The 57,539-nt window shown below is 61.8% G+C and carries 52 protein-coding genes and 1 pseudogene (2 of these 53 cut by a window edge); 17 read left to right on the top strand and 36 right to left on the bottom strand.

All coding sequences use genetic code 11. The features are described 5' to 3' along the window. From FME68_RS00480 to FME68_RS00465, 4 genes are all read left to right on the top strand, one after another. Positions 1–408: the end of a serine hydrolase domain-containing protein gene (locus FME68_RS00480; protein WP_158395354.1), read on the top strand. 591 nt of this gene lie to the left of the window's left edge; only the last 408 of its 999 coding nucleotides appear in the window; the start codon falls outside the window, past its left edge; its stop codon occupies positions 406–408. 9 nt (positions 409–417) lie between these two features. Further along, the gene (locus FME68_RS00475; RefSeq protein ID WP_070681093.1) at positions 418–681 is read left to right on the top strand and encodes a hypothetical protein; all 264 of its coding nucleotides are present in this window, start codon (positions 418–420) and stop codon (positions 679–681) included. A gap of 21 nt (positions 682–702) precedes the next feature. Continuing rightward, complete coding sequence (locus tag FME68_RS00470) at positions 703–966, top strand: hypothetical protein (RefSeq protein WP_049157232.1); 264 nt, start codon at positions 703–705, stop codon at positions 964–966. Positions 967–1,048: 82 nt separating this feature from the next. Then, on the top strand, positions 1,049–2,179 hold the full coding sequence (locus FME68_RS00465; RefSeq protein WP_158395352.1) for an ATP-binding protein: 1,131 nt from the start codon (positions 1,049–1,051) through the stop codon (positions 2,177–2,179). Positions 2,180–2,201: 22 nt separating this feature from the next. On the opposite strand, the gene FME68_RS00460 is transcribed toward FME68_RS00465, so the two are convergent. From FME68_RS00460 to mnmA, 3 genes are all read right to left on the bottom strand, one after another. Beyond that, on the bottom strand, positions 2,202–3,158 hold the full coding sequence (locus tag FME68_RS00460; protein WP_158395350.1) for a DUF1963 domain-containing protein: 957 nt from the start codon (positions 3,156–3,158) through the stop codon (positions 2,202–2,204). Between the two features lie 129 nt (positions 3,159–3,287). Further along, on the bottom strand, positions 3,288–4,196 hold the full coding sequence (locus FME68_RS00455) for a uroporphyrinogen decarboxylase/cobalamine-independent methonine synthase family protein (protein ID WP_158395348.1): 909 nt from the start codon (positions 4,194–4,196) through the stop codon (positions 3,288–3,290). Continuing rightward, positions 4,197–5,282, bottom strand: a complete 1,086-nt coding sequence (mnmA, locus tag FME68_RS00450; protein ID WP_158395346.1) for a tRNA 2-thiouridine(34) synthase MnmA — start codon at positions 5,280–5,282, stop codon at positions 4,197–4,199. 104 nt (positions 5,283–5,386) lie between these two features. On the opposite strand from mnmA, the gene FME68_RS00445 reads away from it, so the two are divergent. Next, the gene (locus FME68_RS00445; protein ID WP_158395344.1) at positions 5,387–6,229 is read left to right on the top strand and encodes a spermidine synthase; all 843 of its coding nucleotides are present in this window, start codon (positions 5,387–5,389) and stop codon (positions 6,227–6,229) included. Here the strand turns inward: FME68_RS00445 and FME68_RS00440 are convergent. Beyond that, positions 6,226–7,380: a glycoside hydrolase family 25 protein gene (locus FME68_RS00440; RefSeq protein WP_158395342.1), complete on the bottom strand. Its 1,155-nt coding sequence runs from the start codon at positions 7,378–7,380 to the stop codon at positions 6,226–6,228. The genes FME68_RS00445 and FME68_RS00440 overlap by 4 nt on opposite strands. Positions 7,381–7,565: 185 nt before the next feature. On the opposite strand from FME68_RS00440, the gene FME68_RS00435 reads away from it, so the two are divergent. Next, a complete protein-coding gene (locus FME68_RS00435) occupies positions 7,566–8,027 on the top strand; it encodes a hypothetical protein (protein WP_158395340.1) in 462 nt (153 codons plus the stop codon). An 83-nt stretch (positions 8,028–8,110) separates the two neighbouring features. Beyond that, positions 8,111–8,512: a hypothetical protein gene (locus FME68_RS00430; protein WP_195914072.1), complete on the top strand. Its 402-nt coding sequence runs from the start codon at positions 8,111–8,113 to the stop codon at positions 8,510–8,512. 180 nt (positions 8,513–8,692) lie between these two features. Here FME68_RS00430 and FME68_RS00425 read toward each other — a convergent pair whose 3' ends face one another. From FME68_RS00425 to FME68_RS00385, 9 genes and pseudogenes are all read right to left on the bottom strand, one after another. Beyond that, entirely contained in the window at positions 8,693–13,618 is a 4,926-nt protein-coding gene (locus tag FME68_RS00425; protein ID WP_158395338.1) for a DEAD/DEAH box helicase, read from the bottom strand. Positions 13,619–13,668: 50 nt separating this feature from the next. Next, positions 13,669–16,113 carry a DUF2156 domain-containing protein gene (locus tag FME68_RS00420; protein ID WP_158395336.1) on the bottom strand — a complete coding sequence of 815 codons (2,445 nt, stop codon included), beginning with the start codon at positions 16,111–16,113 and terminating at the stop codon, positions 13,669–13,671. After that, entirely contained in the window at positions 16,094–17,347 is a 1,254-nt protein-coding gene (locus FME68_RS00415; protein WP_328287657.1) for an alpha/beta hydrolase, read from the bottom strand. Before FME68_RS00415 ends, FME68_RS00420 begins: the two co-directional genes overlap by 20 nt. Before the next feature lie 90 nt (positions 17,348–17,437). Then, positions 17,438–18,562: a cysteine desulfurase family protein gene (locus FME68_RS00410; protein ID WP_158395334.1), complete on the bottom strand. Its 1,125-nt coding sequence runs from the start codon at positions 18,560–18,562 to the stop codon at positions 17,438–17,440. Then, a complete protein-coding gene (locus FME68_RS00405; protein WP_158395332.1) occupies positions 18,562–19,521 on the bottom strand; it encodes an electron transfer flavoprotein subunit alpha/FixB family protein in 960 nt (319 codons plus the stop codon). The genes FME68_RS00410 and FME68_RS00405 overlap by 1 nt, the downstream gene beginning before the upstream one ends. A gap of 12 nt (positions 19,522–19,533) precedes the next feature. Then, the gene (locus FME68_RS00400) at positions 19,534–20,334 is read right to left on the bottom strand and encodes an electron transfer flavoprotein subunit beta/FixA family protein (RefSeq protein WP_158395330.1); all 801 of its coding nucleotides are present in this window, start codon (positions 20,332–20,334) and stop codon (positions 19,534–19,536) included. Between the two features lie 34 nt (positions 20,335–20,368). Then, positions 20,369–21,519, bottom strand: a pseudogene (locus FME68_RS00395) (THUMP-like domain-containing protein). A 42-nt stretch (positions 21,520–21,561) separates the two neighbouring features. Continuing rightward, entirely contained in the window at positions 21,562–22,389 is an 828-nt protein-coding gene (locus FME68_RS00390) for an NUDIX hydrolase (RefSeq protein ID WP_070515589.1), read from the bottom strand. Between the two features lie 95 nt (positions 22,390–22,484). Further along, complete coding sequence (locus FME68_RS00385) at positions 22,485–23,333, bottom strand: ABC transporter ATP-binding protein (RefSeq protein WP_158395328.1); 849 nt, start codon at positions 23,331–23,333, stop codon at positions 22,485–22,487. A 57-nt stretch (positions 23,334–23,390) separates the two neighbouring features. Here FME68_RS00385 and FME68_RS00380 point away from each other — a divergent pair, with 57 nt between their 5' ends. After that, on the top strand, positions 23,391–25,397 hold the full coding sequence (locus FME68_RS00380; protein WP_158395326.1) for a maltotransferase domain-containing protein: 2,007 nt from the start codon (positions 23,391–23,393) through the stop codon (positions 25,395–25,397). A gap of 106 nt (positions 25,398–25,503) precedes the next feature. After that, a complete protein-coding gene (gene glgB / locus FME68_RS00375; protein ID WP_158395324.1) occupies positions 25,504–27,624 on the top strand; it encodes a 1,4-alpha-glucan branching protein GlgB in 2,121 nt (706 codons plus the stop codon). 91 nt (positions 27,625–27,715) lie between these two features. Here the strand turns inward: glgB and FME68_RS00370 are convergent, their stop codons facing one another. The 21 genes from FME68_RS00370 to rho all read right to left on the bottom strand — a co-directional run bounded on the left by FME68_RS00370 (position 27,716) and on the right by rho (position 46,801). Further along, entirely contained in the window at positions 27,716–28,114 is a 399-nt protein-coding gene (locus FME68_RS00370; RefSeq protein ID WP_158395322.1) for an arsenate reductase/protein-tyrosine-phosphatase family protein, read from the bottom strand. A gap of 47 nt (positions 28,115–28,161) precedes the next feature. After that, positions 28,162–29,739 carry a peptide ABC transporter substrate-binding protein gene (locus tag FME68_RS00365; protein ID WP_158395320.1) on the bottom strand — a complete coding sequence of 526 codons (1,578 nt, stop codon included), beginning with the start codon at positions 29,737–29,739 and terminating at the stop codon, positions 28,162–28,164. Between the two features lie 203 nt (positions 29,740–29,942). Next, positions 29,943–30,878: a tetratricopeptide repeat protein gene (locus tag FME68_RS00360; protein WP_328287656.1), complete on the bottom strand. Its 936-nt coding sequence runs from the start codon at positions 30,876–30,878 to the stop codon at positions 29,943–29,945. Beyond that, complete coding sequence (locus tag FME68_RS00355) at positions 30,875–31,183, bottom strand: thiamine-binding protein (protein ID WP_049155059.1); 309 nt, start codon at positions 31,181–31,183, stop codon at positions 30,875–30,877. Before FME68_RS00355 ends, FME68_RS00360 begins: the two co-directional genes overlap by 4 nt. 10 nt (positions 31,184–31,193) lie before the next feature. Further along, positions 31,194–31,478, bottom strand: a complete 285-nt coding sequence (locus tag FME68_RS00350) for an Rv1322 family protein (protein ID WP_328287655.1) — start codon at positions 31,476–31,478, stop codon at positions 31,194–31,196. Further along, positions 31,478–32,170 carry an endonuclease NucS gene (gene nucS, locus FME68_RS00345; protein ID WP_070547239.1) on the bottom strand — a complete coding sequence of 231 codons (693 nt, stop codon included), beginning with the start codon at positions 32,168–32,170 and terminating at the stop codon, positions 31,478–31,480. The genes FME68_RS00350 and nucS overlap by 1 nt, the downstream gene beginning before the upstream one ends. A gap of 23 nt (positions 32,171–32,193) precedes the next feature. Further along, the gene (locus FME68_RS00340) at positions 32,194–32,679 is read right to left on the bottom strand and encodes a DUF2550 domain-containing protein (RefSeq protein ID WP_158395318.1); all 486 of its coding nucleotides are present in this window, start codon (positions 32,677–32,679) and stop codon (positions 32,194–32,196) included. 174 nt (positions 32,680–32,853) lie between these two features. Next, positions 32,854–33,222, bottom strand: coding sequence for a F0F1 ATP synthase subunit epsilon (locus FME68_RS00335; RefSeq protein WP_049155064.1), 369 nt, complete (start codon positions 33,220–33,222; stop codon positions 32,854–32,856). Positions 33,223–33,232: 10 nt separating this feature from the next. Beyond that, positions 33,233–34,681, bottom strand: a complete 1,449-nt coding sequence (gene atpD / locus FME68_RS00330) for a F0F1 ATP synthase subunit beta (protein WP_010187062.1) — start codon at positions 34,679–34,681, stop codon at positions 33,233–33,235. A gap of 3 nt (positions 34,682–34,684) precedes the next feature. After that, a complete protein-coding gene (locus tag FME68_RS00325; protein WP_070511577.1) occupies positions 34,685–35,668 on the bottom strand; it encodes a F0F1 ATP synthase subunit gamma in 984 nt (327 codons plus the stop codon). Between the two features lie 56 nt (positions 35,669–35,724). Next, positions 35,725–37,365: a F0F1 ATP synthase subunit alpha gene (gene atpA / locus FME68_RS00320; RefSeq protein WP_010187069.1), complete on the bottom strand. Its 1,641-nt coding sequence runs from the start codon at positions 37,363–37,365 to the stop codon at positions 35,725–35,727. 60 nt (positions 37,366–37,425) lie between these two features. Next, positions 37,426–38,241 carry a F0F1 ATP synthase subunit delta gene (locus tag FME68_RS00315; protein WP_010187070.1) on the bottom strand — a complete coding sequence of 272 codons (816 nt, stop codon included), beginning with the start codon at positions 38,239–38,241 and terminating at the stop codon, positions 37,426–37,428. A 6-nt stretch (positions 38,242–38,247) separates the two neighbouring features. Continuing rightward, positions 38,248–38,820, bottom strand: a complete 573-nt coding sequence (locus tag FME68_RS00310; RefSeq protein WP_010187072.1) for a F0F1 ATP synthase subunit B — start codon at positions 38,818–38,820, stop codon at positions 38,248–38,250. A 45-nt stretch (positions 38,821–38,865) separates the two neighbouring features. Continuing rightward, positions 38,866–39,108 (bottom strand): ATP synthase F0 subunit C, encoded by a 243-nt coding sequence (locus FME68_RS00305; RefSeq protein ID WP_010187073.1) that lies wholly within the window; start codon positions 39,106–39,108, stop codon positions 38,866–38,868. Between the two features lie 98 nt (positions 39,109–39,206). Next, positions 39,207–40,019 (bottom strand): F0F1 ATP synthase subunit A, encoded by an 813-nt coding sequence (gene atpB / locus FME68_RS00300; protein WP_049155068.1) that lies wholly within the window; start codon positions 40,017–40,019, stop codon positions 39,207–39,209. Positions 40,020–40,466: 447 nt separating this feature from the next. Beyond that, positions 40,467–40,901 (bottom strand): Cg1360 family ATP-synthase-associated protein, encoded by a 435-nt coding sequence (locus FME68_RS00295; RefSeq protein WP_049155069.1) that lies wholly within the window; start codon positions 40,899–40,901, stop codon positions 40,467–40,469. A gap of 16 nt (positions 40,902–40,917) precedes the next feature. After that, on the bottom strand, positions 40,918–42,093 hold the full coding sequence (locus FME68_RS00290; protein ID WP_144013513.1) for an MraY family glycosyltransferase: 1,176 nt from the start codon (positions 42,091–42,093) through the stop codon (positions 40,918–40,920). A 10-nt stretch (positions 42,094–42,103) separates the two neighbouring features. Further along, positions 42,104–42,781 carry an L-threonylcarbamoyladenylate synthase gene (locus FME68_RS00285; RefSeq protein WP_070515577.1) on the bottom strand — a complete coding sequence of 226 codons (678 nt, stop codon included), beginning with the start codon at positions 42,779–42,781 and terminating at the stop codon, positions 42,104–42,106. Between the two features lie 54 nt (positions 42,782–42,835). Continuing rightward, the gene (prmC, locus tag FME68_RS00280) at positions 42,836–43,732 is read right to left on the bottom strand and encodes a peptide chain release factor N(5)-glutamine methyltransferase (protein ID WP_144013512.1); all 897 of its coding nucleotides are present in this window, start codon (positions 43,730–43,732) and stop codon (positions 42,836–42,838) included. A gap of 25 nt (positions 43,733–43,757) precedes the next feature. Beyond that, on the bottom strand, positions 43,758–44,834 hold the full coding sequence (gene prfA, locus FME68_RS00275) for a peptide chain release factor 1 (protein WP_049155076.1): 1,077 nt from the start codon (positions 44,832–44,834) through the stop codon (positions 43,758–43,760). Next, positions 44,834–46,801 carry a transcription termination factor Rho gene (gene rho / locus FME68_RS00270; protein ID WP_328287654.1) on the bottom strand — a complete coding sequence of 656 codons (1,968 nt, stop codon included), beginning with the start codon at positions 46,799–46,801 and terminating at the stop codon, positions 44,834–44,836. The genes prfA and rho overlap by 1 nt, the downstream gene beginning before the upstream one ends. Positions 46,802–47,267: 466 nt before the next feature. Between rho and FME68_RS00265 the strand changes: the two genes are divergently transcribed. The 5 genes from FME68_RS00265 to mobA all read left to right on the top strand — a co-directional run bounded on the left by FME68_RS00265 (position 47,268) and on the right by mobA (position 52,635). Beyond that, the gene (locus FME68_RS00265; RefSeq protein ID WP_158395316.1) at positions 47,268–49,022 is read left to right on the top strand and encodes a long-chain fatty-acid--CoA ligase; all 1,755 of its coding nucleotides are present in this window, start codon (positions 47,268–47,270) and stop codon (positions 49,020–49,022) included. Between the two features lie 49 nt (positions 49,023–49,071). Then, positions 49,072–50,211 carry a GTP 3',8-cyclase MoaA gene (moaA, locus tag FME68_RS00260; RefSeq protein WP_158395314.1) on the top strand — a complete coding sequence of 380 codons (1,140 nt, stop codon included), beginning with the start codon at positions 49,072–49,074 and terminating at the stop codon, positions 50,209–50,211. Positions 50,212–50,221: 10 nt separating this feature from the next. Beyond that, positions 50,222–51,439, top strand: a complete 1,218-nt coding sequence (locus FME68_RS00255) for a molybdopterin molybdotransferase MoeA (protein WP_158395312.1) — start codon at positions 50,222–50,224, stop codon at positions 51,437–51,439. A gap of 128 nt (positions 51,440–51,567) precedes the next feature. After that, positions 51,568–52,053, top strand: coding sequence for a cyclic pyranopterin monophosphate synthase MoaC (gene moaC / locus FME68_RS00250; protein ID WP_158395310.1), 486 nt, complete (start codon positions 51,568–51,570; stop codon positions 52,051–52,053). Positions 52,054–52,068: 15 nt separating this feature from the next. Then, complete coding sequence (gene mobA / locus FME68_RS00245) at positions 52,069–52,635, top strand: molybdenum cofactor guanylyltransferase (protein ID WP_158395308.1); 567 nt, start codon at positions 52,069–52,071, stop codon at positions 52,633–52,635. Here mobA and FME68_RS00240 read toward each other — a convergent pair. After that, a complete protein-coding gene (locus tag FME68_RS00240; protein ID WP_158395306.1) occupies positions 52,622–54,001 on the bottom strand; it encodes a multicopper oxidase domain-containing protein in 1,380 nt (459 codons plus the stop codon). The two genes, mobA and FME68_RS00240, sit on opposite strands and share 14 nt — an antisense overlap. Then, positions 53,982–55,181, bottom strand: a complete 1,200-nt coding sequence (locus tag FME68_RS00235; RefSeq protein ID WP_158395304.1) for a beta-carotene 15,15'-monooxygenase — start codon at positions 55,179–55,181, stop codon at positions 53,982–53,984. Before FME68_RS00235 ends, FME68_RS00240 begins: the two co-directional genes overlap by 20 nt. Before the next feature lie 94 nt (positions 55,182–55,275). On the opposite strand from FME68_RS00235, the gene FME68_RS00230 reads away from it, so the two are divergent. The 3 genes in view from FME68_RS00230 to FME68_RS00220 are tightly spaced (at most 22 nt apart) and all read left to right on the top strand, a layout consistent with a single transcriptional unit that may run on beyond the window. Continuing rightward, positions 55,276–55,536, top strand: coding sequence for a DUF2249 domain-containing protein (locus FME68_RS00230; protein WP_144013505.1), 261 nt, complete (start codon positions 55,276–55,278; stop codon positions 55,534–55,536). Between the two features lie 22 nt (positions 55,537–55,558). Beyond that, entirely contained in the window at positions 55,559–56,281 is a 723-nt protein-coding gene (modA, locus tag FME68_RS00225; RefSeq protein WP_158395302.1) for a molybdate ABC transporter substrate-binding protein, read from the top strand. After that, a protein-coding gene (locus FME68_RS00220) for an ATP-binding cassette domain-containing protein (RefSeq protein WP_328287653.1) crosses the window boundary here: on the top strand, positions 56,282–57,539 show its 5' portion. It continues 497 nt past the right edge of the window; the window shows 1,258 of its 1,755 coding nt (coding positions 1–1,258); the start codon lies at positions 56,282–56,284; the stop codon falls past the right edge of the window.

Genomic DNA, 57,539 nt, shown 5'->3' with positions numbered 1-57,539 from the left:
TATGAGCAGATGCTCAAAGAACGCATCTTCGAGCCAGCTGGCATGACAGAGACCTATCTCATGACTCCGGGCTCTGTGCCTGACGACGCTCCACGGGGACTTACCGCCACCGGCCGCCACGCTGAGCCGTGGGAGATGGAAGGCTCCGCGCCCGCGGGAGCGATCCGCTCCACGGCGAGTGACATGGCCAAGTTCGCCGAGTGGTTTATGGACAACGGCGATACCGACTACGGCTGGCAGCCTCCCAGCGAAAACAATGCTGGGTACTGGCACAACGGCGGTACCTATGGGTATTCCACGATGCTCATCATCGATCCAGAGACCAAGCGCGCCGCCTTCGCCAACAACGATTCCCTCGCCGGTACCGAAGACCTCGCCCAAGCTCTATTCGACGAGCTCGGATCCTAAGGAGACACCGTGTTACTCACCATCAGCATGATCGTTATCATCGCCTCCCTTCTATGGTCCGCATGGAAGGCATTCACCACCCCAGGGAAGACAGTCTCGCGCGTTGTTTCCGTAGCAATCACTGCCTTCGTAATCGTGCTCATCGGATATACCTTGCCCTGGAATGCGGACCTCCACTTCTTCTGGTGGTATGGCCTCGTCGCCGCATGTGCTGTGTACGCCGGTGCGGTGGCCTGGCGGGCTATGGATTCGAAGCCCGCAAGCACAATCTAAGTCCTCCCGTAGACTGACGTTATGACTGCTCCCGCTTACCGCACGGTCCATATCCACGACGTCAATCCCTCCGTAATTGCCACCCTTCAGAAGCGCGCTGACGCCGCTGAAGTTTCCTTGGAAAACTACCTGCGCGACCTCCTGACGACCACAGCTTCACGCCCTGAATTTTCGCCGCGTCCCAGCGTCCAGGAAAAGCTTGCGGAGCTCACCCAGCGTGACCCTATAGCTATAAACGGCGATTTTGACATCGTCGGCGCCATTCGGGCGGGGCGGGACGCCTAATTCCACCTGGGGGACGAAAGTCTCCCAAATCTCCGCTTTTAGAAAAGTCTCCCAAATCTCCCAATGCCCTAGGATTGAGACTATGTCCCCACATGAGAACCCATTCCGCCCCACCTTCGGCGTTCCACCACTCTTTTGGGTTGGGCGCACGGCAGTGCTCGACACCTTCCGGGCTGCACTCGACTCCCAGCCGGGCACCCCGGGCCGCTCGCTCATCATCAGCGGTGCCCGCGGTATCGGTAAGACGGTGCTCCTCAACGAGCTCGAAGATATCGCCTCTAGCCGCGGGTGGATTACCCTGCGGGCCTCAGGCCGCAGCTCCATGGTTGACGAGCTCGTTGACACCACCATCCCGCGCATCATGGACAAGCTGGCCCCGGCGGACAAGCACAAGGTCAACCGTGTCGGCATTGGTGGTTTGGCAACCATCGGCATCCAGCACAACACCGAGGAAGCCTATAAACCCACGCTCAACACCCGCCTGCGCGAGCTTTTAGGCATGCTCAAAGGCACTGGCGTGCTGCTCACCATCGACGAAGTGCAGGACGCAGACGCCGAGGACCTAACTTCCCTGGCCGTGACCTACCAAGACTTGGTGCGCGATGAGCTCGACGTCGCTATTGTCGCCGCGGGCCTTCCACAAGGCGTCAACCGCCTGCTGGACCTGCCGGGTGTAACCTTCCTACGCCGCGCGCAGAAGTTCGTTCTAGGTCCGCTCTCCCCCGCGAACGCCGAGGTGGCCTTCACCGAGACCGCCGCACAGTCCGGGCTTGAATTCACCGATGATGCGGTTGCGGCTGCGGTGCGGCTGTCCCGAGGCTACCCCTACATGGTGCAGCTGGTGGGCTCATTGGCCTGGGGAAAGGCGCAGCGCGAGGGTGGGAGCAGCATCGAGGAGGGTGATGTCGCGGCAGTGTCGGCCGAGGCCATTTCGGTGTTGGGTGCCCAAGTCCACCAGCCCGCTACTCTGGCGCTCCCGCCGGCGCAGCGTCTCTTCCTCGAAGCGATGAGCGCGGTCATGGAGGACGGCACGGCGGAAATCAAGAACATCGCCGCGCACCAGGACCGGACGGTGCGTTCCCTGTCGGCCACGCGCCAAAGGCTTATCGACGCCGACCTGATCGAGCCCACCGCCCATGGCCAACTCCAGTTCGTCATCCCTTATATGGAGGCCTACTTCACCGCGACGGACAGCCTGGGGAGGATTGATTAAAAGGGAAATTGGGGAAGCAAAACTAGCCGCAATCCCAGTAAAAGACAGCACCATCGGCCCTGCCAGTGTTTTCGGAGCGGTACACGACAGCCTCGCCAGCCTGCATTTTCTTCAATGCGTCCGGGTGCAGAAATACGTGGGCCACACCTAGGTCACCCCACATGGCCTCGAAAGGAAGCTCTTCTTCTTCCAGATATGTGGAATCGATTTCTAGGAAGTGAACGTACCCTTCAGGCTGCGTAGGGTCTTGTGCGAAGGCTGGGAAACCGCCAAGCATAATGTCGCTTTGGTTTCTGGCTGCGGCTCGCAACTCAACCAGCTCGTCAAAGTAATCAAACTCTTCAAGAAAGTCATCGCCTTTTCTAGACTTCAAAGCCTCGTACACTGCATAGTCGGTGGGAGGGACCATTGCCACTGCACTAGACAAGGAGATCGGAGAGTTCATAACCTCCCCAAGATCCTTGCTAAACGGGGAACAAAAATCCTCGTGCTTTTCATCGAAGGCAGCAGGCTCCGCGGTATGAGGTCCAGGAAAGCTGTGGTTGCCAAAGCCTTCCGCAGGCTCAGGGATATAGCGAATTTCCATGCCATCGCCAGGCGAATCCGAATCGAAACCGCCGAAGAACGGATCAGCACCGACGAAGAGTTGAAAAATTCCTGACTCCGGAATCAATCCGTCGAGAGTTGCTTCGCTTTCCGACGCCCCCTCCGCACGCACATGACAGACAATATCGGCAAAATTTAGCTGAATGATATGGAGTAATGGCTGACCGTTTTTTGAAATGGGCCATGTCGAACCTTCCGGAAGATACGGTCTACCTCCGAAGTACGAGCCATGTTCGGTGGGAGTGCCGTTGGAGTAGGGAAGGACGACGCCTGGCTTGGCAAGTTGGATTAGGTCATCGGCATCTTCGGAGACGAACTCTCCGGACTCGATCATCGAACGTAACGCTTTAACCTGTGCTGTGAACTCTGGCATGGCAGGTGGTTCTTTCTCTAGGACAACGAGGGACTTAATCAGGGATTATCCTTCAAAAGAAAGCATGCTGCAATAGATATCTAGCCTGTTCTGGTTCATATTCGAGGCCTAGGTCAGGTGAAAGCTCAATTAGAGATCCCCAGCATCGCGGGTGAGAATGCCGGCGGTCTCGTTAACCGAGCGCAGGGATCTGGCAGAGGCCTTGACAGGATAGACGTCGAAATAATCGACGAGGAGCTCGCGCGGCATGCCGATGCGGTCGAGATGCCGGGCCAGCGCAATGGCCTCCGCGCGGGCATCGGAGCCTTCAATGCCCAGACCAATGCGGTGGCCCGCGTTGAGGTGCTCACCCAGTCCGTCCAGGTGGCGCGGGGTCTCCAGACCACGGAAATCCGTGAGGAAGGTCGTGGCTGCAGGCGCCACTGACCACAGCGGCGGGGCGTGCAGGTAGTCCGCTTCGAAGGACTGCAGGAGGTCGAGCGCGACCTCACCGGGGACGGCGGGAATGGTGTCGAAGTCAGTAGTACCAGGGATGCGTCCGGCGATGACGTCGGCGAGGAGTGGTTCGTCGAGTTGGACGACGACCTCCCCGTGGAAACGGCGCGCAACATCCGCGGCGTGAGCGCGGAGGCCATAGAGAAGTGACTCCGCGAGTTCGCTAAAGGCGCCGCGGTCGGTGAGGACACGGTGGCCGTCGGAAAGCTCAATGCTCGCCGCAAGCGACCAGGGACCGAGCGCTTGCACCTTAATACGGGGCACGGTTTCGCCCCAGACTTCCTGGACCTCGTCGATATCGCGCTCCAAGCGGTCCCACGTACGCCGGGTCAGCAGCTGCGGGCGCGCTGTCATGCGCCACGAGCGCGGGCCGCGGTCGATGGAGATAGCCTCCAGCATGCTGGCCGTGCGGCCCACCGCATCCGACCCCAACCCGCGCTCGGGAAGTTGCGGGATGGCAGGGAGCTCGGTCTCCCCCATGATGATGTCCGCAGCCTCCGCCATGGAGGTGCCGGGCATGGGGCCAAGGGCGAATCCCGTCATCTACGCCGTCCCGCAGATGGTGCCGGAGCCCAGGACAATATCTCCCAGCTCGTCCGGGCTCGGCAGATAGAGCACGGCGGCCTGGCCACGGGCCACACCGGAGAGCGGCTCGTTCAGCTCCAGCGTCATGCGGTCGGCCTCGCGGTCCACGTGCGCGCGGCAGGGAACGACAGAACCGTGGGCGCGCACCTGCACCTCGCAGTCGAAGTCACCTTCCATCGCGGGGTGCAGGTACTTCAGGCGATTGGCCTCAATTCGGGTCACGGCCAAGTCGGCGCGCGATCCGACGGTGACGGTACCGGTGGCGGCGTCGATGTCGGTGACGTAGCGCGGGGAGCCGTCGGCAGTCGGCGTTTTGATATCCAAGCCCTTGCGCTGGCCGATGGTGTAGTTCCACGCGCCATCGTGCTCCTTGAGCTCATTGCCCTCGGTGTCCACGATCATGCCTGGACGCAGACCAATCGAGCGCCCCAGGAAGGCCTGGGTATTGCCGTCCGGAATGAAACAGATGTCATAGGAATCCGGCTTCGCCGCCGTGGAGAAGCCATGGCGCTTGGCCTCCTCGCGGATTTGCGGCTTCGGGGTATCACCAATCGGGAAGAAGCAATGGTCCAGCTCCTCCTTAGTGATAACACCCAGCACATAGGACTGGTCCTTGTTTTCATCCAGGGAGCGGCGCATGTAGCCGTCATCGTCGATAGTGGCGTAATGGCCCGTGGCCACCGCATCGAAGCCAAGCGCCATGCCCTTGCGGAGCAAAGCTGCAAACTTGATCTTCTCATTGCAGCGCAAGCACGGATTCGGGGTCTCACCGCGGGCATAGGAATCCACGAAATCACCGATGACGGCTTCCTTGAATTCCTCGGAAAAGTCCCACACGTAGAAAGGAATGCCGAGCTTGTCGCACACACGGCGGGCATCGGCGGAATCCTCCAAGGAACAGCAGCCGCGTGCCTTCTCACGAGTCTGCTGCGCATCCTTGTGCAGGGCCAGGTGCACGCCAATGACGTCGTGGCCCGCCTCCACCGCACGCGCAGCGGCGACCGAGGAATCGACGCCGCCGGACATGGCTACCAATACTCGCATGCTCTCCCCTTCTCGTTTCGTTATCGCCCACCAAGGCTAGTCGCGGTGCACCTCATACCCCAACACGCAAGCCATGCAGCCTATTCCCTAAGCTAAGAGGCACTATGGGCAGAAAGCGCAACACCACCAGCTCCATCGCGGGAACCTACGAGATTTCGACCGGCGAGCTCGTCGTCGAGCCGGATCCTTTCCGCGACGGTGCCTTCATCCTCAACGTCAATGGCGTGCCATCCTCGCACCTCATCCCCGATGAGCCGCGCACCCTCGAGTTTGAGTACATGCGCTGGATTGCCGCTGCGGTAGAGAACCTCGCTCCTGGCAAGCGCCTACTCCACCTGGGCGGCGGTGGCTGCTCGCTGCCCCGCTACTTCGCGGATCTCTGGCCGGATTCCCACAACACCGTGGTCGAACTCGACGCCAAGCTGGCCGAGCTCATCCGGGAACTGGCCGATATTCCTTCCGCTCCTCGCGTGAAAATCCGCGCCGGCGAGGCACGCGCGGTCACCGAAGGTTTCCCGCCGAACCGCTTCGACGTCATCATCCGAGACGTCTTCGCCGGCGCCGTCACGCCCGAGCCTCTCACCACCCAAGAATTCTTCCAGCACGCCCACGCCACCCTATCCCCCGGCGGTCTTTACGTTGCCAACTGCGGCGACCACTCCGATCTCCAGGGCGCGAAGGCAGAACTAGCTGGCATGGCGGAGGTCTTTGCGCACGTCGCCGTTATCGCCGACCCTCCTATGCTTAAGGGTCGGCGCTACGGCAATATCATCCTCATAGGATCCGATACCGAGTTGCCTGTCGACGGCTCCCCCGAAGCCGCCGCCCTGGCCAAGCCGCTTCTCTCTGGTGCGGTGCCCGCACACTTCCGTGACGAGTCCTGGACCCGCCGCTTCTTTACCGGCACGAGCCCACGCCACGACGCCCCGGCAACCGCCGTCGATTAGCGCAGGCTCTTGAGCAGGTCCACCACCTGCTTGGAATCAAATGCCGGGATCTCCACACCCGCGGCGTGACCAGCACTGCGTGCGGCACGGCTGGCATTCTCCACGTCCTGCTCGCTGACGTTGTTGGCATCAAAGTCCTGCAGGTGCTGCGCGTTATCCAGGAAGATGGCCAGGTCGCTGACAGTAGCGTCGTTGTGCGCCATGTCCTTAAGGTCGTCGGTGCTAATAGCGCCAGTGTTGAGCAGTTTTTCTGCCTGCTTCACAAGCCCGGTCGGATCCACGTCTAGACCCGCATCCTTCGCAGCATCAGCCACGGCAGGAACGGCCACCGCACCTGCTGCCAGCGCCAGGATTCCGGCAATCAGTACGCCGGCGTCATCACCAAGGTCCACGCCTGGGATGACCAAGTCATCCAAGATGCCACCGAAGTCAATGTAGTTGCCACCGGAGAAGGAGTGCAGCTGGGCTTCAGTACCGTTGAAGAGGTTCAGGTCAACGTCGGTCTCGATGCCGGCCACGCGGCCGCTACCGGAGCGCTGCCAGAAGGCAAGCTTGTCCCAGCCACCGACCGGGTCCGGTGCGGTGTCCTGGTAGGCCGCCAGCCACAACGGATACTCGGAGAAGCGCGTGGTGTTACCCATCTGGCCCATCCAGAAGTACTTGTAGGTGTACAGCATCGGCGTGCGTCCGGTCAGGGACTTGACCTCCGTCATGAAGGTATCAATCCAGTCAGCAAGCTGGTCGGCATTCAGTCCCTCATCCACCTCGATGTCGAGCACCGGTGGCAGCGTCTGCGTCGGCACCAGCGCGATCTGAGAGGCGAAGCTGGCCGCCTGCTGCTTGGCATCACGTGCCGGGCGCGCGTAGTGGTAGGCACCGACCTTCAGTCCAGCGGCTGCTGCGGCATTGGCATCGCGCACGAAGTGGTTGTTGACAAAGCCGACGCCCTCAGTGGCCTTGACAAAGGCATAGGACTGGCCATCGGACTTCACGGCATCCCAATCGATGCCGCGCAGGGACATGTGGTTATTTCCGGAGACATCCACACCAGATGGTGCGTAGGACGGGATGGCAACGGCGGTGGATACGGACAGTGCCACGGCCGCTACTGCGGTAACGGCGGCGGTAACAAGGCGACGTGCATGGCTCATGCGCGCCACACTACCTCCGCTTTAACACCAATCACTGAAGCAACACACGAAACATTGAACTCTTTTGCCACACCATCAACTCAACTCCCCAACAGCCGCTCCCAACAGCAGCAACCGCTGCTAAACTTCGCTTCACATCGCCACCACCCCATCAGGTGAACACGACGCCGACGAAGGACAGCGCCATGGACCAACCCACCATCGACCCACACCTTCCCAACGAGCCACAACAACCACAGACGCCCAACGCACCCCAAGCGCTCAACGCGCCCCAGGAGTCCAAAGCATCAGAGCTGCCTCCACGCCGCGGCTGGGAAGGAGTCTTCAACGAGAAACTCGCCCTATGGGGCTCCGCTATCCTTCTGGCTGGCTGGGCACTGGGGTTGCTCTCCTTGCTCATCGCAGACAGCGCTGCTTCGGGCACTGATGATGCCGTGTCCTTCTTCTTCGGATTCTTCGGCATTTTCGCGTTCATCGGGCTGTGTATCGCAACGCCTTTTCTCGCAACCCTCTTTGCCTTCATTGCCATCGCATCACTCGACTCTGACGTGCCAGAACGCAAACGCAACGCCAGAATCGCACTCGTGCTGGCGATACTGAGCATAATGCCCATCGTTGTCTACTTCGGCCCGAAATACATGTTTTAGGTGCTGCCTCTGTGATGTCTAAGCCTTAACAACCTCAGCCCAATGTCAGCACCAAAGACTGATGCAGACTAAGGACAGCCCCCATGGACCAGCCCTCCATCGATCCTCACTTTTCCAATGAGCCACAGCAGCGCTCAGAACCCACGGAACCGGAGCTTCCCCCACGCCGCGGCTGGGAAGGAGTCTTCAACGAGAAACTCGCCCTATGGAGCTCTGCCATCCTTCTGTGCAGCTGGGCACTGGGGTATCTCATCCTGCTCATCGCGGACAGCATTGCATCGGGCATCGAAGAAGCCTACTTGTACGGACTCCCCGGCATCGTCATCTTCACGGTGCTGCGTTTTACAACGCCTTTTCTCGCACCACTCTTTGCTTTCAGCGCCATCGCGTCGCTCTCATCTGACGTGCCAGAACGCAAGCGCAACGCCATCATCGCACTCGTGCTTTCGATAGCGACGGTGATCCCCAACGTCGCGTATTTCTGAGCGATCTATTTTTTCTAGGGCCCGGCTCCAGGCGCTAACCCTAGGCGCCAGCTCCAAAGCCCTGACGATTGTGTGCAGTGCTTGGCGACGTCCCGCCCACGCCCGCGAACTCAGGATATCCAGGGATTCAGAGCAGGATGAGCCGCAGCCACGAATAACGAGGCGCAACTTATTGCATCGCTATTCGGAACCCAGGCCATCCACGATCCGCACTGTCTCCATAGCCACGCGCACGACTTTCCCAATCAAGTCCACGATGTAGCGCGGGTTTCCAACCTCATCAGCCCAATCGTTCGGGTCATTGACGATGCCAGAAGCCTTGTCCTTCTTGACCTGGTAGCGGTCAATCAGCCACGCGACAGCCGACCTCGAGCCCAGCATGTACTCATCCGCTTCTTCCGGGATACCGGCGATGGTCACGCGCTTGTTGTAGATCAACTTCGTCACGTCATTGACGTTCTTTCCCGTCTCTGGGTCCTTGCGCTTGGCCCACTTCATCTTGAGCACGCGCCACGTCTCACGGTCGGCCTCATCGCCCTTGACCTGAATGTCCAACGGCCACGGTTCCACGGTCTCGTAGTTGACGTGAAGGTCCATCAGCTCTTGGCCAGCAGCAGCGAACTTGTCGAACTCCGCGCGCGAGCTCGGCGTTTCAATATGAGGAAGCATCTTCTTCAAGTCAGCCGCGTACTTCGTACGGTAGACAGGGTCATGCAGCTTGCCGTAGACAAAGTGGAAGATGTCATCACCCGTGATGTCTGAGCCCAGTGCATCGCGGTAGAGAGCCTTAATCTCATCAGTAATGTTGTCCACGCGCACGAAGCCGTCGACGACCTCACCAATCGAGCCGTAGACACTGGCTTCACCTTGCTTAACGACGCCTCCCTCACCGAACAGCCCACCGTCGTCCGCTTCGACGGCGGCCCAGGTGAAGCGAGGGAAGAATTGGCCTGCGTTACTTCCCCACATTGCCAAATCAGGAATCAAATCGGTCGCTAACGCGGAGAACGGCTTCGCACTTCCGGGGTTAACTACGTAGAACCCTATGTTTCGGTGCTCTGAGGTCGGAAACATCGATGGAAGTTGGCCACGACGATCATTAAAGTCCGAAGAAAAATAGAGGTGTTGGCGACAAAACGGCCTATACAGTCCTCCCCTGCAGTCTCGCTCGTCGAAGGAAAGCCTTATGCCCCGTTTCTTGAGCTGTTCGTATCGTGAAGACCATTTAATCCTTGCGGGGTCTAAATGCTTAGCATCACCAATCTGGTTAAAGAAATCCAGTGAGGATTTTACATTGCTTATTAAGCTTCTCCGTTCAAATGCGTACGCCCAACTATCACGGGCAGTTGCAACTCCTCCACTGTTCAAAACGAAAAACTTGTTCTTCGCGATGCCTTCATTCTTCGCGCTGAGAACCGGCCAAGTTGAGAACTCTTCAGAGCGCTGGCTCAACCAGTCGCCTTCTTTGTTCGGAGAAATCGATTGCCAGTCCACATTCCCTACCGAGGAGGCATCTACGATACGGAGCTTTTCTTCCGCTGTGAGGTAGTCGCCAATATCTCGATAATGCAGGTCGAAAGCAGATTTCGAAGGGTCTTTTACTCCGATCGTGATCGCTACAGTATTGCGGGAACCGGAACCAAAGACCTTTCCGCCTTCCTTGCGCGATTGTTCGCCAGCGGTACGCTGGTTGCCCCGCAGGTTAAACACGTACAGGTCAGTGAAATCCTCTGCCATCGACAGGCGCACTCCATCGCCGGTGTTTCCGTCAATCCATCCGCCGTTAGAGACGAACGCGACTACTCCTTGGTCACCAATGCGGTCAGTGGCCCAGCGGAAAGCACGCAAATACGAGTCATACAACGAGTTCTTCAGTTGCGCGGTCGACTTCGCGGCATACGTCTCCGCGATGCGCTTATCCAAGCTCGGATACTTCAGGTTCGCATTGAGATCGTTGGCGGACTTCTGCCCCGCAGAGTACGGCGGGTTGCCAATCACGATGTTGATGGGCGCTTGCTTCTGTCGCTCGATGGTCTCGTTGTTCTCGCGGAAGATGTTGAGGTCCGGGATGTCGCCTTCCTCGTGGATTTGGAAAGTATCAGCCAAAGCAATGTTGGTGAAAGGCACGTACTCGGGTGCGGGCTCGCCGTTGCGCAGAGCTGCCTCTTCGCGCAGGGCGTTATAGGTGGTCTCAATGTTCACCGCGGAGACGTAGTACGCCAGCAGCATGATTTCCGTGGCGAAGAGCTCGTTGGCGTACTTGCGGGCGAGGTCCTCTGGTTTGATGAGGCCCGATTGCAACAGGCGGACCGTGAAGGTGGAGGTGCCAGCGAAGGGGTCAAGAATGCACACGCCCTCATCAGTCAATCCCTTGCCGAAGTGCTTCTTGGATACGTCGTCAGCGGCACGCAGGATGAAGTCGACAATTTCGACTGGAGTGTAGACGATGCCGAGGGCTTCGGATTGCTTCTTGAAGGCCTTGCGGAAGAAGCGCTCGTAAAGCTCCTTGATGACCTGCTGCTTGCCGGAAGCAGAGTTCACCTCAGAAGCGCGGCCGCGGACAGACTCGTAGAACTTCTCCAGGGACTCGGTCTCGGTATCGAGGTTTGCCTTGGACAGGGCCTTGACCATCTTCTCCATGACTTGGGCCACGGGGTTGTGGGTAATGAAGTCATGGTTCTCAAAGAGTGCGTTGAAAACCGGGGCCGTTATCAGGTGCTGCGAGAGCATCGAGATGGCGTCCTCTTCGCTGATGCCATCGTTGAGGTTATTGCGCAGACCCTCCACGAAGCTGTCGAATTCGGTGCGGAGGGAGCCATCGGCGCCGTCGAGAAGCGCCCTAATGCGGGTGATTTGGTTCTCCGCGATGGTAGCGACGTCGTCGGCCCAGTCTTCCCAGTAAGTGCGGGTGCCGACCTTGTCCACCAGCTTGGTGTAGATAGCTTCTTGCCACTGTTCCAGGGAGAACAAGGCAATCTGCTGGGTCACGGTCGAACTATCGGCTAGCGGCTCCGGGGACTTGGTTTCATCCGCTTCCTTGAGCTTCTCAGCGTCACTCTTCCCATCATCCCCTGGCACGTGGACGACGTCGATGGGCAGGTCTTCTTGTCCCGCCGTGCCATTGAGCGCAATGGAATTAATCTTCGCGTTGAAGCGGTCATCGTGGGCGCGAAGAGCGTTCAGGATCTGCCAGACCACCTTGAAGCGCTGGTTGTCGTTGAGCGCTTCGGCCGGGGAGACGTTGCTGGCCACGGCCACGGGCAGGATGATGTAGCCGTAGTCTTTGCCCTCAGACTTGCGCATGACACGGCCGACGGACTGGACCACGTCCACCATGGAGTTGCGAGGGTTGAAGAAGATGACGGCATCCAGGGCCGGGACGTCCACGCCTTCGGACAGGCAGCGGGCGTTGGTGAGCATGCGGGACTCGTGCTCACCTGCTGGGGACTCCAGCCACGAAAGCTTGGTGCCGCGCTCCATGGCGTTCATGCCGCCGTCCACGTGCTGGGCGGCGACGTGGAGGTCGACGTTGGTGAGGGAGACGTCGTTAAGCACTGCTTTTTCTTTGAGCAGTTCCTGGTGGGTACCGATGAGCGAGGGGTAGGTCTCCGCAATGAGTTGGGAGGTCTTGATGTCCTTGGCAAAGGCCACGGCGCGCTGCATGGGCTGGGCGTCTTCCTCAAAGCCGCCTTTCTTGCCCTGCAATTCGCCGGACCGCTTGGCCAAGCCGTTCCAGGCACCAATCATGGCAGAAGCGAGGGAGAGGTTGACCTGGTTGTTCTCACTGTGGGCCATGGCTTGGGCGGCCACGGATTCATCCACGGTCATGACGAGCACCTTGTAGTCAGTGAGCAGGCCCTTGTCCACGGCCTCGCCGAAGCCAAGGCGGTAGAACTCCGGGCCGTAGATGGCTTCATCATCCATGGAGGCTAGCTCCGCGGAGTGCTCTTCGGCCTTGCCCTTGACGGCTTCGTCATAAAGGCGTGGGGTGGCTGTCATGTAGAGGCGCTTGGCTGCCTTGATGTAGTCGGCATCGTGGACGCGGACGAAGTTGCTGGCATCCTCACCGGCCAAGGTGATGCCGGTGGTGCGGTGGGCTTCATCGCAGATGACGAGGTCGAAATCATCGAGGCCTACCTGCTGGGCATCGTGCACCGCCTGGATGGACTGGTAAGTGGAGAAGACGATGTTGAGGCCCTTGGCACGCTTTCCGGACTCAAAGCGCGTGGTGATGTCCTTGCCTTCGGTGGAGACTGGGACCTCAAGGTCGTAAACAGCGATGTCTTCGGCCTTCTTGGAAACCTTGCTATCGGAGCACACCGCGAAGGCGCGCATGTCGAGGCGGCCCTGGGCGGTCCACTCCTTCAGAGTTTGGGAGAGCAAGGAGATGGACGGCACGAGGAAGAGGATGCGGGCTTTGCCGCCGTTGTCTTCAGCAACGCGCTCCGCTAGGCGCAGGGCGGTGAAGGTCTTGCCGGTGCCGCAAGCCATGATGAGCTTGCCGCGGTCATGGGTCTTGAATCCTTCGATGGCTTTGTCGATGGCCGCCTGCTGGTGTGGGCGGGGCTCGAAGGTCTCACGCTGGGAGAGGTTGATCTGGATGGTCTTGTCGCGCACTTCCGAGCCAGGGAAGGCCACGTCCCAGTTAATGGGTGATTCCGCGATGGCGGAGATGCCAATGCGGCTGGTTGGAATGATCTGGTTGGCCAGGGCATCCTCCGCGTGGGAGGACCAGTGGTCCGTGGTGGAGATAATCAAACGGCTGCCGAAGTGCTGGCGGCCTTCTTCCGTTTCGAAGGAATGACCGGAGGCCTCGAAGAAGGAATCCAGGTGGGATTTCTGGATACGCGCCTTGGAGTCATAGAACTTGCACTGGATTGCGGTCCACGTGCCGTCATCCACGCGGCGGGCTACCAGGTCAATGCCGGTATCCGCCTTGCCGCCGTTGTAGCGCCAATCCGTCCAGCGGCAGACCTCATCGAACTGGTTCTTCAAGGTCGGGTCAGTCTTGAAATAGTTGACCATCAGCTTCTCAAAGGCAATGCCGTACTTTGCCTTTGGTTGGTTTTCACGCAGCTGGTCTAGGACCTCAGAGAACTTCGACATGAGAACATTGTGCCCGAAGGTGTGCACGAGGTTCTGTCAACACACTGGTCTTAGCGTGGATCTGCTTTGCTGGGTTCCGTTGCGCTTTGCTCCGCTTTGGCTTGCTTGCGCTCAGCCAACCACGTCTTCACAGCTCGGGCGGCGTCGGCTGCACGCATGTCGGGCACGTAGGCGTGTACAACGGCTAGTCCAATGGCGGGCAGTGCCAGCTCATCGTTGTAGGCCAGGTACCACTTGTGTTCTTCCGGCTGGAATTTGTGCTTGGAGGCGGCCAGGCTGCGGAAGCCGTAGAGGGGCTCCATTTCTTCGCCGAGGCGGGTGAGGAGGGCGTCGAGAAGCCCGGGCTCCTCCGGTGTTCCTGACAGGGGCGCACCGGAGAGCGAAATCCAGGCACAGCCTTCGCCGGCGGCAATGATCATGGCCTCAGAAATGAGCAGCTCGATAGCGCCTTTGAAGCCGTGGTCGGCGCGGCGCATGACGTCGAGGGTGTAGCCCACCACGCTGCCGTTTTCACGAACAGGGAGCCAGGATGTCACGCCGTGCAACGTGCCGTCCTCCCCCAGCGCGAGCAGTAGCTTGGTGCCTTCCTCCCGCAGCTCGGTAACACCGCCCAAAGTAAAGCCCATCTCCGGGAGAGCTTTGTCAGAGACCCATTCTTCGGAGAGCTCGGCGATTTTGTTGCGGGTGGCAAGATCAAGGTCCTTCCACTCCGTCCACAGCGTGGTGACGCCTTCTTTGTCGGCCTTGTTGCGGGCGGTGCGGATGTTCTGGAATTTCTTGCCTTTGAACTCGGTGTTAGAGGTGTCCAGGACGGCTTCTTCGGCTACTTCGAGGCAGTGGAAGCCGGGACGGGTAAAGCTTTCCCGTACTGAGTACCAGGCTGGACGCCAGCCCTGTTCGCGGGCGAATTCTTCGAAGGCGGCTGCGGTGGCCTGCGGGTCAGTGCCCACCGGCTCGCCGAGACTGAGCGCAATCCCGTTGTGGACGCGGTAGGCCACGTAGTTGCTGTCGTTAAAGAAGTAGCGGTTCCCCTTCCACAGGGTCATAGCGGAGAGGTGGTCACCACTGCCCTGTTCCAGGATGGCGCGGGCACGCTCGCGGGCCTCAGCGGTCTCAGGGTTAGCCGGCGTGGCAAACATGCGGTAAGCAACCCACGCTGCGTACATCCAGAACAGTGTGCCTACCCACTCGTAGAGGGCCCAGGTCAGCCACGTGGTCGGTGCAAGTTCGAGCGGGAGCAGAGTGGCCACGACTGGTGGGACGTAGCGCAGAGGGAGTTCGGACAGGATCGATCCGGCAGTGGCTGTCTCGACGAAGCCGTCCTTGAGAAGTAGTGCGCCGACTCCCCAAAGAGCGGCTGTGAGGGCGAAGGCAGCAGCGATTTTGCCAGCGGCCTGGCCCAGCGCACCTGCGCTTTCGTGAATGTGGAACACGCGGTGATTCCAGATTAGTACGAGGAGGCAGGTGGCCCAGGGCAGGACCACGGCCGCTAGGTTGACGCCGTAGAGCACAAGGCCTTCTTGGCTAAAGTCCCACAGCTGAGCTAGAAGCACAGCGATGACGAGTACCTGGGTAAGGACGGATAGCAACCAAGCAAGACGGCGTCCGCGGATGAGGCCGAAGCACAGTACGAGTTGGATGATGAGCGGCATGACGCTGGCGATGGCCGGACCCACGCCGTGGACGCGGGCGACATCAAGGGCGGCTTGGCAGGCCTGGCTTGTAGGGTCAGTTTGGCAGAGCTCAGTGGCGTGATAAGCAGCAGAGTTGAAGGACCACATCAGTCGGGTGACTGGGCTGAAGGGCCCTTCGGCCAGCGGGTCAAGGGCCACGAAGGCTGGACCAATGGCTACCACGCCCAAGATGAGCGCGGTGAGCACGCGGCGTTCAGGCACCGAGGCGCGGTGGAAGGCAGTGGGGCGCTGGGCATTTGTGCGAGGCGCAAAGACACTCCACGCGATACCGGCGGCGATGGAGAGCACCGAGGCGGTGACGCCGAGAACATCGCTCAACGTACCGCCATACAGGGCCATGGTGAGAGTCAATGCAAGGATGCTGAGGCGTACGCGGCGCTGCCAGAGGCGCGGCATCCACGCAGAAGCGAAGCCGGCAGTACCCACGATGAAACCGATGGGTGATAAGTCAGTGGAGCTCAGAAGATCATCGCCCCAGCGGTTTAGCCCGAGCTCTTCGATGCCGTGGGCGGCTACGTAGGCCAAGGGAACGGAGATAAGCTGCGTGACGATACCAACGGCGAGAGTGCGCAGGGAACCTAGCCGGTATTCCGAAGGAAGAACGAAAGCTAGGGCCATGAGGGTGAGTGCCACAACTGCGCCGAAGGTACGGCCGGTCAGGCCGATCGTTTGCGTAATGCCCGCCAGCCCTGGAACCGCGTAGGTCACGATGACCAATACCCACATCAGAAGGATCAACACCCACGTCACCGGAATGCGCCGCGCGAGGTGTCGGAAGTTGTTAGCGCTGAAGATCTGCATCTTGGACTCCATCAAAAGGATCGTTCACATCTTTCAAACCACCTTGGCGGGCGATCCAGGCGAAAGTTTCGCGCAGAGCCGGGCGCCACACCTCGAAGGAATGCCCACCCGGGCGGGTGGTGTAGAAAGTCCGCATGCCGGCGGCGCGGGCGGCATCACTCAACTGGCTGAGTGCTTTCACCGCGTTAGTGTCGCGGTTGCCGGCGATTAAGATGGCCTGGTGGTCGGGGTACTTTTTCGTCGCCAGCAGGTGTGCAGGATTAGCGGCTTGGTAGGCGGCTTCATCACCACCATAGAATTTGGCCACAGTGTCGGCGTGTTTGCCAATGGTCGGCTCTGCTTGGCCGGAGATGTCCACTGCCTGGCCATAGGCTTCGGGATGATTGGTGAGGATCTGCAGAGAGCAGGTTCCGCCGTATGACAAACCAGCGACGGTCCAATGTTGTTGATTCTCGTCGACACGGAAAGCGGTTTTGATTCCTGTCGGCACGTCGGTCGTCAGGTAGGTCATGACCTTGGCCACGGAGGTGTCCGCGCAGATGGGATTGGCGGTCTCACTGCCGGTGGCGTCGACCGCCACGACGATGGGGCTTAGTCCCCCATTGGCGCGTTGGAAGGCATCGGCGGTTTCGGCCGCCTCGCCGGAGCCGAACCACTGCTCGGGCCCACCCGGATTCCCGTGGAGCAGGACTAGGACGGGAAGATTCATGTCCTTCTTGCTCCAATAGGCCGGCGGGATATAGGCCGTGGCCTGGCGTGCAGTGAATCCTGACTTGGTACCCGGGAGATCTACGTGCACAATCGCAGCGGAATCCGCGGACTTCATGGCCTTGAATTGGCCGTAGTCCATCTCCTGGGCCACTGGCGTGGGATCGAGCGAGGCGATGTCCGGATAGGACTGGTACTCCATATTGGCCAGGCCGGCCACCGCAAGTGCCGAGAATGCTGCTATCACGACCATAAGGACACGACGGCCCGCATGGTGAATGAGGGAGATAAGCGCCGCGATGGGTACGAGCCCGGCCACGAAAAGGTAGAACGGGACGTCCCAATGCTTAAGCGCGAAGTAGGCCACGGTAGCAATGACTGCGGCGAGAAGGAAGGACACGAAGTCGCGCTTGCGCAGGCGCCACGCAATGAGCAGCGCGCTGATGACCAAGATGGCAATGTAGATCCCACCGTTCACGGGGTCAGTCAGTGGCAAGCCCAGCACGGACTGGATGAAGTTACTCACGGATTAAACATAGACCCGCGCCGAGTCGAAAGCGCTGTGGACTATCTGTGAATATGTCCGGATGACTGTGATTTTGATCGGATGCGCGCGCTAGACCGAACGGGCGCGGCGAATGATCTCCGGAAGCTCTGCCAGGACCGCGTCGATGTCCTCTTCGGTGGTGAGGCGGCCCAGCGTAAAGCGCAGGCTGCCGCGGCCGTGTTCCTCGTCGATGCCCATGGCTTCGAGCACGTGGGACATGCGGTTGACACCGGCGTGGCAGGCGGAGCCGGCGGAGGCTTCGATGCCGGCGGCGTCGAGAAGCATGATGAGGCTGTCGCCGTCCGTCCCCGGGAAGGACACATGCAGGTGGGAGGCCAAGGCGGGCTCAGCGGAGTTGATGATGACGTTGTCGATGCTGTCCTCGATGCCTGCCTTGAGCTTGTCACGCAGGGTGCTCAGGCGAGTGGTCTCCTGCTCCATCTCTGCGACAGATTCACGCAGGGCTGCCGCGAGTGCGCTCGCGCTGGCCACGTCCACGGTGCCGGGGCGGATGCCGCGCTCCTGGCCACCGCCGAAGGCTAGTGGCAGTGGTGCTGGCGTGCGGCGAGCGAGCAGCAGGCCAATGCCGCGGGGACCGCCGAACTTGTGGGCGCTGGCTGCGAGTGTGGAGGCGCCCAGCTCGTGGAAGTTGATGGGCAGCTTACCGGTTACCTGCACGGCATCAATGTGCACCGGGGTGTTGTGTGCGGCGGCGCGTTCGGTGATGTCGGCGACCGGCTGGATAGCGCCGGTCTCGTTGTTGGCCCACATGCAGGTGGCCACCGCGGCCGGGGTATCCAGGGCGCTTAAGTCGCTGATGTGGCCGGTGGAATTGACCGGCAGCAGATCCACGGTGGCGCCATGCTCAGCGCGGAGCTTCTCCACGGTCTCAAGGACGGCGGGGTGCTCGATGGGGGTCGAAACGATGCGCGGCGTCGTATCCGACGCCGCACGAAAGAGGCCCTGGATGGCGATGTTGTCCGCCTCCGTGCCGGAGGAGGTGAAAACTACCTCGATGGGTTCGCAGCCGAGCAGCTCAGCGACGGTCTCGCGGGCGTCATCCAACACGGAGCGCGCCTTACGGCCCGAGGCATAGGACGCGCCCGGGTTGAGGGAACTGGCTGCCTGCGTCCATGCGTCAATGGCGCATTGGCGCATGGGCTGGGTGGCTGCGTAATCGAGGTAGCGAGGCATTAGTTGCCGGCCCCCTTGCGGGCCTCGAGCTCCTTAGCCAGGGCCGGGGCGATCTCGTGGAGGTCGCCCACCACGCCGAGGTCAGCGATCTGGAAGAACGGCTCGTCCTGATCCTGGTTGACCACAACGATGGTCTCCGAGGTCTGCATGCCGGAGGTGTGCTGGATTGCACCGGAAATGCCCAGGCCAATGTAGAGGTTCGGGGAGACGGTCACACCGGTCTGGCCAATCTGGAAGGCGGGGTCGTAGAAGCCCTCATCCACAGCATCGCGGGTAGCGCCGACGGCGGCACCGAGGGCGTCGGCAAGCGGCTCCACCACGTCGGCGAACTTATCGCCCACACCCCGGCCACCGGCGACGACGACCTTGGCGGAGGTCAGCTCCGGACGGGCGGTCTTCTCAGCCGAGGTGAAGGAGGTGACGGTGACGTCCTTCGCGGTGGCAGCAGGCAGCTCGAAAGGAGCAGGAGCTGCGGTGACCGGCTGCGGTTCCGCGGTGACGGTTCCCGGGCGCAGGGTGTAGACCACGGAGCCGGTGGCCGTGGAGGAGGTCTCGTAGGAGCCACCGAAGATGGTGTGGTGTGCGGAGCCGTCAGCATTGATGCCGTCGACGTTGACCAGGGCACCGGAGCCTAGGCGGGCAGCGAGGCGGCCAGCAATCTCGTTGTTGGTCGGGGTGGAGGCCAGCACGATGGGCGCCGGGTTATTGGCGGCCAGAGCATGCAGGGCGTCGACCTCCGGGGTGACGATGCGCTGCTCATAGTCCGCGGCGGTGGCCTGGACCACCTGGGCGGCGCCCAAGTTGCCCAATTCGGCGTCGAAAGAAGCGGCAGTAGCGGCATCCTTGGCCACGACGACAGCGGAGACGGTGCCGAGTGCGCGGGCGGCGGTGATGAGCTCGCCGGTAACGGGGCTGAGCTGCTCTGCTTCGTGCTCAACTAGGACATAAACGTGAGACATAATTTTTCTCCTTTAACCCTCGATGAGATTCTTGGCGGCCAGGAAGTCCGCGACCTTGGCGGCGGCCACGGCCGGATCAGTATCCGTGATGACCTCACCGGCGGTGCGGGCCGGGCGCTGCGCGGAGGCGGTAACCGTGGTGGTGGACGGCACGCCGTCGATGCCCAGGTCGGCCACGGCGAGAGTGGTGACCTCGGCCTTCTTGGCGGCCATCAGGCCCTTGAAGTTGGGGAAACGCGGCTTATCGGCCTTATCGGTAAAGGACAGGATGGCCGGCAGGTTGGCCTCAAGCTCCCAGTGACCGTGGGCATCCTCGCGGGTACCGGTGGCAGTGGCACCGGCCAGGGAGGCTGCCTTGAGTTCCGTGAGCGCGGGCAGCTGGCGGTACTCGGCCAGCAGGCCGGCGATAAGCCCGGTGGAGGCATCCGAGGAGTTATTGCCCAGGGTGATGACCTGGACCTCGGCGAACTTCTCGGCCACCTTGTTGATCGCGGCGTTAAGAACCCAGGCGGTGGCTAGGGCGTCGGCGCCAGCGAGGGCGTCGTCAGTCACGTGCACGGCGTGGTCCGCGCCCATGGCCAGGGCCTTGCGCAGGGCCTCATCGGCAGCGGCCGGGCCCATGGTGAGTGCGACGACCTCATAGCCGGCGTCGGCGTTATCGTCGCGCAGGCGCAGCGCCTGCTCGACGGAGTACTCGTTGACCTCATCGATGACGTTATCCACCGAGGTGCGGTCCAACGTGTGGTCCGCCTCCAGGGTCTTCGTTGACCACGTATCCGGTACGTGCTTGACCAGAGCCACAATGACTGGCATGTGGGCACTTCCCCTTCCGTAAATTTTGAAACTATTAGGGTGCGTAATTACCTTCGGTCGATACTACTCGCGGTCCGCACAACACCGCGACTCCCTTCGTTCCAATGCGTGTGACCACGAGAGTCTTGGCGGTCGACCCCTTCAACTTGAGCTTCTTGCGCAGCTGGTCCGGGTTCACGTCTTGCCCGCGTACCAGGATTTCCAGCGAGCCGACGTCGTGGGCCGCCATAGCCGCCTTGAGCTTCTTCATGGGGACCATCTCGATGAATTCAAATCCGGACGTCCCTTGCGGCAGGCGGTCACCGGTGAGGTAAGCAATGCGCGGGTCCAGTTGGTGCAGGCCTTCCCGCGCGGCGTAGTGGCGCACCAGCCCGGCGCGCACGATGGCGCCGTCGGGGTCGATGAGGAAGCGGCCGATGGGGCCGGCCTCAGGTAGCTCGTGCTCTGCAACGTCGTCGTCGATGACGTCCGTGTGGATTCCATCTGGCGTGGTACTGAGGACCACTGCCCTCTTCCCTGTTCCAGGCCTGGGGTGTACAGGCAGGTTTCCTTCACCCCTCCGTCAAGGCTAACCACGCAGGCCAGGCCTTCCCATTCGGAGTGGTCGATGCCGGGTGCGCATTTGATGGCCATCTCGCCGTGGGTGGCCAGCAGATCTGCTGGCGGGGGCAGAAGTTGGTCCAGGCGAGTAATGCGGTTACCGCCTTGGCGCCGGGCGGGGTCGGCGATGCAGACCTGGGCGGTGGTCGTGGTGGTCAGAGCATCAGCGCGAAAGACTGGGTGCTCAATGTTGTGCTGCGCCATGGCCACGCGCGAGACGTCCAGGTCGCTGCCCACATACGTACCCGGGCGGTAGGCCTGGCCTTCGGTGCCGATGGAGCAGGTGAGGTCGTGCACCAGGTCCACGGTGCGCTCACGAAGGAACTGCGCGCGATAAGCCGCCACCGCGGGTGGCGTGGCTTGTTGTGCAGAGTCGTGGTCCATGAGCCAGTCCTGTGGCAGCTTGCCGGAGCTGCGGGCTTGGATGAGTTCGGCCACCGCACGCCCGTAGTCACCGAACTGTGCTTGCAGCTTGGCGACGTCCCTCAAATGCGCCTTCTTCGTCCCCTCCAGGTCTGCTGCAGCGGTATCGATGGCGGCGGCGTTCTCACGTAGGAAGGCAACTTCGTCCAGGGTGTAGCTCATGCAGGATTCTTCTGTATCGGTTAAAGGCCGGCCGAGGCCGACTTAAATGCGGTCGACGGGAAAAGTGGTGAAGTATTCGCGGTAGCGCTCGTCATCGCGCGGGTCGCCGATAATTGGGCGTAAGTCGGAGAAGGAGGCATCATCTAAAACCTCTTTAACGCTGGAATAGGACGTGAGGCGCTTGAGCTGGGCCCACGTCGGGATGGCTAAGCGCACCAGCCCGGCGCGCCAGCCATCCAAGACCAATTGCGGGTCGAACCAGCCGGCGTCATCGGCTTCGCCCGTATCCCCATCGGGTTCTTGGCCCTCGGGCAGCACACCGATGAAGAAGAAGGTGTCGAACCAGTGATTGTTATCTTCACCGGCCCAGCGGGACCAAGGCAGTAGCATGTCGGCGTCGACACGCATGCCGTTGTGCTCCAGGAACTCGGTGAAGGAAATCTCGTGGGTTTCTAGCAGCTCGCGCTCGCGGTGGTAGCGCGAGGCGTCGGAGACCAAGCCGTCCTCGCGGATGGCTAGCAACGTGCCGGCCTCCTCGAAAAGCTCCCGGGCGGCGGCGAAGACAAGGGCGTGTGCCTTGTACTTGGTTACGCCCATGCGGCGTGCCATGGACACCACTGAGCGGCCTGCCCACAGTTCGCCAGAGTCCCAGGTTCGCGGTGGGAAGTCACGCGGGTCTACCCCGCCGCCGGGAAAGACGACGTGGCCGGGGTAGTTGCGCATGGTGCGCACGCGTTCTTGGATCCACACGCGCAGCCCCTCGGCCGTATCGCGCAACAGGAGGACAGTAGCGGCCAGACGTGCCCCGTTAAAGCCCGTTTTTTCGCCAGGGTCGATGGCGTCAAGGCTGTCGTGGATGGACTGACTCATGCAACTTTCCGTGTCTGCAGGCTGGGGGCAGAATTCGAGAGGTATACGTCGAGGGTGTGTACCGAGGTTTTGTACTGAGAGTTATGTACTAGGGGTTAGCGGACTCGTCGGGCGAAGTACCTCTCCCCAATGCGGTCCACCTGGATAGGTTGGTGGAAGGCCTTGGAGAGGTTTTCCGACGTCAGGACAGAGTTAATGAGTCCTTTGGCCACGACCTTACCCTCATCCAGGAGCATCGCATGGGTAAATCCGTAAGGGATTTCCTCCACGTGGTGGGTAATCATGACAATCGCCGGGGCATCCGCATCGAGTGCTAGGTCCCCCAAATAGCCCACGAGGTCCTCACGGCCGCCCAAGTCCATGCCCGCGGAGGGCTCATCCAGGATGAGCAGCTCCGGGTTGGCCATGAGGGCACGGGCGAGGATGACGCGCTTCTTCTCACCTTCGGAGAGCGTGCCCCAGGTCCGCTCTGCAAGGTGCGCGGCGCCGACTTGTTCCAAAATGTCGTCGGCGCGGGAGAAGTCCATGTCTTGGTAGTCCTCACGCCAGCGGCCGAGGACCGCATAGCCAGCAGACACAACGAGATCATCCACGCGCTCGTTGTCCGGGATGCGGTGCTGGACGGCAGCGGAAGAGATGCCAATGGCGGCGCGCAGATCGCGCATATCCGTTTTGCCCAGGCGCTCGCCCATGAGGAAAGCCACGCCAGCGGACGGGAATTCTTCGGCGGCGGCCATGCGCACTAGGGAGGTCTTGCCCGCGCCATTGGGGCCGATGATGACCCAACGCTCATCGAGCTCCACCTGCCAGTCGACGGGCCCGACCAGCGTGCGCCCGCCGCGTCGTAGCTCGACGCCGCGGAAGTCAATCAACCAATCCTCGTCGGTTTCCATCAGTTCAGGGTCTTGCTGGCTCAATTGCTCTGGAGTGTTCACAAGCACCATTGTGGCCGATATCTTCCTTCCCCGGTGAAACTGACACAGCTGCATTATTCTATGGGCATGACTCAACGCCTTGGTATCGACGATGTCCGCCCCTCCCTCTCCGGTAATGCCGCCTCGAAGGCCGTAGTCGGAGAGGTTGTTCCTGTCACCGCGCTGGTGTGGCGTGAGGGCCACGATGCCGTCGCCGCGACGCTGTCGGTGTGGAACACCGAATCTCCGTCCACCTCCGCCGTGACCATGACGGTGGACCCGGAAGACCAGGACCGAGTCCACGGGGTGTTTACTCCGGTGACTCCCGGGCGTTGGTTCTTCCGCATCGATGCCTGGTCGGATCCGATGTCCACGTGGCGCAACGCGGTGGTCAAGAAGATGGAGGCGGGGCAATCGGCGCGGGAGCTCAGCAACGATCTGTTGCACGGCGCCGAGCTCTTCGAGGAGGCGGCCATCCAGTGCCCGAGCGATAAGGCGGAGCTGCTCTTTCAGGCGTCGAAGGAGCTCAAGGATGACACGGTGGACGTCGACAAGCGCGTGCGTACCGCGCTCTCCGAGGAGGTCGCCGAGATCCTCCACCACCACCCGCTGCGCCACCTGCTGGTCGAAGGTGACATCCACGAGGTCCTGGTAGAGCGCCGCGATGCCCTCTACAACTCCTGGTACGAGCTCTTCCCGCGCTCGACCGGCGGCTGGGATGACGAGGGTAACCCCGTGCACGGCACGTTTAAGACCACAGCGCAGGCACTGGAGCGCGTGGCTGCCATGGGTTTCGACACCGTCTACTTCCCTCCCATCCACCCCATTGGCGAAGTGCACCGCAAGGGCCGCAACAACTCGGTGGTGGCTGAGCCTGGTGATGTGGGCTCGCCGTGGGCCATTCAGGACCACTCCACCACGCACCCGGAGCTGGGCACGATGGAGGGCTTTAAGGAGTTGGTCAAGAAGGCCGCCGACTTGGGCCTGGAGGTAGCACTGGACTTGGCGTTGCAGGCCTCCCCGGACCACCCGTGGGCCAAGACCAACCCGGAATTTTTCACGGTGTTGGCCGATGGCACTATCGCCTACGCGGAGAACCCGCCAAAGAAGTACCAGGACATTTATCCGCTCAATTTCGATAACGACCCAGATGCCATTTACGCGGAGATCTACCGCATCGTCATGATCTGGGTGGAGGCTGGTGTCACCACATTCCGCGTTGATAACCCGCACACCAAGCCGACCAACTTTTGGAACTGGCTGATCTCCAAGGTGCACATCACCCACCCGGAGGTCATCTTCCTCTCCGAGGCCTTTACCCGCGCCCCGCGTCTGTTCGGTCTGGCCAAGGCAGGATTTACGCAGTCTTATACCTACTTCACGTGGCAAACTTCCAAGCATGAGCTCACCGAGTTCGCGCAGATGCACGTGGAGCAGGCCGATATCTGCCGGCCCAACCTCTTTGTCAATACCCCGGATATCCTCCACGAGTCCCTGCAGACCGGCGGGCGCGCCATGTTCGCCATCCGCGCCACCCTGGCGGCCACGCTCTCCCCGCTGTGGGGCGTGTACTCCGGCTTCGAACTCTACGAGCACCAGGCCGTCAAGCCGGGCAGCGAGGAATATCTCGACTCGGAGAAGTACGAGCTGCGCCCGCGTGACTTCCAGGCAACGCTGAAGTCCGGGGATTCGCTGGAATCCTACATCCGTCTGCTCAACGTCATCCGTCGCGAAAACCCGGCCCTCCAGCAGCTGCGCACGCTACGCTTCCACAACACCGATAACGAGGCCATCATCGCCTACTCCAAGGCCGATCCCGCTACCGGCAATGTGGTGCTCGTGGTGGTCAACCTCGATCCGCGCAATGCACAGGAGGCCACGGTCTTTGTGGATCTGGCCGCCGTGGGCCGCCACCCGGGCGATCACTTCACGGTGCAGGACACCATCAGTGGTGCCGCCTACGAGTGGTCCGACCGCAACTTCGTGCGCCTAGAGCCGCTTCGCGACGTCGCCCACGTCTTCATCCTCCCGCCAGCCCACCATGACCTGCAGGAACGCATTGCGTGGCGCCGGGTCAACGACTACCGCGCTTAAGTTTTAAAGCCGCTGAAACCCCGCGCTGAATCCATACCCCCTTCATAGGTAGCGCGGGGTTTCTTTTCTGCCCCGCGAGCGGGTGTTCTTGGGTAATTTGGTCTGTATGAACATCCCGGCCTCAGACCTCGAACGCCTCAACCACTGCCGCCACCACGCGCCCCATGATTTCTATGGTTGGCACGATGGAACCGTCCGCACTCGCCGCCCCGGTGCCGAAGCCGTCGAGCTCGTCACCGCCACCGAAACCCTCGCCATGCGCGCGGTTGGGGATGATATCTGGGAGGCCCCGCTCGCCGAAGAAGCAGACTACCGCCTGCGTATCACCTACCCGGGCCAGCCCGCCGTCGAGGTAGCGGACGGCTACCACTTCCTGCCCACCCTGGGCCCCCTGGATCAGCACCTCATTGGCGAAGGCCGCCACGAGCGCCTCTGGGAGGTCTTGGGCGCCAACCTCAAGAGCTACACCACCGACATGGGAGTAGTCGAGGGCACCGCGTTTGCCGTGTGGGCGCCCAACGCGGAGGGCGTGGCCGTGGTCGGTGACTTCTGCGGTTGGAACCCTACCCAGTACCCCATGCGTTGCCTCGGCTCCACGGGAATTTGGGAGGTTTTCATCCCGGGTGTCGGCGAGGGCGAGCGCTATAAGTTCGCGGTCCATGGCAAGAACTCCCCACGCATTGATAAGGCCGATCCCCTGGCCAAGCGCACCATCGCCCCGCCGGAGACCGCCTCCGTGGTGGCCCGCTCCAGCTTCGAGTGGAGCGACGAGGAGTGGATGAGCAAGCGCAACGGCGACCTCGACGTCCCAATGAGCGTCTACGAGCTGCACGTCGGCTCCTGGAAGGTGGGTGCTAACTACAACACCTTGCGCGAAGAGCTCATCCCCTACCTGCTGGAGCACGGCTTTACCCACGTGGAGCTGCTACCTGTAGCCGAGCACCCCTTCGGCGGCTCCTGGGGCTACCAGGTCTCCGGCTACTACGCACCCTCCGCGCGCTGGGGAACCCCGGACGAGCTACGCGCGCTCATCAACGACCTGCACAAGGCCGGCATCGGCGTCTTCGTCGACTGGGTGCCAGCACACTTCCCCAAGGATGAGTGGGCGCTGGGCCGCTTCGATGGGCAGGCACTCTACGAGCACCCGGACCCGCGCCGCGGTGAGCAGGCCGATTGGGGCACCTACGTCTTCGACTTCGGCCGCAACGAGGTGCGCAACTTCCTCGTGGCCAATGCCCTCTACTGGGCTGAGGAGTTCCACGTCGACGGCTTGCGTGTGGATGCTGTGGCCTCCATGCTCTATTTGGACTACTCCCGCGAGGAATGGCTGCCCAATATCTACGGCGGGCGCGAGAACCTTGAGGCAGTCCAATTCCTCCAAGAGACCAACGCCACGCTAAACCGTAACCACCCGGGCGTGCTGACCATCGCCGAGGAATCCACCTCCTGGCCCGGCGTGACCGCTCCGACTCACGAGGGCGGATTGGGCTTTAGCCTGAAGTGGAACATGGGCTGGATGAACGACACCCTGGAGTACTTCAAGCACGAGCCGATTCACCGCCGCTACCACCACGGTGAGCTCACCTTCTCCATGGTCTACGCCTATTCGGAACGCTACGTGCTCCCCTTTAGCCACGACGAGGTGGTCCACGGCAAGGGCTCCTTGTGGGAGCGCATGCCGGGCGATGACTGGAATAAGGCCGCGGGCCTGCGCGCACTGTATGGCTACATGTTCTCCCACCCGGGCAAGCAGCTGATGTTCATGGGCCAGGAGTTTGGCCAGACCACCGAATGGGCAGAGGGCCACTCCGTGGATTGGTCCAACTTGGAGGGCTGGGGCAACGAGTGGCACCACGGCATTAAGCGCTTGGTGCGCGACCTCAACGCGGTGTACAAGCAACAGCCAGCCCTGTGGACCCAGGACTTCACGCAGGATGGCTTCCAGTGGGTCAAGGCTGACGACGCCAACAACAACATGCTCGGCTACGTCCGCTATGGCAAGGACGGCTCCGCCTTATTGGCGGTGTGCAACTTCTCCGGCAGCTCGGTGCCCAACTATGACCTCTGGGTGCCGCGCGATGGCGAGTGGGAGCTGGTCATCAACACAGACGACGCCGTCTACCAAGGTGCTGGCAACGACCTTGCCCACCGCGTGCGCTCCGAAGGCAACCACCTCCACCTGCACCTGCCGGCCAACTCGGTGCAGTGGTATGCCTTCCGCGGCTAGTTTCTGAAAGCACAACTGCCCGAGTTGCCAAAGATCACCGCTGGGATGGAATTCCAGCCCCTAGTTTTGGCAACTCGGGCAGTTGCAGTTTTCAGTCCTGCGCGTGACCATCAAGGAAAGCTCTTACGCGAGCATCAATGTCATCGCGCAACGCATCCATACGCTCTTCTCCCTCTAGGCCACGCACGGACGGGTCCTCAATCTCCCAACGCTCAGCCACTCCGTCATAGTCGGCATCACCGACGATGATGACGTGATCCACCGAAGACGCGAGGCCGGCATCAAGCAGCGTCGGCGTACCTTCCATGTCCGCTCCGACCTTTGCAAGGGAAGCCTGCGCCTCGGCGTTCACCCCCTGCTCACGGTGCTGTTCAGTGGTCTTGACTCCTGCAGAATGAATCTCCCAGTCGGGCGCATGCTTCCTAGCTAAGGCAGCCGCCATCTGAGACTTGCCCCGGTTGGTATTGCAAAGAAAAAGTACGGAGGTCATGCCTCCGCACTTTAGTCATATTGCGGTGTTCCTGTAGGACCAGATCCCTAGTTCTTCTTCACCGCGTAGTACACCGGCAGGGACTTCCAGTTGAAGGTCACGTCCTCGACGTTTTCGGACCAGCCGCCAACAACGTTCGGGTAGAACAGCGGGATTGAAGGAAGGTCACGCAGCAGCAGCTCCTGTGCCTGGTTGTAGAGCTTCGCGGCTTCCTCCTCATTTGCGGCACCGTTGGCCTTTACAATAAGTTCATCGAACTCCGGGTTGGAGTACTTCGAGTCATTCGAAGCTACGCCCGTGGTGAAGTTTGGCCCAAGGAAGTTGCCCATGGAGGGGTAATCGGCGAACCAGGCCGTGCGGTAGGCGCCGTCCATACGCTCGGTGCGGTAGGCATCGCGGAAGGACTTGAAGTCCGGGTAAGGGTTGCCCACGGCCTGGATTCCCAGCGTGTTGCTGATGCTATTAGCCACCGCATCGGCCCAGTCCTTGTTGTCACCATCGGTGTTGTAGTTGATCGGGAACGTGCCTTCAAAAGCACCGTACTTCTTATCGGCCTCCGCCCACAGCTTCTTGGCTTCCTCCGGGTTATAGTCCAGGTTCTCCGAACCCGGCAGGCTGTCGTTGTATCCGTTCAGCACCGGTGAGGTGAACTCGCGGGCCGGTGTGCGGGTGCCATGGAAGATGGTCTCCGCGATCTCCTCACGGTTGATGGCCATCGAGATTGCCTTGCGTCGCAGCGTTCCCTCTTCCCCACTAAAGTGCGGGGTCTCCATGTGGATGGACATCTCCAGATAGGTGGCAGCCGGCTTGGTCTCCTGGCGGCCGGCCAGGTCCTGCTCATAGCTGCCGAAAGCGGATGAAGGAATGGCTTCGAGCACATCGAGGTTATTCGCCAGCAGGTCCATGTACGCAGCACTGGAGTCGGCGTAGAAGGCGAATTCGATGCCGTCGTTCTGCGCTGCGCGGTCGCCCTTATATTCCGGGTTCGGCTCGATGATCAGGTTCTGGTTGTGGTTCCATTCCTTGATCTTGTACGGACCGTTTGATACCGGGGTCTCGCCGAAAGCCTGCGGGTCCTCCAGTGCGGCCGCAGGCACCGGGAAGTAGGCGTTGTAACCTAAGCGGCTCGGGAAGTCGCTTTCCGGCTGGGTGAGCTCGATGGTGAAGGTGCGCTCATCAATGACCTTGAGGCCCTCCATCTCCTTGACACCTTCACCGTAGCCCTTGATGGAGGAGAAGAAGCTCTCATTGAGCTGTTCGTTGGCCACCGCATAGTTCCACGTATCGACGAAGGTGGCCGCAGTTACGGCAGAACCGTCGGAGAACTTCAGGTCCGGCTTGAGCGTGACCTTGTAGGTCTTCTCCCCTTCCTTGTCAATGGACTCGGCCATCTCGTTGTGCACGTTGCCGTCAGCGTCGTAGTACACCAATCCGGAAAACAGCATGTCGACGATGCGTCCGCCGCCGTTCTCATTCGTCATCGCGGGAATGAGCCCCTGCTGCGGCTCAGTGCCCAGAACGCGAACGTAGTTGGAGCCAGCAGCACTATCGGAGCTATCGCTTCCGCAGCCGACAAGGGTAAAAGCAAGAGAGGCGGCGCCGACGACGCCGAGGAGCTTGCGCATGAGAGTCCTCCTGAAAGAGTTAAACAACAGGTGTGCGTGATAACACTAGAAGGAATTTAGCATGCTTCAACTCACATAATAGATTCAACGCAAAAGACCCTCAGAGAGGACTCAGTTGAGTCATCCTGAGGGTTCAACCCGCGACAGTCTTGGTAGGTCGCTCTCGGCCCCAGCACAAGCCGGGCACTATTACTACGCCGTCTTTAGTACAGCGCGCTTGCCAGCTTCGTGCGCGCAGCAAGCACGCGCGGGTCGCCGGAATCGAAGAGCCCAAAGAGCTCCAAGAGGCGAGTCTTGAGCTGCTCCTTGTCATCCCCGGCGGTGCGCTTCATGGCATCGATGAGGCGCTCGAAGGCGCGGTCGGGGGCACCGGCGACGACCTCCGCGTCGGCAGCATCGAGCTGCTTGGACACGTCCTCCGGGGCGGCATCCGCCGCGGCGATGGGATCTTCGCTGCGATTCGCCGGGTCCAAGCGCTTGAGCAACAGCGTGGTATCGCGGGCCTGCTTGATTTCCACGTTGTCTGGCTCGGCGGCCAAGATCTCCTCGTAGGTGGCGATGGCGGAATCGAAATCGCCGCGGTTGAGTGCGTCTTCCGCAAGGCTTAGGCGCGGGTCTGCTGCTTCCTCTGCGGGGCTCTCCCCCGCCTCGCCCTGTTCAGAAAGGCCCTTGAGCTGGGGGCCGAGCTTGTCGACGATCGCCGCAACCCACTGCTCCAGGTTCTCACGCGGCTGACCGCCCTCGAAGTTGGTCACTGGCTGGCCGGCTGCGATGGCAACGGTGGTCGGCAGATTCTGCACGCCGAAGACCTGCGCCACCTGGGGCACGACATCTGCGTTAATATAGCCCACGATGAACTTCAGCCCACCGGCGGCCGCCATTTCCTCGAAGTCCTTCTTGAGCTGCTCGGAGGCAGGCGAGCGCGGCGAGCCAATCAGGGCGATAACCGGCACCTCCGCAGAGCGGCGCACCAGGTCATTCTCAAAGTTCTGCTCGGTGACCTCGAAGAAGGGCGCGATCCCTCCGCCGGAGCTGGCGGCTCCGGCGCTTGCAGCCTGTGTCTGGGCTTGCGCCCGTGCCTCCGCCTGCTGCTTGATAGCACCCAGGTCGAGGGCTCCTCCTACGTACGGTCCGGTCACTTATTCTCCTCCAGGTAACGGTTAACGGAATCTACTTTTTGGGTGATTTGCCCGGTCACGCCTTCGCGGATATCGGCCTTAATCACCAGGCTCGTGCGCGGCGACACGGCGCGTACAGCATCGGTGGCCTCCTTAATGACCGCGAAGACCTCGTCCCATTCACCCTCAATGATGGTGAACATGGAATTGGTCTCATTGGGCAAGCCCGAAGCACGGACAACACGCACTGCTTCGGCCACGGCCTCGGACATTTCAGCGCTTTCATCGCCCACGACAGTGGGCGCTACGGAAAAGGCAACAATCATGCCCGCCATCCTACCGCCGGTCCCAGCAGTGCCGGTGCCAGTGGCGGCGGTCCTCACCGCGCCCACCGGTATCCCGTGGCCAGGCCACGATGTGCGCCACCCCGGGAGGGATGTTTTGGTTGCATCCTGGGCACACGTAGTACTTCTGAGCGGCGGCACTGCCGACGTGTCTCATGACGAAGGGCTCGCCATTGGTCCAGCTCGGCCCTGCCACCGTCTGCGAGCCTAGGAAAGCGCTGCCATCGCGCGGCAGCGAGCGCGGCTCCTCGCGGATTCTGCGGTTGCGGCGTGGCACTAGAACAACCGCAGCTCGTTGGATTCGATGCCGCGCAGCTCCTGGTAATCCAGGACCACGCAGCGGATGCCGCGGTCCTCCGCCAGTGTCCTGGCTTGGGGCTTGATTTCCTGCGCGGCGAAGACGCCGTGTACCGGCGCAAGCAAGTCGTCGCGGTTAAGCAGTTCGAGGTAGCGCGTGAGCTGCTCGACGCCATCGATGCCCCCGCGGCGTTTGACCTCCACGGCGACGAACTCGTTCTCAGCGTTCTTCGCCATAATGTCCACCGGGCCAATAGCCGTGGGGTACTCGCGGCGCACCAGAGAGTACTTCTCCCCCAACGTTTCGATGTGCTCGGCCAGCAGCTCCTGCAGGTGAGCCTCCACACCGTCCTTGACTAGACCGGGATCTTCCCCCAGCTCCATGTCGATGTCCTGGTGGATCTCAGCAATGGTGATGCGCAGCTGCTCACCCTTGGGGTTCTCCACCAGCCACAGCTTTTCCCCGGTGTCTTCGCCATCGATATCCTCAATCGCTGACTCCTCAAAGGTGCACGGCGGCGTCATCCAGTTCAAGGGCTTGTAGGCGCGATCATCCGCGTGGATGGACACCGAACCATCGGCCTTAATGAGGATGAGCCGATCCGCCATCGGAAGGTGGGCGTCGAGGCGGCCGACGTAATCTACGGAGCATTGGGCGATGACAAGACGCATGCCCTCTACCCTATCGTTGAGCGCTACTTCTTAGGTAAACGGGTAGCCCGTTGGCGCATCTGGTGATAGTCCAGCTTTTCTTGGCGCTTCGACGGGGCCGACTCCACCCACGCGTTCAGGGCCATAATGCCCTGCGCATCGGAGGCAATCTCGTACTCCCGCCCATCGATGCGAATCTGGATAATTTGGTGATCCGAGGGCATAAAAGAAGCCTCGTCATCGTCCATCGGGCGAGTCTTACCCAATTCGATGTCGAGGCGATTAAAGCGCTTGTTGGCGCGAGGCATGACGGAGCGAAGCTTAAAGTAATTCATATACTCGCCGTCATAGCGCACGAGACCATGACGCCAAGAATGAGAGTCCTTCGAGGGTAGTTGGCGCAAAAGGATGCTCGTGCCACGGGAGCGCACGGTGAAAAAGCGCACCGCCGCCAGGATAAGGAAAACCAGAAGGACCAGTGCGCACAGACCTAAAAGAATTGTTAGCCCCTGAAGCACCTGAGAATTCATGGGTTGATTGTACCGCCGTTGGATTAGGCAATGCTAGTCATTGCTCAGAGTTACTCGTCTTGGGGGCGGAGAAGACGAAGGAACCCCACCCCCTCTTAGCGAGGTTGTGGGGTTCCTAAGTGAAAGTGGGAAGGGCGGTCATTGCTGCCCGTCGGTTCCCTCTCCGCTCATCCGTTAGCTGTTGAAGCGGCGTACGGCGCGCAGTGCAGCTTCGCCGCGAGACCTTGTCAACTCACGCTCAGACTTCAGGTCTTCCTGTGCCTGGGCTTCATCGACCTCGCGGGCCCAAATGGCCCAATCGGCGAGGACGGTGATCTTGTTCTCGGACACGGAGAGGAAGCCACCCTGGACGGCAGCGACGCGACGGTCGCCGTCGACTGGGTGGATGGTCACAACACCATTGTCGATCAACTGACCGACCATGGGCTCATGACCAGGAAGCACGCCGATCTCACCCTCGGTGGTCTCAGCCGTCACCATGGTGGCCTTGCCGGTCCACAGCAGGCGCTCGACGGAAACCAATTCGGCGGTGATGTCAGCCATGTGCCTCTCCCTACTTCTTCTCGGTCAGCTTCTTGTACGCAGCCTCGACGTCGTCCAAGCCACCCAGGCCGTTGAAGGCCTGCTCCGGGTAGTGGTCGAATTCGCCGTTGCAGATGCGCTCGAAAGCATCGATGGTATCGGCCAGCGGCACGTAGGAACCCGGCAGGCCGGTGAACTTCTCTGCGACGAAGAAGTTCTGGCCCAGGAAGCGCTCGATACGGCGAGCACGCTGAACGGTAATCTTGTCTTCCTCAGACAGCTCGTCCATACCAAGGATGGCGATGATGTCCTGAAGCTCCTTGTTCTTCTGCAGGATACCGATGACGCGCTGTGCAACCTCGTAGTGGCGCTCGCCGACGATGGACGGCTCCAGAATACGAGAGGTAGAGGTCAGCGGGTTCACTGCCGGGTAAATACCCTTCGAAGCAATACCACGGTCCAACTCGGTGGTGGCATCGAGGTGAGCGAAGGTGGTCGCCGGAGCCGGGTCGGTGTAGTCATCGGCCGGCACGTAGACGGCCTGCAGGGAGGTAATGGACTTACCCTTGGTGGAGGTAATACGCTCCTGCAGCACACCCATCTCATCAGCCAGAGTCGGCTGGTAACCCACGGCGGAAGGCATGCGGCCCAGCAGGGTCGACACCTCAGAACCGGCCTGGGTGAAACGGAAGATGTTGTCGATGAACAGCAGCACGTCCTGGTTCTGCACATCGCGGAAGTACTCCGCCATGGTCAGGCCGGACAGAGCCACGCGCATACGGACTCCTGGCGGCTCATCCATCTGGCCGAAGACAAGTGCGGTGTCCTGGAGAACGCCCATCTCTTCCATCTCGAGGAAGAGGTCGGTGCCCTCACGGGTGCGCTCGCCGACGCCGGCGAAGACGGAGGTACCGGAGAACTCGCGTGCGATACGAGTAATCATCTCCTGGATAAGAACGGTCTTACCCACACCTGCACCACCGAACAGGCCGATCTTGCCGCCCTTCACGTACGGGGTCAGCAGGTCGATGACCTTAATACCGGTCTCCAGGATCTCGGTCTTACCCTCGAGCTGGTCGAAAGCCGGCGGCTCGCGGTGGATGCCCCACTGCTCGCCATCGCGGCCCAGACCCGGCTGGTCAAGGCAGTCACCGAGGGCGTTGAAGACGTGGCCCTTGACCACATCGCCCACCGGGACGGAAATCGGCTTGCCGGTGTCGGTCACGGCAGCGCCGCGGACGAGGCCGTCGGTCGGAGCCATGGACACGGCACGGACGAGGTTGTCACCGAGGTGCTGAGCGACCTCAAGGGTGACGGTCTTTGCAACAGCCTCGAGGGTCACCTCGACGGTCAGTGCGTTGTACAGTGCCGGCAGCCCGCCACGCGGAAACTCCACGTCGACGACCGGACCGATGACACGCACCACACGGCCGGCGGTAGCCGACGACTGTGTGTTCTGCTCTTGCAGAGCTGTAGTCATAATCTAGTCACTTTCTGCGCTTTCGGCGAGCGCCCCAGCGCCACCGACGATCTCTGTGATTTCTTGGGTAATCTGCGCCTGACGGGCCTGGTTGGCCACGCGCGAGAGGTCCTTGACCAGCTCGGTAGCGTTATCAGTTGCAGACTTCATTGCGGTACGGCGTGCGGCGGACTCGGAGGCCGAGGACTCCAAGAACATCGCAAATAGGAGGCGAGACACGTACTGCGGAAGCAGCGCTTCCATCAGGGTGTCCGCATCCGGCTCGAAGTCGTAATCAGGGGTGATCTGATTGTTCGGCTCGGCGTCGGAAAGCGCGGACTCACCCAGGTTGTAGTCCTCTTCCTCGATAACCGGTACCACCGGCAGCAGCTGCTGCACACGCGCGGTCTGGGTCAGCATGGACTCGAACTCGGTGTACACGACGTGTACCTGGTCGAAACCGCGAACGGTCTCGCCCTCCACGTTAATGCCCTCGCGGGTCTTGGCCTGGCCATTCGAACCGGCGACGAAGCCGTCGATAATGTGGCGGCGCACATCGTGCGTCTTTTCCCAGGTCGGATCCTGCGAGAATCCAGTCCAGCTGCCTGCGACCTCGTCCTCACGGAACTTGTAGAAGCCAACGCCCTTGTTGCCGGTCACGTAGCGGACGGTCTCGAAACCCTCGCTCTTGAGCAGGGCTTCCAGCTCGGCCGCCTTCTTGAAGATGTTGTTGTTGTAGCCACCGCACATACCGCGGTCCGAAGAGACCACGAGAATAGCGGCAACCTTCGCATCTTCGCGTTCCCGGAGCATCGGGTGATCCAGGGACGTGTGCGCCGCCAGCTTGTTAAGCACGTTGGACAGTTCACGTGCATAAGGCTGCGCCGCTTCTACCCTGGCCTGAGCCTTGGTAATGCGCGAGGTAGCAATGAGCTCCTGTGCCTTGGTGATCTTCTTGGTGGAATTGACGGACCGGATACGGTCACGCAGTTCACGAAGATTAGCCATGGTGTTCGCTCCTCCCTTCTCTTTCTAGACGGTTAATTCTTAGAGCGTGCGAAACTCTATTTGGCCGTCTTGCGGGAGACGTTGAGCTCGGTCTTATTCACATCATCCGCGGCGAGCGGGTCAACCGGCGCCTCGGTGCCGAGGTTGTTGCCCTCGGTCGTGCGGAAGGACGGAGTGAAGTCCTTTGCTGCTGCAACAAGTGCATCCTTGGACTCGTCGGTCAGAGCGGTACCGCCCTGGATCTGCTCGAACACCTGCGGGGTTGCCGAGTTGAGGTGATCGTGCAGCTCCTTCTCGAAGCGGCGTACGTCCTCGACGGGAACGACGTCGAAGATGCCCTGGTCTGCGAGGAAGATGGACACCATCTGGTACTCGACAGGCTGCGGGGAGGACTCGGACTGCTTGAGCAGCTCGACGAGGCGCTCGCCGCGCTCCAGCTGAGCCTTGGAAGCCGGATCCAGGTCGGATGCGAAGGCCGCGAAGGCCTGCAGGTCACGGTAGGCAGCCAGCTCGAGACGGAGGTTACCGGCAACCTTCTTCATACCCTTGGTCTGTGCGGCACCACCAACACGGGAGACGGACACACCGACGTTAATTGCCGGACGGACGCCCTGGTTGAACAGGTCGGACTCCAGGAAGACCTGGCCGTCGGTAATAGAAATAACGTTGGTCGGAATGAAGGCGGAGACGTCGTTCGCCTTGGTCTCAATGATCGGCAGTGCGGTCATGGAACCTGCACCCATGTCGTCAGAGAGCTTTGCAGCACGCTCCAGCAGACGGGAGTGGAGGTAGAAGACGTCGCCCGGGTAAGCCTCGCGGCCCGGCGGACGGCGCAGCAGAAGGGAAATCGCACGGTAGGCCTCAGCCTGCTTGGTCAGATCATCGTAAATGATCAGGACGTGGTTGCCCTGGTACATCCAGTGCTGACCCAGAGCTGCACCGGAGAACGGTGCCAGCCACTTGAAGCCGGCGGCGTCGGATGCCGGAGCAGCCACGATGGTGGTGTACTCCAGAGCGCCGTGCTGCTCCAGGGTGTGGCGCACACCAGCGATGGTGGAGCCCTTCTGGCCGATGGCGACGTAGATGCAGCGGACCTGCTTGTTCTTGTCGCCAGACTCCCAGTTAGCCTTCTGGTTCAGGATGGTGTCGATACAGACGGCGGTCTTACCCGTCTTACGGTCACCAATGATCAGCTGACGCTGACCACGACCAATCGGGGTCATCGCGTCAATAGCCTTGATGCCGGTCTGCATCGGCTCTTCCACCGGCTGACGCTGCAGCACGGACGGTGCCTGCAGCTCGAGGACGCGGTCCTCTTCAGCGGTGATCGGGCCCATGCCGTCAATCGGCTGGCCCAGGGGGTTGATAACGCGGCCGAGGAATTCCTCGCCCACAGGGATGGAGAGAACCTCGCCGGTCCTCTTGACCTCGTCGCCTTCTTTAAGCGACTCGAAGTTGCCCAAGACCACGACACCGATGGAGTTGGTGTCAAGGTTCTGTGCGACGCCAATCACGCCGCCGGGGAACTCGAGCAGCTCATTCGCCATGACGGACGGCAGGCCCGAAACCTGCGCAATACCGTCAGCTGCCGAAATGACCACGCCGACCTCCTCACGGGAGGCCTCCGCGGAGTAGCTCGAGGTGTAGTTCGCAATCGCGCTACGGATCTCGTCGGAGGAGATCGTCAGCTCCGCCATGTTCTTCCTGCTCTCGGTAGTATCTTCCAGCAATTACTTAATCGTTTCTGTCGTTTCGGCTTATGCCATCTGCGCGCGAAGGCGGGCAATCTTGCCTGCCGTCGAACCATCGATGACTTCGTCGCCGACGCGGATGGTCATACCACCGAGGAGGCTGGTGTCAACCTCAGAGTGGATGGACATCGCACGACCATAAATTTTGCCCAGCTTTTCAGCGAGTGCTGCCCGCTGGCTATCGTTCAGCTCACCCGCCGAGGTCACGCGCGCGATGGTACGGCCCTGCAGCTTGGCTGCGGTGTCCGCCAATCCGGCGAGATCATCAATCGGGTTCTGCTCCGGGCGGCCAATGGCCTGCAGCGCAAGCGCTTCAGTAACCATCGTGACCTTGCCGTAGAGCACGCTTGCCAGCAGCCCAACCTTGCGGTCGGACGTCGCAGTACGGTCTGAAAGCAGCTGGGTCAGTTCGCCTTCGCGGTCAAGCACGCGCGACAGGGAGAAGAGTTCGTCTTCCACCTGGCCCAGCTTGCCCTCAAACTCAGCGCCGCGCAGCAGTGCGCGACGGCCAAGGATGATAAGGCCGCGGGCGATATCACGCGGGGTCGACCACTGTGCGGCGGCTGCCTCCTGGAGCACCTGCAGTGCTACCGGGGAAACCTTGCCGCCGAAAAGGGTCTGGACCAGGGACTTGCGCTCCTCGGAGGTGGAGGCGTCGTCGGTCAGCGCGACACGCAGCTCGCGGTCGCCGTCGAGAACGCGGACCACCTCAAAGAGGTCCTGGCCTGCCTGGGTAGCAGTCGCCACCGAGCGGTCACCGGAGAGGAACTCATCCAGCTTGGACTCAACGGTAGCGAGTGCTTCGCGGCTAGCTGCCTTCATCGTTGCCTACTTTCCGGCCGGTGCCACAGTGTCGAGCTCGGACAGGAAGTTATCAATGGTGGAGGACTGCTTGGTGGCGTCCGAAAGTTCGCCGCCGAGCAGCTTCTCTGCCAGGTTGATGGAGTTCTGTCCGATGTCGGAACGCAGCTCAGACACGACCTGTGCGCGGGAAGCTTCAAGCTGCTTCTCGCCAGCGGTCAGAATGCGACGAGACTCTTCTTCTGCAGCTTCCTTAGCCTCTGCCTCGATCAGCTTGCCGCGCTCGCGCGCCTGCTCACGAATCTCCGCAGCCTCTGCTCGCGCGTCAGCGAGCTGAGCATTGTACTTTTCCAGAGCGGCCTTTGCTTCGGCCTGCTGAGCCTCCGCACGCTTAAGGCCACCTTCGATCCGGTCTTCACGCTCCTGCAGCATCTTGTTGTATGCCGGAAGAACGAGCTTCCAGAACACAATCAGGATGATGGTGAACGGAATGATCGACCAGACCAAGTCGTACATCTTGGGCAGAAGGATAGAGTTGCCCGACTCGAGGGGCAGGGTTTCACTTCCTTCTGCTGCAAGGTAGTAAATGACGTTGTTCATGGGGCTCCGTTCTTAAAGTTCGATTTACTTTGTGTAAAGCGCTCTTTAGAACAGGAAGCCTGCAACGAGGCCAATCAGGGCGAGGGCCTCAACGAAGGCGATACCCAGGAACATGGTGGTACGCAGCTGGCCAGCCATCTCCGGCTGACGTGCCATGCCCTCGACGGTCTTGCCGACGAGGATACCGATGCCCAGACCCGGGCCGATGGTTGCGATGCCGTAGCCGATGGCGCCGAGGCCCTTGAGGGTGGACTCGTCAGCAGCCTGAGCAAGAATGATTTCGTTCATGATGAAAGTCGTTCCCTTTCAAAGTTTTCCCACGGATTCTTCCGCGGGGGATGTGGTGGTTTTGGGGTATTTAGTTAACCGCGAGGTTCGTGTTGTTGTTAGTGCGAATCTGCATGCAGCGACAGTTCGATGTATACCGCCGTCAGCAGGGCGAAGATGTAAGCCTGCAGGAAGATGACGATAATTTCGTACAGCGTGAACAGAACCGCTGCGACCAGCGTCAGGCCACTCAGTGCAGTCCAACCGTTGAACTGGAAGAAGAAGAAGTTCGTTGCCGAGTACAACAGGACCAAAATGAGGTGGCCAGCCAGGAAGTTCGCCATCAGACGAAGAGCCAGCGTGACTGGGCGCATGACAAACGTAGAGAAAGCCTCAATCGGTACGACAAGCACGTGCAGCAACGGCGGCAGGTTAGGAATAACCACCGAGGACTTGATGAACTTGCCGAAGCCAAAGCGCTTGGCGCCGGCGTAAATCATGGCGATGTACGCGACGACAGCCAGCACGATTGGCATACCAATACGAGCGTTCGGAGAGATGTTTAGAGCTGGAACAATAGTTGCTACGTTCCAGAACAAAACACCGAAGAAGATCGTGGCCAAGATCGGAAGGAAACGGCGTCCTTCCTTGCGACCCAAAATGTCTTCTGCGATGTGAATTCGTACGAAGTCAATCGCATGCTCCGCTACGTTTTGCAATCCTTTAGGAACCAGCTTCGGGTTCCTGAAGGCGACAACAAAAAGGAGCACCAGGATGGCCGCCATGAACAGACGAACCAGCATGATGCGATCCAAAGCGAACCAACCGTTGGCGAAATCGGCGAAAAGAAGATCGACGACTTCACCATCATCGGTTACGTGCCCCGGGAAAAATTCTGGATCCAGTTCGGGTGCGTGAAACTCACCCTTCATGGCCAATGTCGTAACGCTCAGCGTTCTCTCCCGTGTTCGGGCCACACAGCTTGTCGAAGGCTATGTGGTGCGATGGACGTCTCAAGCTCTTTGCCCTGTCTACGGACTCCGTCGCACATCAGCGTAAACAGGGCAAGGATAAACCGTACTTTTTCGGGATAGCATGACACTAACCCGCGGTAACCCGAAGAGAATGCTATCAGTTCGCCCTCAAGTTTTCGCACGTGGGGGCCCCGTTGCGGCCCTAAAGGCACAGCCTAGTGCCAGTGGGCCCTATAAAACGCCCACATTCTGCCGAAACCCCGCCAAGTGTACTTCGTCACACACCCGCGTTTTCCCACCTTGACGGGGGTAACGGGCGCTGTCGCCGCGGCCACTTAACTACACAAAAAGCCACCCTCCCGGGGTCACCGGAAGCAGTGGCTCACTCTAAAAGGTCGAGGTTGGCTAAGACACGTAGGTCACGTTGGATGTAATCACACCCCAGACCTCAGTGCCGAGCGTCACCGCCAGCGCCAGCAGCACGGTGACGAACAGCGCCATCGTGTCGTAGAACTCAAGATCCTTAATCAGCAACAGCACCATAATCAGGATGACCACCTTGAGCAGCCAGCCGCCGAGCACCACCGCCATCGTGGTCGACGGCGTGGTGCGCGCAGTAAGAAGAACTGAGGCCGCGGTAAAGAGCACGAAGCCACCGCCGATGGCCGCGCCGACGAGGACGCCCCAGATCCCAGGCAACCCGCGGACACCGCCCCAGATAGCCAGGGACGCGATGGTCACGACGACAAGGCCGATGGCCCCGAGGCGGAGCGCACGCTTGAGGGGGCGCCGATGATCGTCGTACGGCGAAAGCTCTTCGGAGGTCGTTGAATCAGTCACAGCCCCATACCCTACCTCAGGAGGGATCCGTTTCCAGCACCACGCTGGTGGGACGCGACTGGCGCCCAAGCTTGCCCTGACGCAGCGGAATCAGGGTCACGCCAAAGGCCACAACGAGCGCAACAAGCGCTAGTACGACGGCCACGGGCGCGGGAACGATGGAAAAGGAGACCGCCCCGAAGGCCACCGCAGAGACCCATAGGTACAGCACCAACACGGTGCGGCGGTGTGTATGTCCCAGCGAGAGCAGCCGGTGGTGGATGTGGGCCTTGTCCGCGGCAAAGGGCGAACGCCCCTGAGATACGCGGCGAATAACAGCCCAGACAAGGTCGAGGACTGGAATAAAGACCGCAGCAACAACAACGATAACGGGTGACATCAGCGCCACGATGTCCACGGTTCCATAGAGCGACATGTTGATCTTGCCCGACGCCGAGGTCGACGCCGCTGCAAGCAACAAACCGATCAGCATCGCCCCGCTGTCCCCCATGAAGATGCGGGAGGGTTCAAAATTATGCGGGAGAAACCCGGCGCACACGCCCACGAGCGCCGCCGCGATGATCGCCGGTGGATACGCCGAGACCGCCCCGCCCTGGTCGTGCAGCACGGTCAGCGAGAAAACCAGGATGGCACCACCTGCAATCATGCCCAGCCCGGCAGCCAGCCCATCGAGCCCGTCCACGAAGTTGATGGCGTTGATGAGCAGGACCGTAAAGAACGTAGTCAAGAGTGTCCCCTGGACCTGGTCGAGGATGACCGTGGTTCCATCACCAAAGGGCAAGAAGAGAAGAGTCCACGTCAGACCTAGACCGCTCATGATGGCCGCCGCCACCAATTGCCCAATCAGCTTGACCAGAGCACTCAGCTCCACCAGGTCATCCACCACGCCGACGATGACAATGGCCGCGGCTGCCCACAGCACAGCGTTCATCTCCGGCGTGACCGGCATAAACCCGCGAGTCAAGGCTGGAAGCTGGCCTGCGAGATAGACAGCAGCCGCAAACCCCGTGAACATGGCAACGCCACCCAACTGCGGGGTGGGTTGCGAGTGACTATCACGCAGACGAATCTCCGCCACCTGGCCGCTGCGCACCAAGACGCTGCGCACCAGTCCGGTGGTGATGTAGGTAAACGCCGCCGCGACGAAAATGATCAACGCCAGTTCGCGCAGCGGCACTCCGGTTCCAGCCACTGATGTCTCCTTAAGAGGATTGGCTACCCGGCCGGGTGCGCAAGGACTCTGCAGACACTCCGATGACCTCACCAATCTGCTCGGCGCTCAGCGCGCCTTCGCGCAAGAGGTAGGGGCGCGGACCGGACAGATCGATAATGGTGGAGGGCTTGCCCACCTCGGCCTCTCCCCCATCCAGATAGACCGTGACGGCCTTGCCCAGCTGCTGCTTGGCGGCAATCGCGGTGGTCGGCGGGGTCTGACCGGAGATATTCGCGGAGGAGACCGCCATGGGGCCGACCTCGCGGAGGAGCTCAATAGCAATGGGGTGCAGGGGCATACGCAGCATCACCGTGCCACGGGTATCGCCCAAGTTCCAAGGCAGCGAAGGCGCTTGCGGCACCACGATGGACAGTCCACCCGGCCAGAAGGCCTCGATGAGGGTCTGCGCGGTGTCATCCAACGAAGCGACAAGCCCCTTGACGGTGTCCCAGGAGCCGACGAGCACCGGCACCGGCATGTCCGGGCCGCGGTGTTTGGTGGCCAAAAGGCTGGCCACGGCATCGTTATCGAAAGCATCGCAGCCCAGCCCGTAGAGCGTGTCGGTGGGCATCACGACGAGTCGGCCTGACTTGGCTGCTTTGACGGCAAGTGCCATGCCTTCCTCGCGCTCAGCAGCGTCCGCACAGTTATAAATCTGTCCCTGCATTGGTCTCTCCTTTAATCCCGTTCCTATCGGCTTGTCGACCAATCTTCGACCAATCTACTGTACTCCCCGCTTCGCTGTGACAAATCGTGCGGTGCCAGTGAGGTCCTTGAGCACCTCGATATCGGTGAAGCCGCCGTGCGCGCGCAGGGCTCCCTGCACTTGTTGGGAGGTCTCGTCGTCGTGCTCAATGCCCACACGCCCGCCGGGGCGCAGCAACGCGGCGATGGTCGGAATCATCGCGTTGATGGTCTCCATGCCGTCTGCTCCCCCAAACACCGCATCGTGCGGATCCTGGTAGACCTCTGGGTCCAGGTCCGGGGTCTCCGGAACGTAGGGTGGATTGGTGAGCACGAGGTCAACGGTGCCGTGCAGTTCCGACAAGATCTCGGCGTCGGTGACGTCGCCCTGCACCACGTTCACAGAACCCGCCCCGCCGCGCGAAGCGGTTGCGGCATTGCGCCGGGTGTAGGCCAGGGCGGCGTCGGCAAGCTCCACTGCCCACACCTGGGCCTGCGGCACATAGTGGGCGACGTACAGCGCCAGCGCCCCGGAGCCAGCGCACAGATCCACGACGCGGGGAGATTGCGAGTTAAATTTCGTCATCTTCCCCGAGTTAAATTTCGTAAGAAATTTAACTCCCCAGTCGGCGAGCACCTCCGTCTCCGGGCGCGGGATGAACACGCCGGGGCCCACCTCGAGTTCGAGGGGGCCGAACCACGCCACGCCCAGGATGTGCTGGAGGGGCTCGCGCGCTTCACGACGCCCCACCAACGCCCCATATGCCACGTCAAAGCCGGGCATCGGAGCCTCGTTAAGCGGGATGTCCATGTGGCCGCAGTGGATGAGGTGGGCAGCCAGCAGGCGCGCGTCCCACTCGGGTGAAGGTACCCCGGCAGCGCGAAGGCGCTCCGTGGCATCACGAAGCGCCTCCCGATAGGTGTGAAAAGTCACCGAATTAAACCGCGCCTTTTCTCTTCTAGTCCTCAGCCTCAAGGCGCTCCGCGCGCTCCTGGGCCTGCAGGGCATCAATGAGGTCCTGCATGTCACCGTTGAGCACGGAATCCAAGTTATTGGCCTTGTATCCGATGCGGTGGTCGGTGATGCGGTTCTCCGGCCAGTTATAGGTGCGGATGCGCTCAGAGCGGTCCATGGTGCGCACCTGGGAAGCGCGCTGCTCGCCGGCCTCGGCCTCGCGGGCCTCGCGCTCCATCTGGTCCAGACGTGCCTGCAGCACCTGCAGGGCGCGCGCCTTGTTCTGGATCTGGGAGCGTTCCTTCTGACAGGTCACCACCAGGCCGGTCGGCAGGTGGGTAATACGCACCGCGGAGTCAGTGGTATTCACGCCCTGGCCGCCCTTACCGGAGGAACGGTAAACGTCGACGCGGATGTCCTTGTCATCGATGTTGACTGCTTCGACTTCTTCCGGTTCTGGGTAGACCAGCACACCAGCCGCAGAGGTCTGGATGCGTCCTTGGGACTCGGTCACCGGCACGCGCTGCACGCGGTGGACGCCGCCCTCAAACTTGAACACGCTCCACGCGCCATCACGAGACGGGGTCTTGGACTTGAAGGAGATAGACATGTCCTTCACACCACCGAGGTCGGACTCGTTGAGGCCTAGGACCTCCCACTGGAAGCCGACCTTATCGGCGTAGCGCTCGTACATGCGGGCCAGGTCGCCGGCAAAGAGTGCTGCCTCTTCGCCGCCGGCACCGGCCTTGATCTCCATGATGATGTCCTCGGAGTCATGCTCATCGCGCGGGGCCAGCAGGTCCGCGAGCTTTTCCTCCAGCTGAACGACGAGCGGCTCAAGGCGGTCGACCTCGGGCTGGAACTCGTGGTCCTCGTAGGCCATCTCTTTGGCATCGGCCAGGTCCTGGCGAGCCTGGACCAGCTCGTCGTTCACGGCGACGATGGGCCGCAGCTCGGCGTAGCGCTTAGACAGCTTGCGGAACTGGGACTGATCACCGGCTACCTCCGGGTCAGCCATCTGCATTTCGATGCCTTGGAACTCGGAGACAATGTCATCGACGAGGGAAACCTGGTTAGACATTACTTGTAGTCCTCCTCATCCGTGTCAGCCGCCATGGGCGCGGACGAGGCCACCTGCATGAGGAACTCGCCGTTGGAGCGGGTCTTCTTGAGCTGCTTAATCAGCAGGTCAATGGCAGCGAAGGAGTCCAGGCCGGAAAGGATGCGGCGCAGCTTGGTCATGATGCGTGCTTCCTCCGGAACCAGCAGGAGCTCGTCCTTGCGGGTGCCGGACGGGTTGACGTCCACGGCCGGGAAGATGCGGCGCTCGGAGATGGCGCGGTCGAGCTTGAGCTCGGCGTTGCCGGTGCCCTTGAACTCCTCGAAGATGACGGTGTCACCGGTGGAGCCGGTTTCCACCATCGCGGTAGCGATGATGGTCAGCGAGCCGCCGTTCTCGATGTTGCGGGCAGCACCCAGGAAGCGCTTCGGCGGGTACAGGGCGTTGGAGTCCACACCACCGGACAGGATGCGGCCGGATGCCGGGGAGGAGTTGTTGTAAGCGCGGCCGAGGCGGGTGATGGAGTCGAGCAGGACGACGACGTCCTTGCCCTGCTCCACCAGGCGCTTGGCGCGCTCGATGGCCAGCTCCGCCACCGAGGTGTGCTCTGACGGCGGGCGGTCAAAGGTGGAGGCAATGACCTCACCGTTGACACTGCGCTGCATGTCGGTGACCTCTTCGGGGCGCTCGTCCACGAGGACGACCATGAGGTAGCACTCCGGGTTATTCGTGGCGATGGCGTTGGCGATGTTCTGCAGGATCGTCGTCTTACCGGCCTTCGGCGGGGAGACGATGAGCGCGCGCTGGCCCTTACCAATCGGCATGATGAGGTCGATGACGCGGGTGGTGAGGATCTTCGGGTCCGTCTCCAGGCGCAGGCGCTGGTTCGGGTACAGCGGGGTGAGCTTGGCGAAGTCCGGGCGCTCCTTCGCGGTGGACGGATCCAGGCCGTTGACGGTGTCGACCTCCACGAGCTGGTTGTACTTGCGGCGGTTGCGGCCGTTGCCGTGGGTGTGGGTCGGGCCGGAGACCTTGACCTTGCCGGTCAGGGCGTCGCCGGAGCGCAGGCCCAGGCGGCGCACGAGGTTGTTGTTGACAAAGACATCGGAGCTGGCCGCGCGGTAACCGGTGGTGCGCAGGAAGGCCACGTTGTTGTCGACGACTTCGAGGATGCCGCCGACTACCTGCACTTCATCGCCCTCGCGGATCTGCAGGTCATTGCCACCGTTGCCGCCGCCATCGCGGTCACGCCCGCGGCGGTTGCGACGGTTACGGCGATTGCGGCGGCCACCGCCGCCGTTGTTGTCATCATCGTTGCGGTGGTTATCGCGGCGGTTATTGTTGTGGCCGCCCCCGTTATTGCCACCGCCGTTGTTGCCACCGCCGTTGTTGCCACCGTTGCCGTGGTCCCCGTTATCGGAGTTGTCGGAGTTGTTGCCGCCACGGGACTGGTTGCCCTCCGACTTGGACTGCTTGTCCTCGGCGCCGTTGCCATTTCCGTTGCCGTTGTTATTGCCCTTGGCTTCTTCGCGGGCCTCGCGCTCCTGGCGGCGCGCGCGGTTACGGCGGGCACGGCGGGCCTGGGAGCGGGACTCGTAGCGTTGCTCGTCGTGGCCGTCCTTCTGCTCGGACTCCTGAGCGCCGTCCTCGCCCTTGTGAGTGTTCTCAGGCGCCTGCTCCTGCTTCTCGGAGGCCTGGTCAGCAGCGCCGGCAGGGCGGGAAGCCTTGCGGGTCGCGCGGCGCGGCTGCGCGTCCTTCTTCGACTCCTTCTGTGCGGAGTCCTCTGCGGCGGGTGCGTCCTTAGCCTCGCCCTGGGCAGCGGTCTTCGCGCCGCGCGCCGGCACCTGGCCGGTGGTCAGGGCAGTAATGAGATCCCCCTTGCGCAGTCCGGAGACGCCGCGAAGTCCGCGCTCCGCAGCTAGCTTGCGCAATTCCGGCAGCTTCAGGGAGGCGAGATCCTGTGCTGCGGTCTTGTCCGTATCGCTCACGGATATCCTTTCGTCGCTTCACCAACGCGCGCCGTCTTGTCTGCCGCACCTGCACTGTGCGTGGTGCTGTTCCAAGCGGGCGTTGGAAGCCAGTGTGTAATTGGGATGGTCCTCCGCCACCAGCGAGTTCACGCAACCGCGATCCCCGTGGGCGGTGGTTGTCTTGGCTCTCCCCCCTCTCCGGCCCGGCGGTACGGAACGTGAAGGAATCCTTGTTGAACTCCTGAAAGCACTCAAGGAATCGGCCGCGGGTCAAGCGCGGGGAGATATTTTAAGAAGGCGACTGCGAGCGTATCTCTCCCCTCTCACCGTCGCGCGCACCGTTGGACTGCCATGAGAGTGTCACCGCAGGTGTGTGCGCCGTGGAGGGAGCTCGGAGATGCGGGGAAAGCGTTCCCCACCAGTCGCGGATAACTATACCGCATCCTTCCCCCGCGCTCACACTGACACGGCTAAAGTAGTGCGCATGCTCTCCACAATGCAGGATATCCCGCTGTCCCTCACCCGCATCCTGGAGTACGGTTCCTCCGTCCACGGCCAAACCCAGGTCATCACCTGGCACAGCGCCAATCCCGGCAATGAACGCGAGGAAACCACTTTCGCTGATATCGGCGCCCGCGCCGCCGCCTTCGCCCACGCCCTGCATGACACGCTCGGCATCACCGGTGACGAGCGCGTGGGCTCACTGATGTGGAACTGCGCCGAGCACCTCGAAGTGCTTTTTGGCACCGCCTGTAAGGGAGCGGTGTTCACCCCGCTCAACAAGCAGCTGATGAATGACCAAATCCGGCACATCATCAACCACGCTGAGGTCCGCGTCATCGTCGCGGATTGTCGCCTCGCCGAACAGCTTGCCCAGGTTCTGGAAGGCGTGGACTGCGTGCGTGCGGTGGTATTCACGGGCGTCGGCAAGCCCAGCACCGCTCTGCCGGGCAACGTCGAGATTTATAGCTACGAGCAACTGCTGGATGGGCGCTCCACCGTGTATGACTGGCCGGTTCTGGATGAGCACACCGCCGCCGCACTGTGTTACTCCACCGGCACCACTGGTGCACCAAAGGGCGTGCTCTACTCCCACCGCGCTCTGTACTTGGAAGGAATGCAGCTGCGCTCCTCCGATTCTCTGTGTGTGACCCACGGCGAGACATTCCTGTGCTGCATCCCCATCTATCACGTGCTGAGCTGGGGTGTTCCCTTTGCGGCGTGGATGACGGGCACGCCGCTGGTGCTTCCCGACGCCGACGTCTCCCCCGCCACCCTGGCCAAAATCATCGCCGCCACCTCCCCGCGCGTGGCGCACGGTGTGCCCACCATTTGGATTCAGCTCTTCGTGCACTACCTCAAGAACCCGCCGGAGCGCATGACGCTGACGGAGATCTTCGCTGGCGGCTCGCCTGTGCCACCACAGCTCATCAAGAGTTGGGAGGAGCGCTACGGTGTGGACGTGGTCCACGTATGGGGCATGGCGGAAACCACCACGGTGGGCACGGTGGCCCGCCCACCCTCAGGCGCCTCGGGTGAGGCCCGGTGGGCCTACCGCATCTCCCAAGGGCGCTTCCCTGCCTCCCTGGAATACCGCGTGGTCAATGACGGCCACGTGGTCAACACCACCGACCGCAACGCTGGTGAGATTCAGGTACGCGGCAACTTGGTCACCGGGTCTTACTACCACTCGCCTGCCTCGGAGGACGGCGGTGCTGCCCACGAGTTCCGTGGCAAGGATGTCGAGGACGCGGACTCCAAGTTCACGGCCGACGGCTGGCTGCGCACCGGCGACGTCGGCTTCGTCACCGAGGATGGCTTCCTCACCGTGGAGGATCGCGCCCGCGATGTCATCCGTTCCGGTGGTGAGTGGATCTACTCCGTGCAGTTGGAGAACCTCATCATGGCCAACCCGGTGGTGCTGGAATGCGCCGTCATTGGCTACCCCGACAAACAGTGGGTGGAGCGCCCGCTGGCTGTCACCGTGCTCGCCGCGGACATCAGCCCCACGATTGAGACCGCCGAGCGCCTGCGCAACGGGATGCGCTCTGAGCTTCCCTCCTGGATGCTGCCGGAGTACTGGACGTTCGTAAAATCCATCGATAAGACTTCGGTGGGCAAGTTCGACAAGAAGGACCTGCGCGCCCACCTGGCGGAAGGCGAGTACAACATCATCCGTCTCAAGGGGCCGGGCGAAGCGCAGCGCCTCGATGCCGGAGAGGAAGACGGGGAGGACTAGCCCCACCCCTCCTACTCATACGGCAGGCTTCGATCTAGACTTGCCAGCAATGTCCGCCCAACGACCCCAACCTTCGCCACACACCTCCGCCCCGCTGACGCTGCCATTGCCGCGCGTACGGGGCGCGGGGACTCCGCCCACGGACCTGCCGGCGCCAGGGCCCGACGGCCGCCGCGCGCTCGTGGATCGCTACGGCCGCCAAGCCCGGGACCTACGTGTCTCCCTGACGGATCGCTGCAACCTGCGCTGCACCTACTGCATGCCCGCCGAAGGATATGAGTGGCTGCCCACCGAACACACGCTCAGCGATGAAGAAACCATCCGTCTCATCCGCCTCGCGGTGGACAAGCTCGGCATCCAGCAGGTGCGCTTCACCGGTGGGGAACCTCTTCTTCGCGCCTCCTTAGAGAAAATCATCGCCGCGACGAAAGCACTCACTACCGATGAGGGCCGCTCTCCTACTGTTGCTCTCACCACCAACGGGCTGGGCCTGGATAAGCGCCTGCCAGGGCTGCAGCGCGCTGGGCTCGACCGCGTCAATATCTCCCTGGACACCCTCGATCCGGAGCTCTATGCCCGACTCACCCGGCGCGACCGCCTAGCGGATGTGCTCACATCCATCGACGCCGCGCTGGCCGCCGACATGGACCCGGTCAAGATCAACGCAGTCATCATGCCGGGTGTCAACGAGTCTGCGATCCTTCCCTTGGCTCGCTTTTGCCTCGAGCGCGGCGCGCAACTGCGCTTCATTGAGCAGATGCCGCTGGGCCCACGGGAGGAGTGGACGCGTTCCCAGATGGTCACTGCGGAGGATATCTTGGGGCGCTTGGCCGAAGACTTCGAGCTCGCCCCGGCTAAGAAACCCCGCGGCTCCGCGCCGGCGGCACTGTGGTCCGCGGTCTCGCGCGATGGCTCCCTCCCCATAGGACACATCGGGGTGATCGCCTCCGTAACTCGGCCCTTCTGCGGGGACTGCGACCGCACGCGCCTGACCGCAGACGGCGCGGTGCGCAATTGCCTCTTCGGCAACTCGGAAACCTCCCTGCGCGACCTCATGCGCGCTGGCGCCAGCGATGAAGAGCTCGCCACCGCGTGGGCGGGTGAAATGTGGAGGAAATTACCGGGCCACGGGGTGGATGATGAAGGCTTCCTCCAGCCAGATCGCCCGATGTCCGCCATCGGTGGCTAGATTGGGTGCAATGACAAGCACCGGGACTGACTTAAGTATCGAGGAGTATTTCGACCGCCTCCACGCGCTCGTCCGCGCCCTGCCTGCGGAACGCGCTGCCTTATCGCAAGGTCGCGTGCTGGCCGAGCCCCTTGTCGCCCGCCTTCCCCTCCCGCCGCAGGATAATTCGGCCATGGATGGCTTCCTCATCCCGCGGCATTTCTCACCCGACAGTCTCACCGTTCCCTTCACTCTGCCTGTCGTGGGTGATGTGCCTGCCGGATCGCCGGCCCAAACCCCGCCGCCCGGCACTGCGCTGCGCATCATGACCGGTGGTCCAGTACCCGCGGGCTTTGATGGTCTGGTCATCCCCGTGGAAGACACCGATATTCCACCAGGACCCGGGCCGATGCCTGAGACCGTCACGGTGCACCGCCTACCCGGTCGCAACCACATCCGGCGGCGCGGCTCCCACGTCGAGGCCGGGCACCAACTAGCCGGTGCCGCCACGCTGGTGGACGCCTCCCTTATCGCCGCCGCCCTCTCCGCCGGCGTCTCCACCGCCGTGGTCCACCGCATCCCGCGGGTGACCGTCATTGCCACGGGTGAGGAGCTGCTCAACGGTCAGCTCCCGGATTCCAATGGTCCGATGCTCGACGCACTCATGAGCGCCACCGGGCCCGTTGACATCACCCGCACGGTATGTGGTGATTCTCCCGTTGAGCTGCGCCGTCGCTTCGACACGGCTGCCGCTGACTCCGACCTCATCGTCACCACCGGCGGGGTATCCGCAGGCGCTTTTGACGTGGTTCGCGCGGTCGTTGAGGATGCCGTGGAGCGCGGCTCTTATTGGTTCGGACACGTCAACCAGCGCCCCGGCGCGCCGCAGGGCCACGCGCTGTGGGACGGTGTTCCCGTGGTGTGTTTGCCGGGCAACCCGGTGGCGGCGTTCGTCTCCGCGCATCTCTACCTCACCCCGCTGATGCGTTCCTTGCGTGGGCTGCCCCGCCCCACCGGAGTTTTAGATCGGCCGCACCTGACGGCCGTCGCCGGGGCTGACTTCCCACATCCGCACCGCCCGCTTATTCAGCCGTGCTCCATTGCCATGGCGGGACGCATCACCGCCTTCCCGCCGCCTGGACCACGCATGCGCAGCCACCACGTTGCAGCACTGCCCGGCACGCAAGGTTTCGCGCTGCTGACGAGCCCCGTCACCACAGGGGAGCAACTTACCGTCTACCCCTACTAGCTTCACGGTGCTTCACCACATCCCCCACCCCTCCGTTGTTGCCAAAGATCGCGCCTCTAAACCCGCCGGATCGGCCCACTCTTCGTCAGATAGGCTAGGTCCACCCAAGGAAAGGACCCACTGTAGCCATGAAGTTCACTCACCTTAATGAGGCCGGCTCCGCCTACATGGTGGACGTCACCGATAAACAGCCCACGGTGCGCACCGCCACCGCCCAAGGCGAGGTGGCCTGCTCGCCGGAGGTCCTCACCGCGCTGCGGGAGGGAAGCGTGCCGAAGGGCGACGTGCTTGCGGTTGCCCGAGTGGCCGGTATTGCGGCCGCCAAGAAGGTCCCGGAGCTCCTGCCGCTTGCCCACACCATCGGCGTGCACGGGTGCGCGGTCGACATCGAGCTGCGCGAAGACCACGTCTTCATCGAAGCCACCGTTCGCACCGCCGACCGCACCGGCGTGGAAATGGAAGCGCTGACCGCGGTGAACGTTGCGGCACTAGCGCTCATCGACATGGTCAAAGGTGTGGACCGCTCCGCTTATATCCGGCGCTGCGGCATCACAGCGAAGTCCGGCGGGCGCTCTGGTGATTGGTCCCGCGAACTGCCTGGCACAGAAGAATAGAGAGGATAGAGAACAATGCCAGGTGTCATTATTTTGGCCGGCGGGCGCGGCACGCGCATGGGCGGTGTGGACAAGGCAAGTATCATTCTCGCTGGTGAGCGCCTCATCGACCGCCTCCTGCGCCAATTGCCCTATGATGCGCCGGTGGCGGTTGTCTCGCCCTACCACTTGGGCATGCCCCAAGTATGTGAAAAGCCCCTCTTCGGCGGGCCAGCCGCAGGCATCGCTGCGGGCCACGCCGCGCTGGCTGGTGCCGCAGAGTCCACGACCGCCATCTTGGCCGTCGATGCCCCGGATTCCCCACAGATGCTGCCCGCCCTCGAACAGGCCTTAGAAAGCTCCGGCGCTGATGTCGCGGTGGCCACACTCGACGGCACCATCCAGCCACTCTGCGCGCTGTGGCGCACCGAGGCCCTCACCCGCGCTCTGCACGAGCTCGGCAATCCCCGCAATAAGTCAGTCATGCGCTTACTCGGACTCGCGAAGAACATCACCGTGGTCGAAGGCACCGCCGCAGTACGCGATATAGATACCCTGGACGAGCTGCGTGCACGGCGCGAACGCCGAGCTACTCAACGATGAACTGGCCGTGTTGACCCTTCTCCGCATTCGTCATCAGGTGATTGACAAAGGAATAGGTCCCCGGCTCGTTGAAGGTCATCTCCACGAATCCACCTTGGGCCGGTAGAAGGTCGAGCGCCTGGGAACCGGAATCCTTCGCGCCCTTGATCAGGTAGGCGCCTTCCTTGTACACGGTGTCGAATTGCTCGCCCACGACGTGGAAGCTCAATGGCAGATCCGGGCCGAGGTTGACCAGCCAAATGCGCACGGTATCGCCCACCTTCGCGCGCAGCGGGGCTAGGCCCTCGTCGTATTGGTTGGGATAGTAATTGAAGGCCGTAAGGTCATAGTCGCCGTCGCTGACTCGCTGCGCGTTTGCTCCCTCAGCTTCCTTGCCCGCGGAGGCCAGGAAGACCTCGCTCGCCGTCATGATGTACTCCGCATCGACGTCTGCGAGGGCATCCTCGCCGCGCGGATCGATGATGACCGCTCCCGCCATGCCGTTGGCAATGTGCAGGCTCATCGGCATGGTTGAGCAATGATACATCCAGATACCCGCCCGGTGCGCCACGAATTCATAGGTCAGCGATTCGCCCGGCTGGATGGTCTTCATGTTCTCATCCGGGTTGACCTCACCGGCGTGAAAATCCACCGAGTGTCCCATCGAGCCTTCATTTTTGATGGTGATGCGGAACGTATCCCCTACCTTGCCGCGCAGGGTTGGGCCGGGCGCCTGCCCGTTGAAAAGCCACCGGGTTTGGCGCACTCCCGGGGCAACTTCCATCTCCTCCTCCGTCATCACCCACGTTTCCTCATGAAGGTCACCTTTGGCAGGGGCAAGGGAGGCGTCGACGGCGTCAAAGCCTTCGCGGGCTGCCATGCGCTCGGCAACCGAGGGCACCTTCGCCGGGGCACCAGCAGAGCCCGTGCTTTCCGACGCTCCCGCATGATCATGCCCACTCGAAGCGGAGTCATCGACGTTGACCATGAACGTCATGCCCTGCATCTTGTGGCCGGCGATCGTGCAATAGCCTTCCACGGACTCCTCGATGACTCCGGCATCGAGCTGCACTGTCTCGCCCGGTTCCACCCGGCCCGTCTCCTCGCGCCCAATCTTGAGGTCATGAACCTGGTCGCCGGTGTTATGGAAGTTCACTATGAGGTGGCTGCCCGCTGCCACGTCAATGGAGGACGGGACAAAGGCCATGCCGTCCACAGAGACGTCAACCGTCACGGCGTCGGCGGATGCCACCGTAGCTGGGTCCTGCTTGCCTGTGGCCGAGTTGAACACCGCCAGCCCAATGACGGCGAGAAGCGCCACGATGATAATGAGCCAGGACGCCCATTGCTTCTCAGAATGCTCCTGTTTAACGGGCGCGCTTGACATGAACTTCTCCTTGAGGTGACGAGACGGCCCACACCAGGGCCACAATATTGGCGATGAGGCCTAGCCCCATCATGATAAGCCCGGCGAAGGACACGCCAGCAATGCCAAGAAGGCTGAGCACGCCGCCGAGATTGATGAGTGCCACGCGCAGGAACCCTGCGAGGTGCCCACGTGCGGGACGTGCCGCCCCGGCCAGGATGGGCAGCATGTGGTGGAGCACCCCGGTTACGAGCTGCAGTAGGCCGGCACCGAGAAATGCCGGCATGAGCAGCAAGGTAACCGCACGCGGGTAGGCCCCTGCGACGGTAGCGGCGGCATCACCGGCGCAGAGCGCCACCATCCACACCAGGCCTGCCATCGCGGACACGCTTGCCGTCGTCTTTTCGCCGCCAAGAGCGCTGGCAAGCACGGGCTGGATGATGAGCACGGCAGCGAGCACCGTGAGCAGCTGCGCCATGCCGGCGGCGCGGGTGAGCCCGGAGGCGTCGGCAAGCATGGCCGCCGCCAGGCCCACGCAATGCACTGCCAAAGCCCGGCTGCACCGCGCCCGGGCCACCGAGGAAATGGGGGTCCGGGTAAACGTCGGCACAAGCGTGATGACCGTGCCCAGGATGGTAAGCAGGCCGAAGCCCCACACCATCCCGCGTGAGTGCGCGGCCACCAACAGCGAGTAATTCCCTACCCCGTGCGCAGCCAGAATGACCAGTAGCACCGAGAACACCATGAAGCCGGCCGCCGCCAGATAAAAAGGAACGGTGACGGCGAAGGAACCAGACAATGACCCCCGGAGCTTGCCCCACAGCGCCCACAGGTGCCACGCAACGGCAGCGATGACGAGAGCGGAGCCGATATCCGCAAGCACGCCCCAGTCGTAGCCTGCGCGATCGACAAGTAGAAGAACCAGCCCCACCTGAACCAGCCCCACCCGCGCGCCCACCCCGCGGAACCCTGTGGCCGGAGTTCGGGTCAGTGCCTCCGTGAAGTGGGTGCTGAATACGAGGATGGCGGTGGTCAGCGCGCCGAGGGTAAATGGGTGGATGAGGTCCCACCACACCACGGGTGCTCCCCAAAAATTCGCCACGGTGATTCCCACGCCGACCGCGATCCAGAACGCGACGAGGCTGAAAGCAATGGTGTGCCAGCGCCGGCGCGAAGCCAGCGAAACATCACGCAGAGACATATCTGACACTTTTATTTGCACGGATATAATCGTAGTAAATTAAGGGCGTGGGCAGCAACGCCCGCCGCCCTAGAACTCGAAAGGGATAACCCGAATGAACTTGCCGCTTGTTGACACCTCCAAGGGCCACGACATCCCCACCCTCAACGCCTCCGAAATCCCTCACGCAGTGCGCCACGGTGCCATCCACGGAGCGCTGGGCACCCTCAACGTGGGCGAATCCATGATTCTCATTGCTCCCCACGACCCGCTTCCGTTGCTCACAGAGGTGGACCAGCGCGAAGAATCCTTCGACCGTGAATACCTCAAGAAGGAACCAAAGGAAGTCCATATTAAATTCACGCGGACCGCGTAAAGATGCCGTAACGTAACTGACCATGCGCCGCTTGAAAATTGCTGTCTCTGTTCTCGCCGCCGCGCTGACAGTGGCCGGCTGCACCTCGAGCTCCGATGAGCCGCTGCAGGTCTTCGCCGCGTCATCCACGCGAGTGCTCAATGACGACCTCTCCAGTGCGTCCGAAACCCCGCTGGCGTTCAACAACGGTGGTTCTTCCGCCCTAGTCCAGCAGATCAATGAAGGAGCGCCCGCAGATCTGCTCCTTACTGCCTCTCGCGAGACCATGGAGAATGCGACTGCGCAAGGCAGCGTGGACACTCCTGTAGCCCTCGCTAGCAACGTTATGGTCATGGTGGTGCCGAAAGGCAATCCTTTAGGTCTGCGCTCCGCTGCCGATCTGGATTCCTCCGCGCGCTTGGTTCTTTGCGATCCCAGCGTGCCTTGCGGTGCCATTTCCACGCGCATCATGGAGGCCAACAACTGGGACCTGCATGCCTCCTCCCTGGAGGGACAGGTAGCTGACGTCCTAGGCAAGGTTGCCTCCGGCGAGGCGGACGCCGGGTGGGTCTATTCCACCGACGCCGCCGCTAGCGAAGATGTCGAAGCCATCCCGCTCGACCACGCGGAAGACTTCCGTAACGAGATCATGGGCGCGGTGGTGTCTGATTCACCCCGCCACGAAGAAGCCCAAGAAGTCCTCTCGCTCCTCGAGTCGGATTTTGATAGCACCTGGGAAAAGTACGGTTTCACCCCGGTGAACTAAGTGTCACCCACGTTTTTGCGCGAGCAGCGCCCGCGGACAACCTGGCCGGTCATCGCCGCCGGCGCGCTCGCCGCGCTCTACATCCTTGCCCCGGTCCTCGCCCTCGGAATGCGGGTACCGTGGCCGAAGCTCTCCGACACGCTGAGCGCTCCGGCGACCCATGACCTCCTCCGCGTCAGCCTCTCCGCAGCGGCCTTGTCGACCTTGCTGTCGACATTCCTGGGCACCTGCCTGGCGCTGTGGCTCCAGCAGCTACGCCGTGTTTCTCACCTTGTGAGGCTGGTGGTTTACCTCCCTTTGGCCTTGCCTCCCGTGGTCGGCGGCTTGGCACTCACCGCACTGCTCGGGCGCCGCGGACTGCTTGGCCCGGCATTGGAGCAAGCAGGGCTGCACATATCTTTTGCCTTCCCCGGCGTCGTGGCCGCTCATCTATTTGTCACCCTCCCCTTCGTAGTTGTGGCGGTGGACTCCGCACTGCGGCAGCTCGATCCTGAGGTCGTGGCTAGCGCGCGGGGCATCGGCCTGAGCGCAGGGACCATCCTTTGGCGCATCATCCTCCCGACTATCCTTCCTGCCGTGTTCACGGGCGGAGCGCTCGCTTTCGCACGCTCACTGGGCGAATTCGGAACGACGATCACCTTCGCCGGTTCCCTGCCCGGTTCTACCCGAACCATGCCGAGCGGTATCTATCTTGAACGTGAGGTCAGCGCGGACAATGCCTATGCTCTTTCCGCTGTCCTCATTGGGATAGCCATCCTCACGCTCACCGTCGCCGGAATGCCCCTGCTGCTGCGCCGCCGCCGCGAACAAGCTGTGCGCGCTTTGCAGCCGATGGACCCGAATGTACTTTGCGCGGCGACTGCTCCGCTGACGCCGCCCCACGATCTTTCCGTAACGGTCGACGACACCACCACGACTTTCCGGGGCGGGCGCGTGACCGCGGTGGTTGGCCCGAATGGTGCGGGCAAGACCACACTGATGCGTTTTATCAGCGGGCGGTTGCAAGGAGCCCAGACTAACGCCGAGCGCGTGGTCATGCTCTCCCAAGACCCCGGGCTACCACCCACTGCCACCGTGGCTCAAGCGTTGACCATGGTGACCAAAGACCCGCGCCGGACAGAGGAGCTACTTAAGGCCGCCGGATTGCAGGAGCTCGGGCTTGTCTCCGAGCTCTCCGGCGGCCAGGCCGCGCAGGTTGCCCTTCTGCGCGCACTTGCGGCACGTCCAGAGGTATTGGTTGTGGACGAGCCCTTTGCCG

The organism is Corynebacterium hiratae (genome assembly GCF_009708045.1).
GTDB classification, from domain to species: domain Bacteria; phylum Actinomycetota; class Actinomycetes; order Mycobacteriales; family Mycobacteriaceae; genus Corynebacterium; species Corynebacterium hiratae.
Note: the sequence above shows the minus strand (reverse complement) of the source record. Positions and strands in the feature narration are given on the sequence as shown.

Excerpts from the sequence above, each read along its gene's own strand:
- FME68_RS00470 (WP_049157232.1), top strand. The coding sequence starts at position 703 with ATGACTGCTCCCGCTTACCGCACGGTCCATATCCACGACGTCAATCCC.
- FME68_RS00465 (WP_158395352.1), top strand. The coding sequence starts at position 1,049 with ATGTCCCCACATGAGAACCCATTCCGCCCCACCTTCGGCGTTCCACCA.
- FME68_RS00460 (WP_158395350.1), bottom strand. The coding sequence starts at position 3,158 with ATGCCAGAGTTCACAGCACAGGTTAAAGCGTTACGTTCGATGATCGAG.
- FME68_RS00455 (WP_158395348.1), bottom strand. The coding sequence starts at position 4,196 with ATGACGGGATTCGCCCTTGGCCCCATGCCCGGCACCTCCATGGCGGAG.
- mnmA (WP_158395346.1), bottom strand. The coding sequence starts at position 5,282 with ATGCGAGTATTGGTAGCCATGTCCGGCGGCGTCGATTCCTCGGTCGCC.
- FME68_RS00445 (WP_158395344.1), top strand. The coding sequence starts at position 5,387 with ATGGGCAGAAAGCGCAACACCACCAGCTCCATCGCGGGAACCTACGAG.
- FME68_RS00440 (WP_158395342.1), bottom strand. The coding sequence starts at position 7,380 with ATGAGCCATGCACGTCGCCTTGTTACCGCCGCCGTTACCGCAGTAGCG.
- FME68_RS00435 (WP_158395340.1), top strand. The coding sequence starts at position 7,566 with ATGGACCAACCCACCATCGACCCACACCTTCCCAACGAGCCACAACAA.
- FME68_RS00430 (WP_195914072.1), top strand. The coding sequence starts at position 8,111 with ATGGACCAGCCCTCCATCGATCCTCACTTTTCCAATGAGCCACAGCAG.
- FME68_RS00425 (WP_158395338.1), bottom strand. The coding sequence starts at position 13,618 with ATGTCGAAGTTCTCTGAGGTCCTAGACCAGCTGCGTGAAAACCAACCA.
- FME68_RS00420 (WP_158395336.1), bottom strand. The coding sequence starts at position 16,113 with ATGCAGATCTTCAGCGCTAACAACTTCCGACACCTCGCGCGGCGCATT.
- FME68_RS00410 (WP_158395334.1), bottom strand. The coding sequence starts at position 18,562 with ATGCCTCGCTACCTCGATTACGCAGCCACCCAGCCCATGCGCCAATGC.
- FME68_RS00405 (WP_158395332.1), bottom strand. The coding sequence starts at position 19,521 with ATGTCTCACGTTTATGTCCTAGTTGAGCACGAAGCAGAGCAGCTCAGC.
- FME68_RS00400 (WP_158395330.1), bottom strand. The coding sequence starts at position 20,334 with ATGCCAGTCATTGTGGCTCTGGTCAAGCACGTACCGGATACGTGGTCA.
- FME68_RS00390 (WP_070515589.1), bottom strand. The coding sequence starts at position 22,389 with ATGAGTCAGTCCATCCACGACAGCCTTGACGCCATCGACCCTGGCGAA.
- FME68_RS00385 (WP_158395328.1), bottom strand. The coding sequence starts at position 23,333 with ATGGTGCTTGTGAACACTCCAGAGCAATTGAGCCAGCAAGACCCTGAA.
- FME68_RS00380 (WP_158395326.1), top strand. The coding sequence starts at position 23,391 with ATGACTCAACGCCTTGGTATCGACGATGTCCGCCCCTCCCTCTCCGGT.
- glgB (WP_158395324.1), top strand. The coding sequence starts at position 25,504 with ATGAACATCCCGGCCTCAGACCTCGAACGCCTCAACCACTGCCGCCAC.
- FME68_RS00370 (WP_158395322.1), bottom strand. The coding sequence starts at position 28,114 with ATGACCTCCGTACTTTTTCTTTGCAATACCAACCGGGGCAAGTCTCAG.
- FME68_RS00365 (WP_158395320.1), bottom strand. The coding sequence starts at position 29,739 with ATGCGCAAGCTCCTCGGCGTCGTCGGCGCCGCCTCTCTTGCTTTTACC.
- FME68_RS00355 (WP_049155059.1), bottom strand. The coding sequence starts at position 31,183 with ATGATTGTTGCCTTTTCCGTAGCGCCCACTGTCGTGGGCGATGAAAGC.
- nucS (WP_070547239.1), bottom strand. The coding sequence starts at position 32,170 with ATGCGTCTTGTCATCGCCCAATGCTCCGTAGATTACGTCGGCCGCCTC.
- FME68_RS00340 (WP_158395318.1), bottom strand. The coding sequence starts at position 32,679 with ATGAATTCTCAGGTGCTTCAGGGGCTAACAATTCTTTTAGGTCTGTGC.
- FME68_RS00335 (WP_049155064.1), bottom strand. The coding sequence starts at position 33,222 with ATGGCTGACATCACCGCCGAATTGGTTTCCGTCGAGCGCCTGCTGTGG.
- atpD (WP_010187062.1), bottom strand. The coding sequence starts at position 34,681 with ATGACTACAGCTCTGCAAGAGCAGAACACACAGTCGTCGGCTACCGCC.
- FME68_RS00325 (WP_070511577.1), bottom strand. The coding sequence starts at position 35,668 with ATGGCTAATCTTCGTGAACTGCGTGACCGTATCCGGTCCGTCAATTCC.
- atpA (WP_010187069.1), bottom strand. The coding sequence starts at position 37,365 with ATGGCGGAGCTGACGATCTCCTCCGACGAGATCCGTAGCGCGATTGCG.
- FME68_RS00315 (WP_010187070.1), bottom strand. The coding sequence starts at position 38,241 with ATGAAGGCAGCTAGCCGCGAAGCACTCGCTACCGTTGAGTCCAAGCTG.
- FME68_RS00310 (WP_010187072.1), bottom strand. The coding sequence starts at position 38,820 with ATGAACAACGTCATTTACTACCTTGCAGCAGAAGGAAGTGAAACCCTG.
- FME68_RS00305 (WP_010187073.1), bottom strand. The coding sequence starts at position 39,108 with ATGAACGAAATCATTCTTGCTCAGGCTGCTGACGAGTCCACCCTCAAG.
- atpB (WP_049155068.1), bottom strand. The coding sequence starts at position 40,019 with ATGAAGGGTGAGTTTCACGCACCCGAACTGGATCCAGAATTTTTCCCG.
- FME68_RS00285 (WP_070515577.1), bottom strand. The coding sequence starts at position 42,781 with ATGCAGGGACAGATTTATAACTGTGCGGACGCTGCTGAGCGCGAGGAA.
- prfA (WP_049155076.1), bottom strand. The coding sequence starts at position 44,834 with ATGTCTAACCAGGTTTCCCTCGTCGATGACATTGTCTCCGAGTTCCAA.
- FME68_RS00265 (WP_158395316.1), top strand. The coding sequence starts at position 47,268 with ATGCTCTCCACAATGCAGGATATCCCGCTGTCCCTCACCCGCATCCTG.
- moaA (WP_158395314.1), top strand. The coding sequence starts at position 49,072 with ATGTCCGCCCAACGACCCCAACCTTCGCCACACACCTCCGCCCCGCTG.
- FME68_RS00255 (WP_158395312.1), top strand. The coding sequence starts at position 50,222 with ATGACAAGCACCGGGACTGACTTAAGTATCGAGGAGTATTTCGACCGC.
- moaC (WP_158395310.1), top strand. The coding sequence starts at position 51,568 with ATGAAGTTCACTCACCTTAATGAGGCCGGCTCCGCCTACATGGTGGAC.
- mobA (WP_158395308.1), top strand. The coding sequence starts at position 52,069 with ATGCCAGGTGTCATTATTTTGGCCGGCGGGCGCGGCACGCGCATGGGC.
- FME68_RS00240 (WP_158395306.1), bottom strand. The coding sequence starts at position 54,001 with ATGTCAAGCGCGCCCGTTAAACAGGAGCATTCTGAGAAGCAATGGGCG.
- FME68_RS00235 (WP_158395304.1), bottom strand. The coding sequence starts at position 55,181 with ATGTCTCTGCGTGATGTTTCGCTGGCTTCGCGCCGGCGCTGGCACACC.
- FME68_RS00230 (WP_144013505.1), top strand. The coding sequence starts at position 55,276 with ATGAACTTGCCGCTTGTTGACACCTCCAAGGGCCACGACATCCCCACC.
- modA (WP_158395302.1), top strand. The coding sequence starts at position 55,559 with ATGCGCCGCTTGAAAATTGCTGTCTCTGTTCTCGCCGCCGCGCTGACA.